This window comes from ANME-2 cluster archaeon (assembly GCA_019429385.1).
Lineage (GTDB): Archaea > Halobacteriota > Methanosarcinia > Methanosarcinales > Methanocomedenaceae > Methanocomedens_B.
Genome location: JAHYIS010000024.1, coordinates 1 through 42,282 on the forward strand (window position 1 = coordinate 1; position 42,282 = coordinate 42,282).

The 42,282-nt window shown below is 45.1% G+C and carries 44 protein-coding genes and 1 pseudogene; 15 read left to right on the forward strand and 30 right to left on the reverse strand.

Translation table 11 applies throughout. From position 1 onward, the window contains the following. The 5 genes from K0A89_08755 to K0A89_08775 all read right to left on the reverse strand — a co-directional run. Positions 1-3,514 (reverse strand): hypothetical protein (locus K0A89_08755; protein ID MBW6518574.1); only part of this gene is annotated, 3,514 nt, incomplete at its 3' end. Between the two features lie 241 nt (positions 3,515-3,755). Further along, positions 3,756-4,370, reverse strand: coding sequence for an ABC transporter permease (locus K0A89_08760; GenBank protein MBW6518575.1), 615 nt, complete (start codon positions 4,368-4,370; stop codon positions 3,756-3,758). After that, the gene (locus K0A89_08765) at positions 4,364-5,008 is read right to left on the reverse strand and encodes an ABC transporter permease (GenBank protein MBW6518576.1); all 645 of its coding nucleotides are present in this window, start codon (positions 5,006-5,008) and stop codon (positions 4,364-4,366) included. The genes K0A89_08760 and K0A89_08765 overlap by 7 nt, the downstream gene beginning before the upstream one ends. A 30-nt stretch (positions 5,009-5,038) precedes the next feature. Beyond that, the gene (locus K0A89_08770) at positions 5,039-6,166 is read right to left on the reverse strand and encodes a betaine/proline/choline family ABC transporter ATP-binding protein (protein ID MBW6518577.1); all 1,128 of its coding nucleotides are present in this window, start codon (positions 6,164-6,166) and stop codon (positions 5,039-5,041) included. Positions 6,167-6,217: 51 nt separating this feature from the next. After that, a complete protein-coding gene (locus tag K0A89_08775) occupies positions 6,218-7,114 on the reverse strand; it encodes a glycine/betaine ABC transporter substrate-binding protein (protein ID MBW6518578.1) in 897 nt (298 codons plus the stop codon). 192 nt (positions 7,115-7,306) lie between these two features. On the opposite strand from K0A89_08775, the gene K0A89_08780 reads away from it, so the two are divergent. Then, positions 7,307-8,155 carry a proline dehydrogenase family protein gene (locus K0A89_08780; protein MBW6518579.1) on the forward strand — a complete coding sequence of 283 codons (849 nt, stop codon included), beginning with the start codon at positions 7,307-7,309 and terminating at the stop codon, positions 8,153-8,155. Positions 8,156-8,173: 18 nt separating this feature from the next. Here K0A89_08780 and K0A89_08785 read toward each other — a convergent pair whose 3' ends face one another. The 4 genes from K0A89_08785 to K0A89_08800 all read right to left on the reverse strand — a co-directional run bounded on the left by K0A89_08785 (position 8,174) and on the right by K0A89_08800 (position 12,184). Continuing rightward, the gene (locus K0A89_08785) at positions 8,174-10,408 is read right to left on the reverse strand and encodes an FAD-dependent oxidoreductase (GenBank protein ID MBW6518580.1); all 2,235 of its coding nucleotides are present in this window, start codon (positions 10,406-10,408) and stop codon (positions 8,174-8,176) included. A 7-nt stretch (positions 10,409-10,415) separates the two neighbouring features. Beyond that, on the reverse strand, positions 10,416-11,300 hold the full coding sequence (gene hdrB, locus K0A89_08790) for a CoB--CoM heterodisulfide reductase subunit B (GenBank protein ID MBW6518581.1): 885 nt from the start codon (positions 11,298-11,300) through the stop codon (positions 10,416-10,418). Further along, entirely contained in the window at positions 11,297-11,806 is a 510-nt protein-coding gene (gene hdrC, locus K0A89_08795; protein ID MBW6518582.1) for a CoB--CoM heterodisulfide reductase subunit C, read from the reverse strand. Before hdrC ends, hdrB begins: the two co-directional genes overlap by 4 nt. A 156-nt stretch (positions 11,807-11,962) precedes the next feature. Continuing rightward, positions 11,963-12,184 (reverse strand): 4Fe-4S binding protein, encoded by a 222-nt coding sequence (locus K0A89_08800; protein ID MBW6518583.1) that lies wholly within the window; start codon positions 12,182-12,184, stop codon positions 11,963-11,965. 206 nt (positions 12,185-12,390) lie between these two features. Between K0A89_08800 and K0A89_08805 the strand changes: the two genes are divergently transcribed. After that, on the forward strand, positions 12,391-13,440 hold the full coding sequence (locus tag K0A89_08805; protein MBW6518584.1) for a hypothetical protein: 1,050 nt from the start codon (positions 12,391-12,393) through the stop codon (positions 13,438-13,440). A gap of 2 nt (positions 13,441-13,442) precedes the next feature. After that, positions 13,443-14,213 (forward strand): nickel pincer cofactor biosynthesis protein LarB, encoded by a 771-nt coding sequence (larB, locus tag K0A89_08810; GenBank protein MBW6518585.1) that lies wholly within the window; start codon positions 13,443-13,445, stop codon positions 14,211-14,213. Positions 14,214-14,287: 74 nt separating this feature from the next. On the opposite strand, the gene ahbC is transcribed toward larB, so the two are convergent. The 7 genes from ahbC to K0A89_08845 form a co-directional block, all read right to left on the reverse strand. Then, positions 14,288-15,490, reverse strand: a complete 1,203-nt coding sequence (ahbC, locus tag K0A89_08815; GenBank protein MBW6518586.1) for a 12,18-didecarboxysiroheme deacetylase — start codon at positions 15,488-15,490, stop codon at positions 14,288-14,290. 21 nt (positions 15,491-15,511) lie between these two features. Next, positions 15,512-15,796 (reverse strand): hypothetical protein, encoded by a 285-nt coding sequence (locus K0A89_08820; GenBank protein ID MBW6518587.1) that lies wholly within the window; start codon positions 15,794-15,796, stop codon positions 15,512-15,514. A gap of 93 nt (positions 15,797-15,889) precedes the next feature. Next, positions 15,890-16,735 (reverse strand): uroporphyrinogen-III synthase, encoded by an 846-nt coding sequence (locus K0A89_08825; protein ID MBW6518588.1) that lies wholly within the window; start codon positions 16,733-16,735, stop codon positions 15,890-15,892. A gap of 14 nt (positions 16,736-16,749) precedes the next feature. Further along, positions 16,750-17,505 carry a uroporphyrinogen-III C-methyltransferase gene (cobA, locus tag K0A89_08830; GenBank protein MBW6518589.1) on the reverse strand — a complete coding sequence of 252 codons (756 nt, stop codon included), beginning with the start codon at positions 17,503-17,505 and terminating at the stop codon, positions 16,750-16,752. Between the two features lie 36 nt (positions 17,506-17,541). Beyond that, positions 17,542-18,468, reverse strand: a complete 927-nt coding sequence (gene hemC / locus K0A89_08835; protein ID MBW6518590.1) for a hydroxymethylbilane synthase — start codon at positions 18,466-18,468, stop codon at positions 17,542-17,544. Between the two features lie 3 nt (positions 18,469-18,471). After that, positions 18,472-19,740 carry a glutamate-1-semialdehyde 2,1-aminomutase gene (hemL, locus tag K0A89_08840; protein MBW6518591.1) on the reverse strand — a complete coding sequence of 423 codons (1,269 nt, stop codon included), beginning with the start codon at positions 19,738-19,740 and terminating at the stop codon, positions 18,472-18,474. Positions 19,741-19,923: 183 nt separating this feature from the next. After that, positions 19,924-20,490 carry an epoxyqueuosine reductase QueH gene (locus K0A89_08845; GenBank protein MBW6518592.1) on the reverse strand — a complete coding sequence of 189 codons (567 nt, stop codon included), beginning with the start codon at positions 20,488-20,490 and terminating at the stop codon, positions 19,924-19,926. An 81-nt stretch (positions 20,491-20,571) separates the two neighbouring features. Between K0A89_08845 and K0A89_08850 the strand changes: the two genes are divergently transcribed. Further along, entirely contained in the window at positions 20,572-22,311 is a 1,740-nt protein-coding gene (locus tag K0A89_08850) for an adenosylcobalamin-dependent ribonucleoside-diphosphate reductase (GenBank protein MBW6518593.1), read from the forward strand. A gap of 64 nt (positions 22,312-22,375) precedes the next feature. On the opposite strand, the gene K0A89_08855 is transcribed toward K0A89_08850, so the two are convergent. Together K0A89_08855 and K0A89_08860 are read right to left on the reverse strand one after the other, a co-directional pair. Next, a complete protein-coding gene (locus K0A89_08855; protein ID MBW6518594.1) occupies positions 22,376-22,549 on the reverse strand; it encodes a hypothetical protein in 174 nt (57 codons plus the stop codon). Beyond that, the gene (locus tag K0A89_08860) at positions 22,546-22,704 is read right to left on the reverse strand and encodes a rhodanese-like domain-containing protein (protein ID MBW6518595.1); all 159 of its coding nucleotides are present in this window, start codon (positions 22,702-22,704) and stop codon (positions 22,546-22,548) included. The genes K0A89_08855 and K0A89_08860 overlap by 4 nt, the downstream gene beginning before the upstream one ends. A gap of 513 nt (positions 22,705-23,217) precedes the next feature. On the opposite strand from K0A89_08860, the gene K0A89_08865 reads away from it, so the two are divergent. The 5 genes from K0A89_08865 to phoU all read left to right on the forward strand — a co-directional run bounded on the left by K0A89_08865 (position 23,218) and on the right by phoU (position 27,368). Further along, positions 23,218-24,129, forward strand: coding sequence for a PstS family phosphate ABC transporter substrate-binding protein (locus K0A89_08865; GenBank protein ID MBW6518596.1), 912 nt, complete (start codon positions 23,218-23,220; stop codon positions 24,127-24,129). 103 nt (positions 24,130-24,232) lie between these two features. Next, a complete protein-coding gene (gene pstC, locus K0A89_08870; GenBank protein MBW6518597.1) occupies positions 24,233-25,099 on the forward strand; it encodes a phosphate ABC transporter permease subunit PstC in 867 nt (288 codons plus the stop codon). After that, positions 25,096-25,947, forward strand: a complete 852-nt coding sequence (gene pstA, locus K0A89_08875; GenBank protein MBW6518598.1) for a phosphate ABC transporter permease PstA — start codon at positions 25,096-25,098, stop codon at positions 25,945-25,947. The genes pstC and pstA overlap by 4 nt, the downstream gene beginning before the upstream one ends. Next, positions 25,948-26,715: a phosphate ABC transporter ATP-binding protein PstB gene (gene pstB / locus K0A89_08880; protein ID MBW6518599.1), complete on the forward strand. Its 768-nt coding sequence runs from the start codon at positions 25,948-25,950 to the stop codon at positions 26,713-26,715. Next, entirely contained in the window at positions 26,715-27,368 is a 654-nt protein-coding gene (phoU, locus tag K0A89_08885) for a phosphate signaling complex protein PhoU (protein MBW6518600.1), read from the forward strand. The genes pstB and phoU overlap by 1 nt, the downstream gene beginning before the upstream one ends. A gap of 151 nt (positions 27,369-27,519) precedes the next feature. Here phoU and K0A89_08890 read toward each other — a convergent pair whose 3' ends face one another. From K0A89_08890 to K0A89_08900, 3 genes are all read right to left on the reverse strand, one after another. After that, complete coding sequence (locus K0A89_08890; GenBank protein MBW6518601.1) at positions 27,520-27,735, reverse strand: hypothetical protein; 216 nt, start codon at positions 27,733-27,735, stop codon at positions 27,520-27,522. 98 nt (positions 27,736-27,833) lie between these two features. Then, positions 27,834-29,141 carry a sodium-dependent transporter gene (locus K0A89_08895; protein ID MBW6518602.1) on the reverse strand — a complete coding sequence of 436 codons (1,308 nt, stop codon included), beginning with the start codon at positions 29,139-29,141 and terminating at the stop codon, positions 27,834-27,836. A gap of 29 nt (positions 29,142-29,170) precedes the next feature. Continuing rightward, a complete protein-coding gene (locus tag K0A89_08900) occupies positions 29,171-29,470 on the reverse strand; it encodes a hypothetical protein (GenBank protein MBW6518603.1) in 300 nt (99 codons plus the stop codon). Positions 29,471-29,986: 516 nt separating this feature from the next. Here K0A89_08900 and K0A89_08905 point away from each other — a divergent pair. After that, positions 29,987-31,000, forward strand: coding sequence for a hypothetical protein (locus tag K0A89_08905; GenBank protein ID MBW6518604.1), 1,014 nt, complete (start codon positions 29,987-29,989; stop codon positions 30,998-31,000). 1 nt (position 31,001) lies between these two features. Continuing rightward, complete coding sequence (locus K0A89_08910; protein ID MBW6518605.1) at positions 31,002-31,814, forward strand: mechanosensitive ion channel family protein; 813 nt, start codon at positions 31,002-31,004, stop codon at positions 31,812-31,814. Here the strand turns inward: K0A89_08910 and K0A89_08915 are convergent. Then, positions 31,800-32,807 carry a mechanosensitive ion channel family protein gene (locus K0A89_08915; GenBank protein ID MBW6518606.1) on the reverse strand — a complete coding sequence of 336 codons (1,008 nt, stop codon included), beginning with the start codon at positions 32,805-32,807 and terminating at the stop codon, positions 31,800-31,802. The two genes, K0A89_08910 and K0A89_08915, sit on opposite strands and share 15 nt — an antisense overlap. An 80-nt stretch (positions 32,808-32,887) precedes the next feature. Continuing rightward, positions 32,888-33,844 (reverse strand): mechanosensitive ion channel family protein, encoded by a 957-nt coding sequence (locus tag K0A89_08920; GenBank protein ID MBW6518607.1) that lies wholly within the window; start codon positions 33,842-33,844, stop codon positions 32,888-32,890. Positions 33,845-33,992: 148 nt separating this feature from the next. Here K0A89_08920 and corA point away from each other — a divergent pair, with 148 nt between their 5' ends. The 4 genes from corA to K0A89_08940 all read left to right on the forward strand — a co-directional run bounded on the left by corA (position 33,993) and on the right by K0A89_08940 (position 37,764). Further along, positions 33,993-35,054 carry a magnesium/cobalt transporter CorA gene (gene corA / locus K0A89_08925; GenBank protein MBW6518608.1) on the forward strand — a complete coding sequence of 354 codons (1,062 nt, stop codon included), beginning with the start codon at positions 33,993-33,995 and terminating at the stop codon, positions 35,052-35,054. Positions 35,055-35,173: 119 nt separating this feature from the next. Further along, positions 35,174-35,881, forward strand: coding sequence for a DUF432 domain-containing protein (locus K0A89_08930; protein MBW6518609.1), 708 nt, complete (start codon positions 35,174-35,176; stop codon positions 35,879-35,881). Further along, positions 35,878-36,735, forward strand: a complete 858-nt coding sequence (locus K0A89_08935; protein MBW6518610.1) for a mechanosensitive ion channel family protein — start codon at positions 35,878-35,880, stop codon at positions 36,733-36,735. The genes K0A89_08930 and K0A89_08935 overlap by 4 nt, the downstream gene beginning before the upstream one ends. A gap of 9 nt (positions 36,736-36,744) precedes the next feature. Continuing rightward, the gene (locus K0A89_08940; GenBank protein MBW6518611.1) at positions 36,745-37,764 is read left to right on the forward strand and encodes a TIGR00341 family protein; all 1,020 of its coding nucleotides are present in this window, start codon (positions 36,745-36,747) and stop codon (positions 37,762-37,764) included. Between the two features lie 5 nt (positions 37,765-37,769). On the opposite strand, the gene K0A89_08945 is transcribed toward K0A89_08940, so the two are convergent. The 7 genes and pseudogenes from K0A89_08945 to K0A89_08975 all read right to left on the reverse strand — a co-directional run bounded on the left by K0A89_08945 (position 37,770) and on the right by K0A89_08975 (position 41,884). Beyond that, positions 37,770-38,795: a methyltransferase domain-containing protein gene (locus K0A89_08945; GenBank protein MBW6518612.1), complete on the reverse strand. Its 1,026-nt coding sequence runs from the start codon at positions 38,793-38,795 to the stop codon at positions 37,770-37,772. A 113-nt stretch (positions 38,796-38,908) separates the two neighbouring features. Continuing rightward, complete coding sequence (locus K0A89_08950; protein MBW6518613.1) at positions 38,909-39,142, reverse strand: hypothetical protein; 234 nt, start codon at positions 39,140-39,142, stop codon at positions 38,909-38,911. A 29-nt stretch (positions 39,143-39,171) separates the two neighbouring features. Further along, complete coding sequence (locus K0A89_08955; protein MBW6518614.1) at positions 39,172-39,750, reverse strand: Bro-N domain-containing protein; 579 nt, start codon at positions 39,748-39,750, stop codon at positions 39,172-39,174. A gap of 158 nt (positions 39,751-39,908) precedes the next feature. Further along, positions 39,909-40,286, reverse strand: a pseudogene (locus K0A89_08960) (DUF86 domain-containing protein). Then, entirely contained in the window at positions 40,283-40,570 is a 288-nt protein-coding gene (locus tag K0A89_08965; protein MBW6518615.1) for a nucleotidyltransferase family protein, read from the reverse strand. Before K0A89_08965 ends, K0A89_08960 begins: the two are co-directional and overlap by 4 nt. 26 nt (positions 40,571-40,596) lie before the next feature. Then, entirely contained in the window at positions 40,597-40,815 is a 219-nt protein-coding gene (locus tag K0A89_08970; protein ID MBW6518616.1) for a hypothetical protein, read from the reverse strand. Continuing rightward, on the reverse strand, positions 40,802-41,884 hold the full coding sequence (locus tag K0A89_08975; GenBank protein ID MBW6518617.1) for a Fic family protein: 1,083 nt from the start codon (positions 41,882-41,884) through the stop codon (positions 40,802-40,804). The genes K0A89_08970 and K0A89_08975 overlap by 14 nt, the downstream gene beginning before the upstream one ends. Positions 41,885-42,282 lie beyond the last annotated feature (398 nt).

Here is a 42,282-nt window from a genome sequence, read left to right on the forward strand (position 1 = left end):
GTGATGTAGTACCCCAGGCACCGGCATTCAGACTATGTTCGGGAACACTTGCATTGAATGTAGGATTCACCATTATGCCGGTACTGTTGAACGCTGACCCTGCCTGGTGGCAGTAACTGCAATTCACACCACCCGACCAGGTACGAAGGTCTGTTCTCTTCCTGCCATAGTGGGCGATAAGGTAACTATCATTGGTCCGGTCGGCCGGGTCTGCAGCCGCAGGACCGATATCAAGGAGTTTCATCTCGGTAAGATTGTGGCATACTACACAGGACGACATGTTATTCGTGCCATTACCTGCTTTGAGTTCGCTGCCGCCGTAAAAGTGTTCAACTACTGCAGGAATTACACCAGCACCTGATAGGTTGGTTGGTTTATTGGTACCAACATGGCATTCCTCACAGGTGTAAGGTTCAACCCCATTAAAGTCACCCAGACGGTCAGCATGTGACGTTGCCGTTGCAGGATAGGTACCGTTATTGATGTGGCATGCCCAGCAGATCTTGTTGGTGTCACTTATGGCATACGGGTTGGTGATAGTTGATAGATTCTGGATATTCTGGTGAATTGATAGTGAATCATTCATTACCGTGAAATTGACCTTGGGTGCAGTACCGCCAATATCATGGCATGATATACAATCAGCCCCGAATCCACCCACTGCCACTCTATGCACGAAATCTTTCGTAGTAGGAGTTGATATCGTGAGCAATAGAGCACCGTGACAGGGCTGGCATGTACTGTCATTGACATTGCTCCCCATGAACGAGTGATTGTACCATACCTGGCCGGAATTATCCCATGCAGTGCCATTGAGCGTATTGTTCAGTACAATGGTCGGTGGAACCGGGGTCCACTGGGTACCGTTATAGTAGGGTGCAGAATTGACATGACACCCTCGGCACCAGGTGTTGGTGCTGGTGATGCTGGTGTTCAATGCCTGGCCGTTGCGGATACTCTCGATAAGACCCGTGGCAGGGTCGCTGTGCCTGGTATCGTTGTGACAGTATTCGCAGGCTTCGTTGGTGGTGTTCCAGTAAACAGTGCTATTCCACCGGCTGCCGTTATTGAGGTTATCGCTGTGAGCGAACATGCCGCCGGTATTTGCAACGAGCGGTCGGGTGGGAGTGAAGTTGGAAAGGGTGGCGTTGTTGCTATGACAGCGGACACAGTCAATTGCAGTAACGTTGGATGTGCTGAAGGTATCGTCCTGCTGGAGATAGTTCATAGGATGAATTTCAGTGGAATTATAGGTGTGACAGGCAGTACAGTTTACAGCCTGGTTATGGCGCGTCTTGTTTGTAGTAACCATGTTACCGCTGTAAGTCTTTGATATCCCATGACATGCCAGGCAAAGAGTATCGTTTATTATTGGCTTCTTGAGAGGTTCATCATGGAACTGGTATCCCGTGCTATTGTGGCATTCGCTCGCATTACAACCCGGGTTCGTGCTATTGTATCTCAGGCTGTGGTTATTTATCGAAGTATTCGAAGGGTCTGTAAATACACCGCTGAATTCAACGGTGGCGTTTTTATGGCAGTAGGAACAATAATCAGCACTTCCCGGTGTTTTGCCGAATGCTGATCTGTTCTTGCCATAATGGTAGAAACTCAGGTTCCCACCTGTGAAGCGCTCTCCATCACCGATAAAACTGCCGGTGTCGGTATCGTTATTGTAAAGTACCATGCTGGAAACATTCTCATGGCAGTCGATACATGAAGCCTGGGCGCTGGTCGTATTCCAGAGTGCAGAGATATTCCCTCCGTTGAAATGGTTTGAAACGGGTTTTGCAGGTTGCGGGTCTCCATTGAAAGTAACCCCATATTTGGCTCCCCCGGCAACATGGCAGTCCACGCACATAAAAGGATTCGCAAATCGGTCACCCATTCCGCCGGTTACATTACCAGCAGAATCATGACATGCCCAGCAGGCCCCATTATCTGAGAAGTAGCCCTGTGACGAAGCATTCAAGGAATTCATGCCCGCATGCACACTGCTGTTGAAAGTGGTTGTATTGATATGATGGGTCACGTTTGTGCTTGACATCTGATGGCATTTGATACAATCAGGGTCACCTCCCCGGGTCACATTGGCTGAATGGAAATCCAGCGGTTGAGCTCCCCCGGCATGGCAGTCCCAGCATTCCTCTTTAGTGACCGTTGCATTTACATGTTGAGGAACACCGGTAACAAGAGCAGTTACATTGGACGGTGCACCCCACCAGGTCGATTCGACCAGGGTGCCAATGCTCGTATTAGCACCAAGATGACAGATCCTGCAATCACTGGTATTGGGCATATGGTCTATGGTCTGCGTGAACCGGTAGGGACTCATATTTGAGTCAGGCAATCCGAAGTTATAAAAAGCATAATACCCGCCTGCAGAACCGTTCTTCTCCCGGCCTACACCATGGCATGAACCATTGCCTGTATTATTATCAAAACTAAAACATGTTGAGGGTGTTATCTGGGTGGTGGTGGAATAGGCAGCACTTTGATTGGGTACCTGTATCAAGGTCAATGGTCTATTGATATGGTTGACCACTCCGGGCATTGTTTCGTTAATATCGCTTCTCAGCTGGATCTTATCACTGAATGGCCCGGAAGGACTCGAATAATGACACTCTTCACAGATATTGGTATTATTATCTGATATAAATGTCATTGGTTCTACGTCTTCTTTATGGCAGGCATAGCACCCTTCATTATCCTGCCGCTGCTGGCCCGCCTGGACCTCATAATCAATACCGTCACCCTCCCAGTCAAAACCAAAGGTATGGATGTCAGCGGCCTTGGATAGGTTTTCCCTATGGAATGTTGTATCATTGCCATGACAGTTGCTGCAAAATCCTGCTGTCTTATTCACTGGATGCCGTATCTGGTCTGAAACGTTCCACTGGACACCAACACTTGTATTCTTATGACAAAGGCTGCAATCAACAACCGTGGAGATAAGAGTAGAAGTGTTGGCGTAATGAGACACATTTGATAAGAGGGTAACATTAGATGCATTATTGTCATTTAATATCCTGGGGGTCAGGCTTTGATTATGGCAATAGCTGCAATTATCAAAAGTATCGATATCTGTAGATAGATTTATATTCTGAATATGTTCCAGTACAATGGGAATAGATGGGCCACTGATGTTACTGCCGGGGAGTGTCCCGTTTATATGACAATCCCCCTCATTGCAATTCAGAGGATTCGTGTAATTGGCAGGATTGGTGGCATTCACTGCAGCATCTGAGTGAGTTCCGATAGGAGCAGTTCCGTTCCCATGACATGCCCAACATACCCGGTTCAATGGGTCTATTGATGCATTATAAGGTGTACCATTGTTCAAATCAGCATGCACACTGGCATTTATTGCTGAAATATTGACATCAAGATAGGGGGCTGTATTATTATGACAGCTAAGACAATCTCCGTTCGATGCATCTAATACAGGCAAAAGGGCCAATAAAAATAAAATTAAAAAAGTAGCTCTAACTGCATTTGTCTCTGCCCATTGCATTCTATACACCTATCGGCAACACACTGTATGGTTTTATACCATTAATGTTAATACCTGTTTAAAGTATTTATTCAAAGAGTCAATTCAGGATAATCGTGTTTCTTGTATTCTCATAAATGTTTTGATTTCATATCCATTCTAATTTTTTTTAAGAATTTATAAACTCAATATTATTTATAAATGCCTGAAATTCTTATATTTTGTATGTTCTTGTATGTATCATCCTTATAAAAATACCTTTTCAACCTTTGAGATATACTGGTGTCAATCTCCTCTCAAGGAATGAAAATGACACATCAATGAATAATGCGAGCACTATAGCAGGAAGGGCTCCAGCCAAGATCTTATCCGTGTTAAAAGCTATCAGACCTTCAAATACCAGTTCTCCCAGTCCACCGCTACCAATAATTGCGGTCAGTATAGCGATACTATTGGCCAGGATAGCTGCAAATTTTATACCTGCGAACATTGCAGGGTATGCATTTGGTATTCTAATGTGACGGTTGATCTGCCAGTCAGTTAATCCAATACCTTTAGCATATTCTATTAATAATGGATCAATATTGGTTAGGCCTATATAGGAATTTTTAATAATGGGGAGCAAAGCCCTTAGCATAATGGCTATTATAGCCGGGGTGAAACCTATTCCAATAAGTGGAACCACAATTGCAACAACAGCAAAACTCGGTACTGCCTGGGCCAGGTTTGCAAATTTTATTACGATAGAAGCCAGCCTGGTACTATACAATGAGGCAAATGCCAGTGGAATAGCTATGACGATACTTATGAAAAGAGCTGAATATGTGAGAACAATATGCTCAACAGTAGCATCTGCAATAGTGGAAAATATTACCATGAACCATACCTCACCTTGAGTCTGTTTTCAATAACACCAGCAATTGCATCCAGAATAACTGCAAGCATTCCGGTCCATAATCCTGCAACCAGAATGGTATCCACATCATACAGGTAAATACCCGTCTGCAATGCCGTTCCAAGGCCACCTGCTGCAATTAGGCCACCCAGGGTGATCAAGCCCATAGTAAATACCAGTGCTATCCTGAAACCACCAGCAATGAGTGGAAGTGCCATTGGCATCCTTACCTTGACCAATATCTCTTTTGATGACAGTCCTATTGCCTGTGCGATGTAAATATACTCTTTGTTGACACTTTTCAGACCCACATAGGTATTCCTGGTGATAGGCAGGATAGAATACAGGATCGATGCAACAATAGTAGGTTTTGCCCCTAAACCAAAGAAGGGAAGCAATAGAACCAGAAGTGCAATATCAGGTAGGGTTTCGATAATATTGAGGATATTCAATATCGGATTGGCAATTCTTGGATGCAGAAATACAATGATCCCCACACTGATACCAATGACTGTGGCTGAAAAAAGGGCAATACTGAACATATACAAATGCTCCATTGTACGCATGGTTAACAATTGTGAATCCCATACATCCATTATCTGTACAATGAATTGTTCCATAAATCCAACCTTGCCTATTGATACTATTTATCAAATGAGTTTCAGGAGCACTTTGTCTAAAAAGAAAATTCCACATGGACGGCCTGCTTCTATCACAATTCCTAATGATTCGGCTTGGTCTTTTAATTTCCCCAATGCTGATGCAATATGATCATTTGGTGAAAAAACAGGGATAGCTCTTGCAATATCCCGAAGTGCTACATTATCGTATGTTTGTTGAAGCAGGTCCACCATTGCAACATATCCTATTGGATCAGAGCTATCAAGTACGATAGCTAGTTCCACATTGGTTTTTGCCATCCTATTAACAGCTTGCTGTGCGGTCATTCCGGCATCAAATAGATATTTCTCAGTTATAGGAGACATCATATCCTTTACCTTGAGGGTATCCATGTGTTTGAATTTCCTTTTTGCATCAACAATATCAGAAACCAGTTCATTTTCAGGGTTCAGGATCAATTCTTCAGGAGTACCTATCTGGATGAGTTTAGCATCAGACATAATACCGATTCTATCCCCCAGTTTGAATGCTTCATCAATGTCATGGGTAATAAACAATATTGTCCTGCCTATTTCCTGTTTTATTACATTGAACTCATCCTGCAACTGCTTTCTCAATATTGGGTCAAGTGCTCCAAACGGTTCATCCATCAACAATAAGGGCGGGTCCATGGCAAGTGCCCTGGCAAGTCCGACCCGCTGCTGCTGCCCACCGCTCAACTGACTGGGATACCTGTCCATAAATGATTCGGGGGGAAGTGATACAAAATCAAGGAGATGTTTTACCCTGTCTGAGATATCCTGGTCGGACCACCCCTCCAGACGGGGGACCAGCCCTATATTCTCCTTGATGGTCATATGGGGAAAAAGACCGATATCCTGGATGACATAACCGATGTTCCTTCGCAACCTGACAGGGTCAAATTCCATTATGTCATGGTCGTTTATCGTTATGACTCCCTCATCCGGTTCAATAAGCCGGTTTATCATCCTGAGGGTGGTGGTCTTTCCAGAACCACTGGGACCTATCAGTATCAACAGTTCACCGCCCTGTATATCAAGGTCCAATTGTTCAACAGCAAAGTGTTCGTCGTATTTTTTCGTGACCTGCTGAAGATGAACTGAGTCGATCCTGTCAAATAGTCTTTGAGTAGGCATGGCTATCTATGAATCTCGTCATGTTTTATAAATAAATCAAAAAGGGTTGAATTACTCTTCAGCAATTAACCCCTGCTGTACGAGAAAATCCCTGGCAATATCCCGTGCTTCTTTTTTGTCCACATCATATTGATAATTAAGTTCCCTCATTGAATCAGTATCAATTCTGCCGTCCAGTTCCTTGATGATATCAACAACATCCGGATTTTCAGATGCGAACTTCTCTGTAACAATAACTATGGCATCATAGGGTGGCAAAGCGTTCTTATCATCTTCCAGTATCCTGAGATTGAACAATTCGTTCCTGGTATCGGTCGTATATGCTGACACTGCCTCTACATCACCCTGTTTGATAGCTTCGTACATGATAGTGGCCAGTCCCTGCCGGTAATTTTTGAATTTAAAACCATATACTTCTTCTATGCGAGGAAGACCATCTTCCCTTTGTGCAAATTCAGGGTCAGTCCCAATTACCATTTCCGGTGCAAATACTTCAAGCTCACTGATTCTGGACACGTTATTTGCCTGCGCCCAATCTTTCTTGACCGCTATAGCGTAAGCATCCTCAAAACCCAGGTTGTTGACAATAAGCACGCCATCCTGTTCAAGCAAACCTTTTTCTGCTTCTTCATATACTAGCTGGGGGTCCCATACCTCAAGTGGTGGTTTATTCAATATCTGGCTGTATGCTGTTCCGGTATATTCCACATACGTGTTGACCTGACCTTGTTTCAGGGCTTCATAATTGACGAAGGTACCACCTAACCCTTCTTTTACATCTGTTTCATATCCATGCTCTTCCAGCAGGAGGGATATCATATGTGCAAGGATATATGATTCCTGAAATTGTTTGGACCCGATGACAATGGTATTGTCATCTGATTGTGTGCATCCACTTGTCAGTACTGCAATTACTATAATAAAAGCGATTAAGATATTCAATTTCATGTAAAATTCCCCGATAATTAATCTATTTCAGAGTTACTTATAGTTTCCTCTAAGGATATATTTCCAGGGTGAATGGTTTCAGTTATGGATAATTGAACTGGATAGTTATTTGAGATGATAAAGGGGATACTTTTTTAAAGTGATATTACCAATTTAATCATAGGGAATTTTCCCTGAGTGGAGTAAATAGATATGGGAATTCTGATACATCTGGCGAAACGCTGGGTTGCCGGTGAATATCTTGAAGATGCTGTTGAGAGGGCAAAATCTGCAAACACCCGGGGAATAACCGGTATTATCAACCACGTGGGAGAACATAACGAGAATATCTCAGAGATAGAAGCCTCAGCAGAAGAATATAGCAGGCTCCTGGATGGCATCAAACAGGAACAGATAGACAGTGCCATTTCCATCAAACTCACCCAGTTGGGGCTTATGAAAGATATGCAGACGTGCATCAGGACGATAGCACCTCTGATAAAGAAGGCAGCCGCCCGTGGCATTTTTGTATGGATAGATATGGAAGGGAGCGCCTATACCCAGGACATCATTGATATCTACAAACAACTCTATTCCGAAAATAAGAATATAGGATTAGCCATTCAGGCATACCTGTTCAGGACGCCGGGTGACCTGAAAGACCTCTCGTCAATCGGCGCAAAGATACGCCTGTGTAAAGGAGCATACAAAGAACCGGCTGATATAGTTATTAAGGAACATTGTGATATCAGGAAAGCCTATGCAGATCAGATGGAGATGCTGTTCAGGGATGGCGGACCTGAACTGATTGCAGTGGCTACCCACGATGATGAACTTATCGAACTGGCCAGGCAATTGAACCGGGACCATCCCCGGAATTTCGAGTTCCAGATGCTCATGGGTGCGCATGACAAACGGAAGGAAGAACTGGCTCGGGATGGGTACAGGGTCTGCGGATATATCCCCTACGGCAAGGGCTGGCTTGGTTATTTCCTGCGCAGGTTGAATGAGCAGAAGCGGGATATAAAGACTGCAGCGGTTTGTATTATTAAAGGGGATTGAGTTCAAAAGGTGACAAATTTACACCTTCACCCCTTCCGCAAACACATTGAACAGGTTCCCCATCTTCTCATACTGCGCCGTTTCCACATGCGAATACCTTATAGGCTTTTTCTGCTCCCGTGTCTCTTTCTTGAGCATATTGTAGAGCGCCTTGGACCGCTCCACCAGCCGCTCATCAGTAGTCCCTTCAACCAGCATCACACCTCCAGCTCCACTCTCAAAAGCAAAGTTCACGATATCCGCATCCAGTATATGGATGGATGGCACCTGCACAAAAAGTATCTTTGAGGAATACTGATTGCGGTTCACCCCTGCCAGGTCAGCAGCTGCATAGGCCGCAGGGTCGATGAACACAATTACACCCGGGCCTGCCTCCAGCATTCCTTTAACCTGCGCCTTGAGCTGCTCGCGCGTGTAGTTCTGGATATCAATAGCCTGCTGCGGGCACACGGCAGCGCACACACCGCAACCCGTACATGCCAGCGGTTCAAGTTTCGGTCTGCCCGGTCCGGACAACGCATCATAGGGACACTCCTCGATACATATACCGCACTCGTCACACCGGTCATTGATGACGGGTTTTTCCGGAGATATGGCAATCCTGCCCTTCCCCAGGAACTGGTGTGTCTTATGAGCGGCACTGATACCATCGGTCACCGAATCATGGATGTCCTTGGGACCTATTGAGCAACCAGCCATGTACACTGCCTGGTTCAGGGAACTGACAGGGTCTATCTTTACATGCTTCTCCTCGATAAAACCATCATCACCTATCGGGACATTCAACTGCCGGGCCAGTTCCTGCGACCCTTCGGCAGCCTCCAGCGAAGGGCACAGCACGACCATATCGAACACATCTTCCTCCTTGGAGTTGAGCAGGGTATCTTCATATCTCACCTTCAGGTCACCGTTCTTCGTTGGTGTTATTTCCGCTATCCTGCCCCTGATGAACTGTACACCCTCCTTCTGGGTATTATAATAGAACTCTTCAAAACGGCGCCCTGCAGCCCGCATATCAATGTAGAATATCGTCACCTCAGCATCCTTGTTCATCTTCTTAACCAGGTGCGCCTGCTTCATCGAATACAGGCAGCATACCCTGCTGCAATGCTTGTTATATTTCTCGAAATCCCGGCTGCCCACGCACAATACGAACGCTACCCGTTTTGGCATCGTTCCGTCTGCTTTCTGGAGTCGCATGCCGGTATGGCTCTTTGCTGAAAGCATATCCTCGAACTCCACTGCAGTAATAATATCCGGATGGTCGGTAGTATATTCCTCGATACGCGATACGTCAAAAATCTTAAAACCAGTAGCAATCACCACCGAACCCACTTTTATGTCTTCAGTCCGGACCTCATCCTCAAGCCTGATGGCATCCACAGGACAGATCTTTGCGCATGCTCCACAGTCAATACACTTTTCCTTGTCAATAATATACACCTGGGGTATGGCCTGGGCAAATGGCAGGTAAATGGCGTCAACCGGACATTTTGCAGCACACCTGCCACATGAAGTACATGTTTCCACATCCACGTACCTGGGAGAATGTTTTAATGCAACCGTGTAGTCACCCACATTTCCCTGTACACCATCCACTTCCGTGTTTGTGAACATAGTAATATTGGGATGGTTGTACACTGCCACCATCTTTGGTGTCAGGGTACACTGGGAACAATCATAGGTGGGAAAGGTCTTGGACAATCCTATCATATGACCACCGATATAAGGTTCCTTCTCCACCAGCACGACCTCATGGTCATCTGCCAGCTCCAGCGCTGTTGTTATCCCTGCAATACCGCCGCCTACCACCAATACCCTGTCTACAAGGTCTTTTTCTATGGGTGCAAGTTCTGACAATGCCGCCATTCTGGCCACTGCTCCTGTGATCAGGGACTTTGCCTTGCTCGTAGCTTGTTCGGGTTCATCAGGATGTACCCATGAATCCTGCTCCCGAAGATTCGTTATTTCCAGCATCATGGGATTGATACCTGCTTTCCCTGCCATTTTCCGGAATGTTTCCAGGTGAAGTTTTGGAGAACAGGAACCTATGACCACTTTATCCACGTTACCACCCCTGATATCCTGTTCAATGGATCCCTGTCCGGCTGAGCTGCACAGATAATCCTGAATGGTTACCGATGCCACATTGTCCTTTCCTTTCATTGCCCCGGCCACGTCATCAATATCGACAACATCCGAGATATTGCCACCACACCTGCACAGGTACACGCCTATCTTGCTGCTGCTCATTTTCACCTTACCCCCTTAACCGGTCAATGAACTGTGCATCTGTTATGAAATTCAGGTCCACACCCACCTCTTCAGGTGAATGCCCCATAGCAATAGCCAGCAACTGGGAATAATGCAGCACCGGGATATTGTATTCATGCCCGAACTTATCTTTTATCTCTACCTGCCCAAAGTCCAGCTGCAGGTGACAGAATGGACATGCATTGACGATACAGTCTACTCCTGCCTCGGCAATATGCTGCAATTTTGCTTCTGCCATCTCCAGTGACGTATCCAGTAATGCAGAACGTACGCCGCCTCCTGCACCGCAGCACGCCATCTTATCCTCATAATCAATACTCTGTGCGCCAAGCGCTTCCACAAGTTCATCAAAGAACACCGGGTTCTCCACGGTCCCCAGGTCCCGCTCTTTGGAAGGTTTGATGAGATGGCAGCCATAATGCAATGCTACCTTCAGGTCAAGCTGATGCTTAATGGTTTCTTTTATCGTCCCGGGTCCGATTTCCTTGGACAGGAACTCGATGATATGACGGACCTCAACTGAGCCGTTGTACTTCATATCCACTTCTGCGAGATGCTTATTGACCTGCCTGGCCAGACCCTGGTCATGCTTGAGTTCATGGTTGGCATCAGTCAGGGAACCGAAACAACCGTTACATATAGTCAGTACATCCCGGTTCATTTGTTCAGATAACACGATATTCCGGGCTGCAAGGGTCAACCATGTGACCTTATCAAATGACCTGAACACACCCGGGGCAGGGCAGCATGACGCACCGGCCAGGTCAGTCCAGTCGATACCCAGTCCGTCCAATACCAGCTTTGTAGCTTTTTCAATGCCAGGATAACGGTTGGGAATAATACATCCCAGGAACAGCGATACAGGTTTCATTGCCCTCCCTCCTTTTCTTTTCCTTCCGTATCCTTGACCAGTTGGACAAAACCAGTAGCTATTAGCAGTTTTTTCACCTGGTCAAGAGCATCCGGGTACTTGTGGACCGTTTCAGGGAGCTCGTCCATCCCCAGTTTCTTTCGTTTGTCCCGGTTAGTATCATTTATAGGTACTGCATGGCCCTTTTCTATAACCAGCCCTGCCACTTTGCGATGATCAGGAAGCATGAGTCCCATATGAACCGATTCCGTCCTCAGGGCCAGAATCCCATCAACGATATTTATTCCTCTTGGACACCGTTCCTGACACTGGTAACAGGTCGTACACATCCACAGGTCTTTATCGTGATACACATCCTTATTCCGCCTTGCAGACAGTACTATACGTCTGGTATTCAGGCTGGTGTACCGTCCGGAAGGGCAACTTCCGGTACATGTCCCGCACTGCATGCAGGTTAAAAATGTCAATCCTTCATCATCAAGCAGTTTTACCGGTTCCTTTGTCATTGTTCCACTCCAATTGATAAGTATAAAATGTTCAATATTTCCTGATCTCACTATAACATATCGTTAAACAACATTGATTTCAGTGATTATTATAAGTATTGATTTTATCGATCACATTTTGCACTGTTTTGTACAAACCTTCCAAAATATATACTACTATTTTGAGCGTCCTGATATGTTCAATACGGTTATTGCGCCCACAGGACACGCCCCTGCACACCTCTTGCAAAAAAGACAAAAAGCAGGTTCTTTTGCATAATATACAACTCTGCCATTGTCCATCTTTCGAATATCCCAGATAATAGGACCTTTTGGGCAAAGGTTCCTGCAGCGTCCACATCCCGTACATGAGTCATTGACCGATATTTCTACAGGCATTTACTCACAGAATTATTTTTTAATCCATTTAACTTATTGGATTGAAAATGAGACCACAATAATCTGATGACCCTAAATTAGTCAGATTGCGTCAAAGTAGCCAGATGACACAAAACTATTAATACTAATAAAAATCACTTTACTATATTAATTTGTTTCAAAAAATAATTAGACTTGATTTAGGGTACTTCTCGTGAGATATGTATATGGATAATTCAAATGAAAGACTGATAGATGTAGTCAGTGCATCTCTCTCAAATATTACTGCAGGAATCGTATTAATCATATTTACGGTCCTGGTATACTTAGACATGTTCAGTCTTTTAAGAAATCCGCTGTTCACTGGTTTTCTGGGACTGGTATTTTTTATCACGTCTTATGTCAGCATGGAATCTGAGAAAAACCAGCATAGTGGAAGTGCTCTACTTAACCTTGACCTCAATGGCATTATAGCAGGGGTGTCACTCCTGGCTGTTTCAATAGCAGGTGCTGCAGGACATTTTGAAGTTGTACGGAACTTTCTCTTTCCACTTATACCTGGTGTTATCCTGATGACAGCTGCTTTTGCCAGGTCATTTATAAAAGCCAGTTATCCAAATCTGCCTATAACACGCACAGACCCCTGCACCATACTGGGCGGCCAGATACTTATTCTCTATTCTATCCTGCTCTATATGGGTTTAGCATCATTTACCTGGAGTCCATTGTTCCCACTGCTAGTGGCAGGGGCACTTTATACTACATTGTTCATGGAAGTGCTCCCTCACCTGGCAAACAGTTCGCAGGATATCCATAACGTGGCTGTCTGGATGGCTGAAATTGAAGAAAAAGCATACAACCTTAGGCGTGAATTCGAATATATCAAACTGAATAGTGGTGACCTGGATATTGATGCAAGTCTTGAACGTCTCAATATTATACAAAAAGCTGTAGCCCAGCTTAAAGAATTGAGCGGTTCTATAATGCTGGGTGAAGTTGCCCAGCCGGCCCTTGAAATTCAGAGGGCTATCCCCATTCAACATGTTGTAACCAAGCCTACTAAAACAGGATGGAATATGAATCCAGAAAGCATGCAGGCAGTAGAAATCGAATCCCACGAACTCGAAAGTCTGGTCCAACCAAGAACCACTGAAGAGTTGTTCTATGAAAGTATCCAGAAAGAAATTGATGTACATGGACTTCGCAGTATAATCAAGGAAGCGAAAGAGATGCGGGAATCAATGTATGCACAGCGAAAGACTCTGGAAGATATTTGATCATGGACCTTACCCGACTACTTGAAGATGTAAAAACGGGCAACATTGATATTGACGAAGCTGTAAAACAGATACGTATCAATAACCTCCATACCCTTGAAAATGTCGCCTGTATCGACCCTCACCGCGCAAGACGTACCGGAATTCCTGAAGCTGTTTACGCTCCCGGTAAAACTATTGATGACCTGGTTGGTATTGCCTTATCCCATCTTGAGCATGAATCAACGGTTATTATTACCAGGGTCTCGGATGAACAGCTTGAAGCGTTAAAACAAAAACATCCAGTGGAATGGAACCGGCATGCGAGGATTGCAATACTGCGCAAAGGCGGTTCACATGTTGAATCAACCGGGGGGGTAATCGGTATCATCACTGCAGGAACGGTTGATATTCCTGTTGCAGAAGAGGCTAAGGTCATAGCACAGGAGATGGGTGTGACAGTGCATACCATTTATGATGTGGGTGCTGCCGGCATTCACAGGCTGTTCCCTGGTCTGGCAGAAATGGTGGAGAAGGGGGTTGACGCCATAGTGGTGGCCGCTGGCCGGGAAGGTACTCTCCCCACCATTGTATCAGGACTGGTGGATGTGCCGGTGATAGGAGTGCCGGTCTCATCCGGATACGGGGCCGGAGGTGGCGGGAAGGCAGCGTTGCATACCATGCTTCAGTCATGCTCTGTGCTGAGCGTGGTAAATATTGATGCCGGGTTCGTGGCTGGAGCGTTTGCTGCTCGGATTGCCAATATGCTCGCTATGGCAAGACGGAAAGAGTGATTATTACATTTCTTAAAAAAAGAATGCCAAAAAGGTAGTTGATAGCTCAATCTGCCTATTTGACCGTATTCTCCCTATTTGACCTCATCGTAACCGATCTCATCTTTGGTAAGATAACATGCCGGGTCATCAGCCCATACATTATCATAGATGGCCTCTGCCCGGACCCTGAAGTTGCCATTGCATATCTCCAGCCATTTACATTTGGCACATCTATCTGCATTTGCCTTTATCAGATTTTTACGGTCCTTGAGACCGGCCATGAGCTTATCACTGGTATCCATCCATATCTCACTGAAAGGCCTTTCCTTTACATTACCAAAAGAATAATGCCTCCAGAACTGGTCAGCGTGTACAGAACCGTCCCATGATACGCAGCCGATACCGATACCGGATGAATTACCCTGGTTCATCATAAGCAGTTCATAGACTTCGGCAGCGCGCTCCGGGTCTTCTTCCAGCAACCGGAAATAAACATAAGGCCCGTCACAGTGGTTGTCCACGGTAAGTACTTCCATAGGGAAACCTTTGTCATGCATCTCCTTTGTCTTATCCATGATAAGGTCCACTACACGGCGGCTCTCTTCATGGCTCAGGTCTTCTTCCACCATTTTTGAACCGCGTCCTGCATAGACCAGATGGTAGAAACAGACCCTTGGAATACCTTCCTCATACAACAGGTCGAAGATGGCAGGTATGTCCTGAGCGTTTTTCTTGTTAATGGTAAATCTAAGACCGACCTTGATACCTTCCGCCTTACAGTTGCGCATACCCTGCAATGCTGCATCAAAAGCACCAGGCATACCCCTGAACTTATCATTGGTCTCCCTCATACCGTCCAGTGATACACCTACATACGATAGTCCGATGTCCTTCAAGACCCTGGCCATCTTCTCATCGATCAATGTACCATTCGTGGAGATAACGGCACGCATTCCCTTATCCCTTGCATACATGGCGAGTTCAGGAAGGTCTTTTCGCATGGTGGGTTCACCACCTGAGAACAGTATCACCGGCGCACCGAACTGGGCAAGGTCGTCTATCAGTTCCTTGCCCTGCTGGGTGGTCAGTTCATCTTTATATTCAATATCCCTTGACTGGGCATAGCAGTGCACGCAATGCAGATTGCAGCGACGTCCCATATTCCAGACCACTACAGGTTTTTTATCCTTTGAGAACTGCAACAAGTGAGATGGAAGTTTGCCTGATTCCCGCCCGTACCTCAGGGCATCGGATGGTTCAACGGTCCCGCAGTAAAGTTTTGAAATGCCTATCATCTTTATTACACCATTCGTTATTTAATCAATATTGTAATTCATGTTCACCAAAAGCATCTGCCTCTCTTCATCAAGCGTGATCTCGATGGAAGATGCATTGGAATCCAGGTATTTTTCCACATGGAAGGTGACACCTTTCTCGATATACTTAACATCCCTGGCAATTTCCTTTTCCACGGTTGCAATGCCAAGTTGCTGGCAGCAGCCGCCGCCAGTTATGGATAAGCGTACAGCAGGTGATTGTTCCTTCTCCAGTTCAGCCCTTATGAACTCAATGGCCTTATCATCTACAATGAGTTTAGTCATATTGAATACCGAATTCTTTTTTCATAGTACATAAAGTATAACTTTTTTAGTTCAACTTTGTTGGACACCCTGGACAAACTCCAAAGTCTCACGTTAACCCGGCACAAAGAAGAATTTTCTTGTTTCCTCTATCAATGCTTTGAATGTATATTCATTTGAAATAATAGTAACTGGAATTTTATATATATTTAATGTATTGGAAGTTGGATGTCCGATGGCAGCCACAACGATACCCTCATCATTCAATTTCCTGATAACCTCATCCTTAAACCCTATCTGTGATGCCATCCCAAGGAAATTCCGGACCATCATTGAACTGGTAAATACCACAGCATCAACCGTTTTATCCAGAATTGCCTGTATCAGTGCTTCCTGTGCACTCCCCCTTACAGGGCTGGTAATCTCATAGACCTGTGTTTCAAAAACATCGGCACCGGCAGCCTTTAAACCTTCCACCAGTACAGGTGCACCATGGGAACTCCTGGCAATGTCAACCACTTTCCCGTACACATTATTTCTGATGGCTTCAACCAACCCTTCCGAACTGTACGACTCTGGCATGAACGATATCAAAATCCCCTGCTCCAGAGCTGCTTCCCTGGTCTTGGGACCGATAGCAATAGTGGTAAGTCGGTTCAATGCAGCGATAAAAGCATCCCGGTCAGGCACCTTATCCAGCGTATGGTCTATGCCGTTTGCACTGGTAAAAATTACAATATCCGACTGTCCGGCCAGTATCCGGGACACAAACCCGTTAAAATACTCATCCCTCTTATCCAGTATCGCTATCATGGGAGCAGATATAACATCAAATCCGGCCTGCTGGCATACCTGGATGGAATCCTGTTCGTAGCGGACGGGCCGCATTATGGCAACCGTAGGTCTGGTGTCGATGTTGATGTGAGTGCTGGCATCGGAACTGAAAGAGGTACTGGCCATAATTCCCAACAAAACTACCTGAGTTCACCCAGTTCATCATGCAGGGTGACCACGCCACCTATTATGGTAATGGCCGGAGCCTTGACGCCTCTTTCCTCTGCCAGTTTGACAATGTTTTCCAGCGTACCTACTGTGGTCCTCTGGTCGGGCCGGGTTCCCCGCTCGATAAGTGCCACCGGGGTTGCAGGGTCTTTGCCATACTTCATCAGTTCATTCACGTTTCTGGGCAGCATGCTGACTCCCATCAGGATGACTATGGTTCCGCTGAACTTTGCCAGTGCGTCCCAGTCAAGGGCCGAATCTTCCTTTGTGGGGTCTTCATGCCCTGTGATAAATGTCACCATACTGGCATGGTCCCTGTGGGTAACAGGTATGCCTGCATAGGCCGGTGCCGCAATTGCAGATGTGATGCCGGGCACGATTTCAACTTCTATGCCATCTCGTACCAGCACCTGCGCTTCCTCGCCGCCACGTCCGAATACATAGGGGTCGCCGCCTTTCAACCTGACCACCATCTTTCCCTCTTTAGCTTTATCCACCAGTACCTGGTTGATCTGCTCCTGTTTGAGAGTGTGGCTGCCTGCATATTTGCCGGCATCTATCTTTTCCGCGTTTTTTGGCATGCTGGCCAGGATCTGCTCTCCGGGAAGCTGGTCATATACTATGACCTCGGCCTCGTCTATGAGCCTGCGTGCTTTTAGCGTGAGCAGTTCCGGGTCACCCGGACCGCTGCCTACAAGGTATACCTTACCCAGTTTTTTGCTGTTCATATGTTAGTCTCCGATGTATGCACTCATGAATTGAACTCAATTGAATTTCCGACCATTTGATAACATTTCTACCGCCTCACTGACCAGTTCGGCGCCTCCCTGCTCAACAATTTGATGACCCAACCGTTTTGCTTCTTCCTCACACCTATCAAGAGGCACAACCTCGTCCACTTTGACAAACCTGTCGCCTTCCAGTGACAGCACCTCAGCCCGTATCCTCATACCACTGCCCACCCTGGTAGCAAAAGCGGCAATAGGCACCAGACAGCCCCCCCCAAGGATTCCAATTACAATACGCTCAAGCCGGGTCTCAAGATTCGTGGGAGGATGGTCCAGCAGCGATACGGCTTTGTGGCCTTCAGTATCCTTTGGCGTCACCACCACAATGGTCCCCTGGTTGGCGGACGGGCAGAAATTATCAGGGTCAAGCTGCACCACGTCCAGTTCCCAGCCCATACGCTGCAGTCCGGCCTCTGCCAGCAGGATACCATCATACTGACCTTCCTCAAGTTTTCGGCGGCGGGTATTGATATTACCCCGCAGGTCCTGAATATTCAGGTCGGGCCTGTATCTAAGAAGCTGGGCGCGCCTGCGCATACTTGTGGTGCCGATGATAGCCCCTTCAGGCAGTTCATCCAGCGTGGAACCGTCGTTCGTCAGCAACACATCCAGGGGCGAATCACGTTCCAGTACGGCAGCGATGGCCAGTTTATCAGGTCGCTCCGTGGGGATGTCCTTCATGCTGTGGACCGCGATATCGATCTCGCCTTCCAGCATCCTGTCATCCAGTTCGCGCACGAATGCACCCACTCCCGGCACCTCGTGCAGGGGGCGGTCAGTGAAGGCATCACCGCTTGTCTTTATGATCTTGCGCCTGGTATCAAATCCGCGCTCCTTTAGCATAGCAGCTACCTTGTCTGCCTGCGCCAGGGCCAGGGCACTTCCCCGTGTACCGATTATCATTGCTCAGGGCCTCAGGTTCTCTTCATATGCCTTGAGGGTGGCATCAATATCTTCATCAGTATGTGCAGCGGACAGGAAATTGGTCTCGAACTGCGACGGTGGCAGGAACACGCCGCTATCGAGCATCCTGTGGAAGAAATTAAAGTAACCTTCCTTATCACAGTTCAAAGCTTCCTGGTAATTGGCAGGCATCTCGCCAAAGAACACCTTGAACATAGAACCTACACCGCTGACATTGTAGTCCAGTCCCAGGTCGTTCACGGTATCCCGCAACATGGCGCGCAGGCCGTCTGATTTCTGGTTCACCTTTTCGTGTACCTTCTCTTTTTCAAGCACGTCAAGAGTGGCAAGTGAAGCTGCCAGTGACAATGGGTGTCCGTTAAAGGTCCCTGCCTGATACACTTTACCGGCAGGTGATATGTGTTGCATAATATCACGGCGACCGCCTATCACACCAATCGGAAGACCACCTCCCACTATCTTGCCCAGTGTGGTCAGGTCGGGTGAAACATTGTAATATTCCTGTGCACCTCCCATGGCAAGCCTGAACCCCGTTATCACTTCATCAAAGATGAGCAGGACATCATTCTCTTTCGTTACTTTCCTTACCTGTTCCAGATAACCTTCTTCAGGAAGGATCGGGCCGATATTACCCATGACAGGTTCCATGATGAGGGCTGCCACCTCGCCATTATATCCATCTATGGCTTCAACAATGGCATCAATATCATTGTATGGGACCTGCAGGGTATGCTTCGTGAAGTCCCTGGGAACACCCAGAGAATCCGGTGCACCCTGCGTGGTCGCACCGCTCCCTGCCTTTACCAGGACCGCATCATGGGCTCCATGGAACCCGCCCTCTATCTTGATGATCTTGTTCTTGCCCGTATAACCCCTGGCTGCCCGGATAGCTCCCATAGTGGCCTCAGTACCGGTCGACACGAACCTGACCATATCGATACTGAAATAATTGTCACAGATACGTTCTGCAAGTTTCACTTCCATTTCGGTAGGCGTCCCGTAGAGCCAGCCCTGGTCCAACTGGGCACGGATGGCTTCCTTGATAGCCGGATGGTTGTGTCCCAGCATAAGTGGCCCGTATCCCAGACAATAATCGATGTACGTATTACCGTCAACATCAGTGAGTTTTGAGCCGTCGGCACTTTTTGTGTAGAACGGGTACGGGTTTATTGCCCTTACCGGGCTGCTTACTCCGCCGGGGAGCAGGTCCTTTGCTTTGCTGAACAATTGTTTCGATTTTTCGCGCTTCATATGAAATACCACAGGAATGTAGATAACCAAATATTTTTTCTATTGATTCTTTTACAGAACTATGCTCCTAAAATGATAGTTTATACATATATTATATTCGCAGAATACATTCCAAATCTTTTTCATCGATTTGTTGTACAGATTAATCTCGTACTACTGGCAGGATTATGAATATTGTCACGCTCATTTCTCTACTAATTTTCGGTAATACCTGTCCTTTTCACTAAAGATACATCCGCAATAAGGTTGGCGGTACAGTTCCAGGTCCCTGCACAGCTGGTAGGTTTCCTTATACCCGGGACGGTAATCCCGGTAAAAAAAATCCACCCCGTATTCTGATGCAAGACCCTCGCCGATATCTTTTATCATCTCATGTTTCTGGTAAGGGGAAATGAGCAAGGTAGACGTGTACACAGGAATGCCCATGTCAGATGCCTGTCTGGCTGCTGCCTCCAGCCTGAGGGTGTAGCAGAGGTGGCACCTGTCTTCCACTTCAAACGCCTGTTTTATAAATTCTTCAAGCATGTACTCATCACGGTACACCACATCCAGTTTCACGACCTCAGCATACTGCTGCAGTGTCTCCAGCCGGCGACGGTACTCGGTGAATGGATGGATGTTGGGATTATAGAAATAGCCTACCGGCTCGAAACCTTCGTCCCGCAGTGCCCGTACCGTATAGGTGGCGCAGGGGGCACAGCATATGTGGAGCAGCATTTCCATGTTCAGTTCACCAACGTTAATATTCATTGGAACCGAATTATATACTATTGTATTGTGGGCAATATAGGAATTATTGCATTATGGCTATTATTGCGGGGTTGGTAACTATTGGAACTCTCTGATAATGCACAAAAGGTGCTAAGGCGCAGGTACCTGCTAAAAGATGAACATGGCAATGTCACTGAAACGCCTGAGGAAATGTTTTGCAGGGTTGCCGGTTATGTGGCTTCTGCAGATGACCTGTACGGGGACGTGACAGGTTCTGAAGAGGAATTTTACTCAATTATGTCCAATCTTGAATTCCTACCCAACTCTCCTACTCTTATGAACGCCGGTACCCGCATCAAACAGCTTGCAGCCTGTTTTGTCCTGCCGGTCGGTGATTCCCTTGATGAGATATTCGAGACCCTGAAGAATGCAGCTATCATCCACCAGAGCGGCGGTGGTACGGGTTTTAGTTTTAGCAGGTTGCGGCCCAAAGGAGATATCGTTGGCAGTACCGGTGGGATTGCCAGCGGTCCGGTGTCATTTATGAAGGTATTCGATGCAGCAACCCAGGCCATCAAACAGGGAGGACGGAGGCGCGGTGCGAATATGGGTATCCTGAAGGTGGACCATCCCGATATTGTGGATTTTATTTCGGTGAAGCACGAGCCCGGTGTGCTCACTAATTTCAATCTCTCTGTGGGAGTGTCCGATGCTTTCATGGATGCGGTTGAGGCAGGGCAGTCCTTCGGACTGGTGAACCCCCGCAACGGTGAGGTCACAGCGTACAGGGATGCCATCGAGATATTCAAATTCATAGCAGCTTCGGCATGGGAGAGCGGTGAGCCGGGTCTGCTGTTCCTGGACCGTATCAACCGGGATAATCCTACCCCGGGGCTGGGAACAATTGAAGCCACCAATCCTTGTGGAGAACAGCCCCTTTTGCCTTATGAGGCCTGCAACCTGGGTTCAATAAACCTTGAAAGAATGGTTGATGGAGGCAACATTGATTATGATAAACTGGGCCGTACCGTGGATATTTCAGTGCGGTTCCTGGACAATGTAATAGACCTGGAGCAGTTCCCGCTTGAGAATATCGACCGGATGGTTAAGGGAAACAGGAAGATAGGGTTGGGTGTGATGGGGTTTGCAGACATGCTCATCTGTTTGGGTATTCCTTATAATTCTCCTGAGGCTGTGGAACGGGCTGAGGAGGTCATGACATTTTTGTGTAACCGGGCCGTACAGGCATCCGAAGAGATTGCACAGCGCAGGGGTGTATTCGGAAATTTCAGTGGCAGTATTTATGATAGACCTGGCTGGCCAGCGGTGCGCAATTCCACGCGCATTACCATTGCACCTACAGGTACCATTAGCATAATCGCAGGATGCAGCAGCGGTATCGAACCTATTTACGCCGTTTCGTATGTGAAGACCGTAATGGAAGGAGAGAAATTGATGTTCACCAATCCTCACTTCGAACAAATTGCAAGAAGTGAAGGATTCTATTCACCCAAACTGATGGAACGCATAGCCAGCGCCGGCTCCGTCAAGGGTATGCCTGAGGTTCCGGATGCTGTGCAACAGCTCTTCGTCACCTCCCACGATATGAGTTACGAATGGCATATCCGGCTGCAAGCCGCCTTCCAGAAATATGCTGACAATGCAATTTCCAAGACAATCAATTTCAGGCATGATGCTACAAAGGAAGATGTAATCAGGGCTTTCAGGCTGGCATATACGCTGGGATGCAAGGGTATCACGGTGTACCGGGACCGCAGCCGCAGCGAACAGGTGCTGACCACGGTGGACGATGTGCTGCAGGATTGTGATTACTGCGGGGTTGTACTGAACCCCACCTGAAAAAAGACAAAAACGAGGCCTACTTTTTGGCCTCGGCGTATGCCACTACGGTCTCTTTTACTCCCTACCCGAATGCAACCACTACTGCGAATCTCCAGGCCAGTGGTCCCAGGAATACAGAGAAGATACTGGTCCTGATCAGCATGGTATCAAGGGAAAGCAGGAATACCAACAGGAAAAGAAAACCTCTAAGAAGCGGCAGCATCATATCAGCTTCCTTTACATTCATCCCTTTCATGGCAGACTGTACATAATCCATGAGGAAATCGATGACCAGTGACCTTTGGCATAATCACTTGCAGTCCTGACATCTATTATTATGGTCCCAGTATCATCAATGCGGTCTTTCAGCATTTCCACACTGATCAGGTCCGGATTCGATTTTTTACCCATTTTCAAACCCCTTTTTCGCTATTTCACACAGACCATATTTTAGTCCCTTGTATACCCCTATTCACTCGATCTCAAGTGGTTCTTTTCGTGGCAACTGCCTTTTGAACTCATCTTGTTCATCCAGTCTGGATCTTCGAACAGGGCATATACGACCCCCATCAACTAACATTATTACATGTATCATTCTTCTTCATATTTTTTTCTCTTTGGTGGCTTTTTCTGCTGGCATTCAAATGAATACGTGAACATTCATACATTAAATAGTATGAATTAGACAAAATAATTACATCTTAGCAGAAGATGTACAAACTCATCTCACTCTGAAAAAAGAAATTTTTAACAAGGGAGTCCTGCCTCAACTTTGAACTATATACCAGATTAATCCACCCAATGTTGAGGTATTCTGTTATCAGTTAATACAATTCAGACCAATTATTTAGTTTAACGAAGTGTGTATTATATGGACAAAATATTTAACTACGGTATAAACATTACATCAAAAGGGTGAGTACCATGAATAAATACTTCCGAATCCTGGCACTTGTAGTGATAACTTCCTTTACCTTTGGATGCACCGGCCAGCCGCCCGGTGAATCTCTGGATATCAAAGGTTCGGACACTCTTGTCCAGCTGGTTGCAGATATGGCCCAAACCTATATGGAAAATAATCAGGGGACTGATGTATTGGTCACCGGCGGTGGTTCCGGCACAGGCATCGCAGCTTTGATAAACGGTGAGATCGATATTGCCATCTCGTCCCGCTCAATAACGACAACAGAAATTGATACAGCCAGGAAGAAGGGTATTGAGCCCTGGGAATTCATCATTGCCAGGGACGGACTGGCCGTGATTGTGAATTCGGACAATCAGCTCAAAAACCTCACACTGGAACAGATAGGAGCTATCTACAGGGGCGATATCACCAACTGGAACCAGCTCGGTGGTGCTGACCTGGAGATAACACTGTACGGCAGGCAGAGCACATCAGGTACATACGAGTTCTTCCTGGAGCACGTGGTTAACTGGCAGCAGACCCGGAAAAATGATTATTCTCCCAAAATGCGCAATATGGAAGGTAACAAGGCAATAGCAGATGCAATTACCGCTGACCCCTCAGGCATAGGATATATAGGGATAGGTTATGTTACTGATAAAATACAGGTAATTTCTGTAGCCAGGGACACCTCGTCAGAATATATTTCCCCGCTGGAGGAGAACAATATCGAGAACGACCTGTACCCCATAACCAGACCCCTGTTCCAGTACACCAGCGGAAAACCTGATAAGGACAGTCTGCTGTATGCTTTTATCAGGTTCGAACTGAGTGAATCAGGACAGGATATCGTACGACGTTCCGGATTCTATCCAATAAATAAGGATGACAGGGCACAGAACCAGGACAAAATTTCAGACATAGAAGGGTAACACCCCAATATTTTTCTAAAATGCAGCACATAGCTGGAAATAACATCTCCATGGGTTAGGGGGGATAACAGTTACTAAAGGTTCTATACAATTCAGACAAAAAATAAAAGAAAGGCTCATTGCATGGTTCTTCGCAATAAACGGCATATCCACCATAGTCTTAGTCCTTGGCATCTTTATATTTCTTGCACTCACCGGGCTGCAGGCATTTACCCAGATCTCCCCTTTAGAGTTCTTTTTCAGTACAGACTGGAATCCAACATCCTATGTACAGCCCAGCTGGGGCATTCTGTCGCTGGTGGTGGGGACCCTCTATATCGCCGGTTTCTCCCTCATCATTGCCGTACCCCTTGGTGTGGCGTGTGCCATATATCTTGCACAGATCGCATCACCTTCGGTCAGGGAACTGCTAAAGCCTGCCATAGAGATGATCGCAGCCCTTCCCAGCGTGGTATTGGGGCTGCTGGGGCTGTTAGTACTTGCCCCGGCAGTTGCAGATTTTTTCGGACTGAGCAATGGACTGAATGCATTCACAGCATCCATACTGGTAGCCATAATGGCCCTTCCCACCATAATTAGCCTCTCAGAGGATGCCATAACCTCGGTACCAAAAGGATATACTGAGGCCAGCCTGGCCCTGGGTGCCAACAATTGGCAGACCATCAGAAATGTGGTGGTACCATCTGCCATGTCAGGTATCATAGCTGCTGTCATGTTGGGACTGGGGCGTGTGGTGGGTGAGACCATGGTGGTGCTTATGGTGGCTGGGAATGCCAGGGCTTTTCCTGCCGGTTTTTTTGACCCGGTCCGTCCCATGACTGCAACCATCGCTATAGAGATCAAGGAAGTGGTCGTGGGAGACCTGCATTACCAGGCACTGTATGCTGTGGGTCTGGTGCTCTTTGTCATGACTTTTATTGTGAACTTTGCAGCAGACCTCTATCTACACAGGCAGGAGGGGAAGATGTGAAGAACCACGTTAAACAGAAACTGTATTTCAACCTTTTCCGGCTCACTGGCCTTGTCAGCCTGGGGATCCTTGTAATAGTGCTACTCTATATTACATACCTGGGATCAGGGGTCATAAGTTTTCGTTTTCTCACCCAACAGTGGGTGAACCGCGATATTACAGCCGGCGGGATCTACCCTGCCATCGTGGGAACTTTTTATCTGGGACTGGGGGTGGCAGTGTTCAGTATACCTGTAGGAGTAGCCTGTGCTGTCTATCTAAATGAATACGCAGGCCATTCATTCCTGGTCCGGATGATCAAGCTGGCCATTCGAAATCTGGCAGGAGTGCCATCCATTATCTACGGGTTGTTCGGGTTCGCAGTATTTGTCCAGATGCTGAATTTTGGGACCTCTATCATTGCAGCCTCACTTACCCTCTCAGGTATGACTATCCCCTGGGTGATCACTGCCAGTGAAGAATCCCTGAAAACTGTACCCCAGTCTTTTCGGGACGGCGCATATGCTCTGGGTGCCAGCAGATGGCAGGCCGTTCGCACGAATGTGCTGCCCTATGCAGCATCGGGCATGATCACAGGTTCTATTATCGGACTGGCCCGGGCTATGGGTGAAACCGCACCCATTATCGTGGTTGGGGCAACCTTTTATATGCGGGGACTGCCCAATTCTCCCTTTGATAAGTTCATGGCCCTGCCGTATCACCTGTTCATCCTTACCACCCAGCATGTTCACCCCCAGGCCCAGGCATATGCGGCAGGCACGGCACTGGTGCTGGTGGTGTTGATATTTTCCATGTCATTCATTGCAATGTTTGTTCGATACAGGTACAGGAATAGGAAGGACTGGTAGATGCTGGAAAATGACGAAATAATACTACAAAGCACTGGTTTGAACATCTGGTTCGGCTCCAAGCAAGCTATAAAAAATGTTGACCTGAAAATAGCCAAACATAAGATCACTGCTATTATCGGACCTTCAGGCTGTGGTAAATCCACGTTCCTGCGGGCATTGAACCGGATGAACGAAGTAATTCCCATATCCAGGACACAGGGAAGCGTATTCTATAACGGCCAGGATATTTATTCATCTGATGTGGACGTGGTGGAGCTGAGGAAGAACGTGGGTATGGTATTCCAAAAACCCAATCCTTTCCCTAAATCCATTTATGAGAACATTGCCTATGGACCAAAGATACATGGGATAAAGAATAAGACCCAACTGGATGCCATCGTGGAAGAAACGCTGAAATCCGCCGCTTTATGGGATGAAATAGAAGATCGGCTCCATTCCTCGGCCATGGGTTTGAGCGGGGGACAGCAGCAACGGTTGTGCATTGCGAGGGCCATGGCAGTAAAGCCGGAAATAATTCTCATGGATGAACCGTGCTCAGCCCTTGACCCCATATCTACTGCCAAGATAGAAGACCTGATGGCCGAATTGAAGCAGGATTATACCGTTATCATTGTAACGCACAATATGATGCAGGCAGCAAGGGTCAGCGATTATACCGCATATTTCCTGCTGGGAGAACTTATCGAATATAGTGAAACAAAAGATCTATTTGAATATCCTAAGGATAAACGTACGGAAGATTATATTACAGGGAGATTTGGATAATGGTCAGAAAAGTATTCCAAATGGAAATGAACCGTCTGGAAACAGATGTTATTAGAATGGCGCAGCTCACCAGGGATGCAGTCAGTTTATCAGTGGATTCCCTCAGGAACCAGGATGTTGAGATGGCAGCCAGGGTTATCGAACTGGAAGAAAAGAGCGATGTTCTCAATATTGAGATCAGCGATCGCGGTATGATGTTGACTGCCACCCAGCAACCGGTCGCCAGGGATTTGAGGTTCTTATCCTCGATGATGAAGATATCTGATTCTTTTGAGCGGATTTGTGATTATACTGAGAAGATAGCAAGGATCACCATAAAATCTGCACATAAACCGTTACTGAGGCCATTGGTTGATATACCAAGAATGTCAGAAAATATCCAGAAGATGATCGACCTGGATATCGATGCCATACAAAATCGAAATGCAGGACCAACTGAGCGGCTATCACCGCTGGATGATGTAATTGATGCCCTGTACCAAACGCTATACACTGAATTGCTTAATTTTATGATTAATGACACAACTACCATAGATGATGCCACTGACCTGCTGTTTGTAGCCCGTTATCTTGAAAGGATAGGGGACATCACATGCAAGATAGGGTCCATGATCGTGTTTATGCTGGAAGGGAAGCGGGTCTGGATAAAATAAGGATTGGATCTGCTTTTGCTTGTTACCGCTACCTTTGCATATGTATCAATATAGTATAACCAGCCATGCTGCTATATAGATGTGAAAAAAATAAAAAAAGTTGAACAGTTTAAAAAATAAACAAACCGGTGATAAAACTTTTATTCAACTATTAGTCTTTAAATGCTCCTCCCAGAACACCGCTTGCCGACAATATTGCTGCTGCCAGCACTGCAAAATTTGCATCCAATCCCGGACCGAAGAAAAGATCGCTGCCAATCTTTACAACCATTAACGTTATTCCGAAATATATTATCGTTACTATTATTAGTAATACCGATGCGAATATTACTAACAAAGTTGATTCTAGACTATCTCTAATTCCCATAAAATCACCACATAAAATATGTTGTAATGAGATAAATAACTATGTTTCAATTATGGGGTCTCGGTTGTGATGTGACCCTTTTTTGAAAGTACAGAATTTCACAGGTTCAGGTAGAATTTGATTCTCACGGCCAATACATATATGAGAATAACAGGAATTACATATTTTACCATCACAAACACGATTTTGCTGGCATTCCATTGTGTGTTCTTTTTCATCTGGTCCTTCATGACGCCGTTGTCCATGAAACAGGTGACTGAAACTGAAATGAGCAATGCTGTAACCATGAGTCCTATAGATCCGAATAACGTGTCCAACAGGTCGAAAACAGGAGTATTGAACAGTGTAAGCTTCATCCCTGAATAACTTAAAGCGGAAGGGAAGCCCAACACCAGGATGACAAATGTCAAAATGGATGTGGCTTTATTTCGGGTCATTTTCAATTCGTCTACAAGGGTGGACACGCCCACTTCAAGCATGGAAATGGCAGAGGTCAGTGCAGCAAAGAACAGCAGGAGGAAAAACACTGCAGCCAGCAGGAACCCATATGGCACCTTATCAAAGATAATCGGGATAGTAGAGAAAGCAAGTTTTGGTCCTGCTGCTGGTTCGAATCCAAATGAAAATACTATGGAGAATACAACCAGTCCGCTGATAAAGGATATAAGCAGGTCCGAGATAGTGATTATTATTGAATTATTGGGAATACTTATCTTTTCATCAAGATAGCTTCCATAGGTCAGCAATATCCCTGAACCCACTGAAAGTGAAAAGAACGCCTGCCCAAAAGCCGCAGCCCAGACAGAATAATCAGAAAGTCTTGAAAAATCAGGTGTCAGGTAAAATGAAATGCCTTGAAATGCATTAGGAAGGGTGAGAGCGTAAATTACCATCCCCATTAATAGAATTACAAGAGCCGGAACCATTATCTTACTTGTTTTTTCGATACCCCCTTTTATTCCCTTCATGACAATGTAGGATGTTACAAGTGTTACTGCAACGAAAAAAATGGGTGAATAATATGTCAGAGTGAACTCATCAAAGATGATCTTTTTACCCAGTAATGTCAGTATAAGATAAGCAATGGTCCAGCCTGTGACCACCAGGTAATAACTTAGCACTACGATGGAAACTATTACGACAATGATTCCCACCCACCTGAGCTCGCCTTTGATCTTCTTCATGGATGAGACCACTGAACCTTTGAATTCCCGACCAACTGAGAATTCCAGCATCATAAGAGGCAAACCAAGGACAAATATCGCAATAAGATATGGGATTAAGAAAGCTCCCCCACCATTTTGGCCAACAATGTAGGGGAATCTCCACACGTTGCCAAGACCCATTGCAGAACCAATACCTGCAAGTAAAAATCCTGTTCTTGAACTCCATTTTTCTCTGGCCATTTTTCTATCCCCGTATTAATAAGAATTTATCAGATTTTTTTTAATATGTTGTTAATATCTGCTTTGATCTCGTTTGCCAGTTTTTTAGCAGCGTCCCCGGTCTGGTCCACCAGTGTGTCTATCTTCGCAATAATATTGTAAATCTCATCTTTAACATCAATGGATGTAATGACTTTAACTATTGATGTTAAATCAAATTTCAATTTGGTTCCCAGTTTGGTGGCTTCAATGCCTGTCTTTTCGGCCAGCTCGTCCAGTTCACTGACCAATTTTGCCATGCGGTCCTGGAGAGCCACCCTTGCTTTGATAGAATCCAGATCGGTTTTTATCTCTGTTGTTAATTGTTTTGCTGAACTGCCGGTTTTATCCACCAGATCGTCTGCCTTTTTTGTCAGATTCTTGATATCGTTCTTAAGATTTATAGATTTTACAGATGAAGCGACCGAATCCAGTTCTGTTTTAATTTTACTATTAATCTTCTTTGCTTCCTCACCAGTACTTGCTGCCAGTTTATCAATATCCTGACGGATATCTTCCAGAATTCTTAACATGTTCCTTTACTCCCTGGATTTCAGAATGTTGGTTCAAACGATTTAATAGTTGCGATTCAACCTAACTAACCACTCTTTGAATTACTGTGCAAATAGATGCAACCTTAAGGGTTCAAAATCAAATATTATTTTACTAATATATGAATTTATCCAGAAGTGGAAGCTGTAAAAAAGTTTGGTGTTGTTAATTTTTCGCTACAAATCAGGATAATTTGTAGTTGACAAAATATTTATATAAGAAAAATCAACCTTTTACAAGTTAGGGGATATTCGTCCTAATCTGGAGTGGTTATTATGGAAACACGTCTTGAAACATCTTCTGGAACTGGGAGATTCGAGAAAGAAATAACAGCTATTAATGATACAATTTCTGAGTCCGGATCGGGGAGAATATCGAACATCGCAATAATAGCCGAGCCATTTGCAGGCAAGACCACCCTGATAAATGAAATAGAGATGAAGAACCCTGACAGGACAGCAAGGTTATCTTTTTCGTCATTGGTAAAACACAGGGATGAAATCGCTATACCTGAAGGTTCAATTGTAATAGTAGATGATTGCCAGTACCTTTATATGCGAAAGATTGGGGGATTCGATGTTCTTGAAGATTTCCTGGTAATGGCTGCTGAATCACAAAACCTGTTCATCACTACCTGGAACCTCTATTCATGGACATATCTTGACGAGGTCATGGATTTGGCAGTGCATTTCCCGGTGCAGATAAAGCTCCCGAAATTACCTGCCGATGCTATTAAAAATATAATCCATTCCAAATATGGAGACGGGGAGATACAGTTTGCAGGAGAAGTGGTATCAAAAAAGAAAATAATTGAACATGTCAAACATCCCGTCACACTGAAACCCTTGAAAAAGGAGATCAACCTTCCTGGCATTAGAATACATTTTGATCTTTTAGATATCTGGTTCTTCAGAAAGCGTGAAATGATGACAATTGAGGATATCATTTACAGGAGAATTAACAATATCTCGAATGGAAATCCCGGTGTTGCTAAAGTGATTTGGGAAAACAGTCTCCAGTATCCCGTGATCAAACCTGAATTTATCAATGATATTTCATATGAATTCAGGCTCAAACATAAAGAAGCATTCGTGTTGAGCATTATCGTATCAATGAAATCCATAGGTAAGGAAGAATTGGATGATATAGCAGGGTTCCAGACAGTTCATATATTATCCACTTTATCACGGCAGGGATTGATCAAGATGGAGGACGGCCAATTCGGGATAAGGCCCGAAGCATTGAAGAGCACTGTGGAATTCTTAAAAAAATTACGCCTGGTGTGGTAATATGGCAGATAACAATCTTATTTATCCTTCACTTGATGCTACTATAGTCCTGAACATTGCCTTTACCATCCTCCTTGCATATCTGCTGGTCAGGATCATCACATTCCTGCTCACCCATTTATCTGAACGGGCATTCCAGTATCGGATTACAATAAAAATGCTGATACCGCTCTTGAAATTCTCGATATATGGGTTTACACTTTACGTTATTCTTGCCAGGATCCTGGTGGTAACATCCGAACAGCTGTGGGGTTTTGGGGTGCTGCTGGGTGCAGCCATCGGGTTTGGCCTTAAGGACCTGTTTGCGGGAGTTATAGGGGGAATCCTCATCAGTCTGGGAAAACCCTATCAGGTTGGCGACAAGATCAGGATAGGGGAATACTATGGTGAAGTAAAGGATATTGGGCTCATATCCACCACCCTGGTAACACCGGACGATAATCTTGTGTCCGCACCCAATTATATGGTCTTCACCCAGCCGGTGGCCAGTGCCAATGCCGGGAACCGTGAAATGATGGTGGTCATCGACCTGTATGTAGACCACGATGCTGATGCCGGTCTGGCATTTAAAATTCTGAAAGAAGCAGTGATAACTTCAATGTACGTTTATATATCCAGTAAGCATCCAGTAACCATACTTATCAAGGAATACCCCTATTATAGAAGGCTTCGGGCTAAAGCATACGTGACAGACCTCAGGTATGAGTTCCAGTTCGAATCCGATGTTACCAGGAGATCCCTGGACGAGTTTACATTGAAAGGGATAAGAGCACCACGGATCATGGTGATACCTGGCGGATCAGGACCTGGGTGATTTTAAAAAGTTTTTCATGTTATCCCCCATCCCCTCATCATGCAGAACCAGTTCCATATGGGGATATGCTATCTCCACTTTATCCTTATTTTCAGGATTGTTGAATTCCTCCAGCACCTTCCTGTACACCTCGGTCCTGATGGCAGGTACCAGTTTGGGAAGGCACATCACCCTTACGGTCACCGTTACGCTGGAGTCTGCAAATCCCACTCTGAGCACAGGCTCTTCCAGGGCGAACTCCACCTGTACGCTCTCAGGTGTCTTGACCCGCATCAACCTCGCTGCCTGCTTCATCTCCTCACCTGCTACCTCTTTGGCAGCGTTAAAGATTATCCGCTCAGCCAGGCCAAGGTCACTCTCATACGTCACACTGACGGGTATTGAGAGCCAGACCTGGGGGATATCGTAGGAATAGTTTATGATGGGTTCCAAAAAAACGACACTGTTCGGGATGATCACGTTCTTGCCAGTAACGGTCTCGTCCCCGGTCACGTCCTTGAGCACGGTGAACAGCATAGTGATGTTCTCTACATCACCAAGAATGTCATTGCTCTTGATATAGATCCTGTCACCTATCTTGTAGGGACGCTTAACCATGATCAAGAACCATGCTGCAAAGCTCAGTATCACCTGCTGGAGCGCAAAGGCCAGTCCCGCACCCAGTAAGCTCAAAGAGATCCCGAGTGATGAAAAATTTCCCAGTACACCGCTGATAATTATTATCAATGCAAGGAACCATACAAAATAGATATAGAGCATCCGGACAACTTTCCATTCCCCTGATTTGAAATGTGGTTTGACAGCCCGGTTCAATATGGGTAATGAGATTTTCAGGAATATTTTGACAATGAACAGGGTTATGATCACGAACGAAAATTTTGGCAATAACAGTTCGAACACGCTGGTGAATGTCGACACATCAATATATATCCTCCAGTAGATAATAAGGAGTACAATGGCCAGGACAAGCCCCAGAAACCACAGGACATCCATTTTTATACTGCGGTGCTCATTTTCAGTTATAATGCATTCCCCTCATCGTCTCATTTTCGTGCACAAGAAAAAGAGAATGGTCATTTCTCCATCCTCACAGCCGGGAACCCTACGATCTCATAGGTTGCCGATGCGATCTTAATATCTTTTTCCTTGAGAAAAGCATCAAGTATCTTTTCATTCAGCAGATGCTTATTTGTCCTGCGGCGGCGCGGATCGACCACATATCTGAGTTGCATATCGATCCAGTTATCAGTGATCTGGGTATATATCTTGCTTTCAACATCAGCAGGAGTTATCAGGTATTTATCTCCCATATCCTTGAGTTCTTTTTTTGCAGATATCTCAAACTCCTTCGTGACATCATTCGCGATATCAACTGCAATTGTCTGGGCTTTTCTCCAATTACTATCATACGTCAGCATAAGATGTATCTCATCCCAGATAAAAGAGAAATCCCTGGTATAATTCTTCACTGTCTTGTTCAGGATGAAACTATTGGGCAACTGGATGATCCTTCCTGAATACTGGTCCCCGTCAACCCATTGCCTGATCTCCATTATTTTCGTGTTAAATACATTGATATCCAGTACATCTCCCATGTCGGTTTCTATCTGTATCCTATCTCCTGCCCTGAAGGGTCCTGAGAGAAAAATAATGAGCCCACCGGCCAGGTTTTTTAGTACATCCTGGAGTGCAATCGCAATACCCGCACTTATTATCCCATATGCAACTATTAATGAAGTAGTTTCCTTGAACCATACAGCTATCAATGCTCCCATTGCGATGATTGCAATAATGGTTGAGACGGCTTTTTTAAAGGCATATCGTTCTTTAATTTCCTGTATCTGTCTTTTAATAATGATGCTGGTGAAATAGTTTGCCAGATAGCCAACCAGTAGTATGATTGTAGACTGCAGGAACTTGCTCAATTCCTGGCTGTATTCACTAAGATAGTCCGTAAAATAATTGATATATATTGTAATTATCGCCAATAAGCTTAATAAAAAGATGTATAATTCTCGATTCGAATTCATCAGTAGTTAATTCACATGCCCGAATATGAAGTTTATGAGGATTGTGATTTTTTTGATTGCTTTTAGGAATACAACGCTATCAAACCCGTATAATAAAACATTTATAATGTGGTGTCAATGAATATACCATGTACAGAGATGGTGAATAATGTCCCGATTTTTCAAAACATCAAAGAAAGTTGGTCTTCCTCCTGGTACTCTTCAACATATCGGGGAAAAAAAAGCAGAGACGGTAAAGATTTCCATCTTGGATTATGATGAGACGAATCTGGAAGAGAAGGTAGCAAAGACTGTTGAAGAATGTTTTCCCTTTAAGGAGAAGCCCACTGTCACCTGGATAAATGTGGATGGGCTCCACCAGGTGGATATCATTGAAACCATAGGGAAGCATTTTGATGTCCACCCCCTCATCATGGAAGATATTGTCCACACTGACCAGCGTCCAAAAATGGAGGACTTCGGACATTACATTTTTATCGTAATGAAAATGCTCCAGTTCAACGAATCGAACAATGAAATTATGGGGGAACAGATAAGTCTTATCCTCGGTAACAACTTTGTGATATCCTTCCAGGAAATGGAAGGCGATACCTTTGATCCTGTACGGGAAAGGATCAGGAATTCCAAAGGCCGCATCCGGAAAATGGGTCCTGATTACCTGGCCTATGCCCTGGTCGATTCCATTGTTGACAATTATTTCCTGATACTTGAGAAACTGGGTGAAAGAATTGAGGATAGAGAAGAGGAACTGGTCACCAATCCCATACCTGAGACCCTGCAAACCATTCACGAAATGAAACGGGAGATGATATATCTTCGTAAATCGGTCTGGCCGTTGCGTGAATTGATCAGCGGACTGGAAAGAGGCGAGTCAACGCTTATCCTGGATTCCACAACCGTCTACCTGAGGGATGTGTACGACCATACCATCCAGGTCATAGATACCATCGAGACCTTCAGGGATATGCTTTCAGGCATGCTGGATATCTATCTCTCAAGTGTGAGCAACAGGATGAACGAGGTCATGAAGGTGCTGACCATCATAGCCACCATATTCATCCCCCTTACCTTTTTCGCAGGGGTATATGGGATGAACTTTGAATACATGCCTGAACTGGGGTGGCAGTGGAGCTATCCATTGCTCTGGGTAGTGTTCATCGGCACAGGTTTTTCAATGTTCTTGTTCTTCAAACGGAAACGGTGGTTATAAATAAGACCGACATACCCATTAAAACTGTGTGATATGTGGTCGTTGTGGGACTACAATACATGATACTTCATTCAAATAAAGCATAATTGTTATATTACCTGCATACAATAATGTCAGCAATGTATGGGTCGTATGATATTCCGTTAAAGATTGAGCATGAAAGTTTCTCTCTTTCAATTGAAAAGGCTGGAAACTTGCATATATACAAACGAGAAGTTTTTTATGGAACTGAAGAGAAGGTCCTGTTGTTCGATGATGCAAAGATCATATTGAATCCCATCGAGCCGGTGAATAAACCCAAGAATATTACCGCATTTTTGCTTATAGAATTTGAAAAGCCCTTTGTAGTAGGACCGGGCACATCCAATCCTGTCTATATAAAATTCCCTATCGAAATAGGTGTTTTTATATCAAATAACAAACAATTTGAAATTCTTGATGTCCTCACGCTGGTTAAACAAAAGTTCACCCTGTACGGTGACCCGGCCAGAGGTATGATATGCAAATACTGGAAGAGTGAGGTCTATCCAGGCATTCCTGAAGCTGACCCGATGATGGAAGGAGTCATGGAGGTCAAGATCGAGAATACAACATCCCGCTGGATCGAAATATCAAAAGCCGTGTTCAATGCGTATGATATGAGGCTTTATTATAATAATGACATGGTTTCCATGAAGTCCAAAATGAAGATAATGGGCGAACAGATAGCAAAAACGGTTTTTTTCAATTCCCCGATTAGAAACGAGATGGAAAAATCCATCGAGCGCTATACTGCGGGTAAAGTCTCAGTAATGGGTCCGAAATTCATGATGGAGGGGGGTCTATGAACGTTACTGACGTTTTTAGCTCCATACCTGGCGGGGATGGCCCGGTCTTGAAATTCCTCATAGTCCTTCTGACCATTATTGGAGCAGTCTTTGTCAGTAAGGTAGCCACGATCTATCTCAGAAGAACTCTCAAAGAGAAGATGAGCAAAGACCACCTGGAGATCATTCTCAAATTAACCTCATACTCAATCATTATTGTCGCTATTTTATTCTTCATGCTTCCGGCCCTGAATGTTGAACCCTCAAGCATACTTGTGGCTGGCAGTGTTGTTGGTTTCATTATAGGTTTTGCCAGCCAGAATATCGTAGGCAACATGGTATCGGGTTTGTTCCTGATGACCGAGAGACCCATAAAGGTGGGCAATATCGTGAACATAGATGGAAATTCAGGCACAGTAGAGGATATTACCCTGATCTCCACCATTATCAGGACCTATGATGGATTATATGTGAGAATACCAAACCAGACAGTGTTCACAACGACCATTACCAATTATGTGGCCAATGTGGCCAGAAGGTTCGATTATGTGGTGGGGATACGCTACAACGACGATGCTGACAAGGCCATAGAGATCATCAAAAATATCATCGAAGATCATCCTTTTACCCTCAAGAACCCATCGCCCGTTGTGTTCGTGGATAATCTGGGGGATAATGCGGTCAATATTGTTGTCAGGATATGGGCGCCCAGTACCGATTGGTATGGAGCTAAGACCGAGCTTCTCTGGATAATGAAGAAAACTCTGGAGGAGAACGGCATGGAGATCGCTTTCCCGCAGCGCACATTATGGTTCGCCAATGAGCTGCAGAGCAAGCAGATAGATAAAAAAGAAGTACCATCTGGTAATGGATAGGAATCAACAATGGCTCTTCGTCAGATTGAGATATTTATTCCCTCAAAGGAAGAATATCGCGTTCAGGACGCGTTGAAAGACTTACCGGTCCTGGGAATATGGCAGGAAAGGTTTTCAAAGGATTTCATCCAGATAATAATACTTCTTGATGCAGAGACTAGTGAATTCGTTCTTGATAGATTGGAACAAAATATATCCCTGGTGGAAGGATACAGGATAATAATTCTTCCTGTTGAGGCCACTCTGCCAAAACAAAAACCATTACATGAAAAAGTACCTGAGAGGGAAGAACCGGTCCTGGAAGATAAAACCAATGAAAAACCCGCCAGGATAAGTCGTGAAGAACTCTATTCTGATATTGAAGAGACCATCAATCAGACCAGGATATTTATTGTCCTGGCCTTTTTATCTTCTGTGGTTGCTGCTATTGGCATCCTGCAAAATAATGTTGCTGTTATTATAGGCGCAATGGTTATCGCCCCCTTACTGGGCCCGAACGTTGCACTCTCGCTTGCAACCACTCTTGGTGATATTGACCTGGCCAAACGGGCCCTGAAAGCCAATATTAAGGGTATACTTACTGTCCTTTCATTTGCTGTAATTCTGGGATTTGTGTTTAAGGTAGACCCGAATATCCCCGAACTGATTTCCAGAACAAAAGTCACTTTCGGTGACATTATTCTCGCCCTTGCCGCAGGCAGTGCAGCTGCGCTGTCATTGACCACAGGCGTTCCAAGTGCCCTTATCGGTGTCATGGTTGCTGTGGCCCTGCTCCCGCCGCTTGTTGTTTTCGGGTTGTTGCTGGGGCAGGGAGAATGGGTATTGGCAACGGGGGCACTGCTTCTGGTGCTCACGAACGCGATATGCATAAATCTTTCAGGTGTTGTGACCTTCCTGATACAGGGAATACGTCCCCGCAAGTACAGGGATGCAGACAGGGCCAAAAAGGCGACAATAATTGCTCTTATTCTGTGGACATTTCTGTTGATATTGCTCGGAGTATCGATTGTTCTTTCGCAGAAATGGTAAAACATTCACGTAACTTGTTCCAGCAGGTACATCATGTCCGTAATCCGGAACAGGTGCACTGTACTCTTTCCTGTCAGACCTGCCTCTATCCTGTTCCTTACATCCCAATAGTCATCTGGTTCCACATGAAAACGTATTACAGCCTTCCCCACTCCATTCTTCCTGAGAGAATGGTTTATTGAGTTACAGTCGAATGCGACCCTGTCAATCACACGATATCTATTCTTAAAAAATGGTGAATCAATGTTCGATTCCGAGGTTAAGAGGCTCCGCCTGGCATCGATCTTTACGAGGCTCATATCAATGTTCAATTCGGCTGCAAGCTCCCCCAGCAGTCCCGCCTTCACCACAGCAGGGTCTGGCTCAAAAGCATAGGTCAGAAGTTCGTTAACCTCTGGTATTCCGGTCGGTGCTGCTTCACCCGACTTCAGCCTGTAATACATATCCCCTTGCAATACCACAGCCGACCTTTCACACTCCTTCAGAGGCCCGAAGTACAGCGTCAGCCTGTTCAGTTGCCCATCCAGGCTCAGGTACTCCCTTTCACAATCAAAATCGATCCGCTCGGGCGGCATCTGTGGCGGTGCCTCGAAAGCGAAGCTGCCGGTAACATCCCTGTACGCCTCCAGCACCTTTGGTATCCCGGGTCGCAGGTTATCGGTCTGCCGCATATCTTCAGTGGCAGGCCGGGCCGGGTCGCTGAAAATAATGTCGGCATCGGCAAGTTGTTCCATCACCTGCGGCGACAGGGCATCACCCTCAATAAAGGTGATATTGTCAACGCCATACACTCCCGCATTACGGCGGGCGCACTCAAGCCTTTCACCGTCTATATCCACTCCATAGACCCTGCCGCATTCCTCTGCGAAGCAAATGGTCTGCCCCCCGATACCGCAACTGATGTCAGCCAGCACACCGCACGTAAGCCTCCCGGCCCGGTAGCTGGCCACTATTTCAGGCGTGGCGAATCGCACTCCATCACCGCAGGTATATACAGGCTTGCTGAACTTGGGGCTTCTTATTCGTTTCATTGGTCAACCTTAATTGTTTGCTAACTCTACAACTTGCTTATTTGTGTGATTCTCTAAATCTTCTTTATTCAAATAAGACTGATAATCTACCTTTTTAGTCAGAGTATTTTTGATTAATCCTTGATTTGTTTATTTAATTTCTTATCAGTTAAGTGAAGATAATTCTCATTTGAAACAATGGATTTACCTGTTTTTTGCTCTATTTCTTTGCGGGTATTCTTTGCAATAGTACCACCTTCAAGAGCAGAATCTTTGCATTCACTAAATCCCTGCGAATCTTTTGAGATTGTGATGTCTGTTGTTGCTTTTTCGCCAACCATTGTAAGGATCAACTCCCAGTCATTCATATGGTCTCTAAGGTTCTGGTTGTTTTTTTTTACCTTTTGAATTTTTTATATTCACCGACTGTTTTACCAAATGTAGCTTTCGATATCTCATTGGTAAGTATCGCAAAGTCTTTTTGCTGCTGAATGTCCCTGTTTTTCCATTCATCTGTCAAATCCTGCCTGATTGCTATGCCCCGGAGTCTCTTTTCAATCCATTCCGCAGGGTATCCTTTAAGCTCGTAATAGTCCTTGACTCTGTCCTGTGCAATTTCGGGGTTTTCTATTTCCTGCACCCGTTCATAACCGACTTTAGCGAGCCACCTTTTGAATGGTTCGACTTTTGGGGATGAGATGGACTGGATTACCCTGAACATGGACTCTGTATTTGCGCAATCTGTGCTGTAGTATTTACCATCAGATGATGGCAGTTTCAGTTGTACGATTATTTCGTACAACTGGAATCCTTCCTCATCAAGCTTGATTTTTAGATCAGACCAGTATCTTCTAGGTATGGAACTGTCTGTTAAGGCTCCCACTATATCAACAACTGAAAAATACCATTGTCTGTCGTGCCAGATTCTTCTTATTTTAGCACTCTCAAAAACTACAAGTGCATCATTTGAGTCCATTTTATTCCACCTGAAGGGATTATCCTGTATTGCTAAGTTGGTGTCAGGGATTAAAAAGACTGGGGGAGCAGAGTGAAAGTAATTTAATAAATTATGTTTGCTGAGTCCAGCTCATGTCCCCTCATTGAACCCCGCGACAATCTGTATCTCTTCGGGGGTCAGGTCGTAGAGTTTATAGACGAGCTGGTCGATTTGGTTTTCAAATCCTGTTTTATTTTCAAGTTTTCTCTTTTTAGATCTGGGATGTCCTTTTGCACTACTTGCCATGTCAACTCCAGATCAGTTCCGAAGTATTTATGGATAAGGACATCTCTCATACCGGCTATTTTTTTCCATGGAACATCAGGATAATTGTTCTTAACTTCGGTAGGTAAATTCTTGAAAGCTTCTCCTATGATTTCTATTCTACGAATAATCGAATCCTGAAGTTGAACTGATTCAATGAAATCACTGAATGTTTTATTTGCGGTATAATTTTCAATAAGTTCAATACTCTCTAAAATATGGTCTATAAATACTTAGGAATCTTTTTTCATAGTATCACTTCCTGTTCGCGAAGTATCCTGTCCTTTAAAAGAGGATGCAGAGAATTGTATGTAAGAACATCAACCTTCCTTTTCAGCATCTCTTCGAGTTCTAATTTTAAGCCTACAAGGTCAAGCAGGCTTTTTCTCTCTTTGAATTCAATGAGAATATCTATGTCGCTTTCATCAGTCAATTCTCCTCTTACAACAGAACCAAAAAGGGATGCACGTTTAACGTCATTCTGTTTGAGTGCATTGAGAATTTTCCCTCTTATTTCGATTATTTGTTCATTCATTTATGTAACCTTCTTTTTGATTCATTTTAATTCCCCTCATTGAACCCCTCGACAATCTCTATCTCTTCGGGGGTCAGGTCAAAGAGTTTGTAGACGAGCTGGTCTATCTGGGATTCCAAGAGTTGTACCTGGGATTGTTTTTGTGGGTTGTCGGGATAGTCGGGGACGCTTCGGTTTTTAAGATTCTTCCCGCAATCTTGCGTCAACCTTTGCGTCAACTCTTGCGTCAACCTATTTAATGACATAATATATTGCCCTGCCAGCACCTTTTTGCTCAATAAGATCTATTTCGGTTAGCTTTATAATTTCCTTATGCGCTGCCTGGCGTGAGATTTTAAACATCGTTTGGATTTCGCCGCTTGTTATTTGCCCATTTGAAATTATATTTTCCATAATTTTCATTTGCTTTTCTGTGAGTGCAATCTGTCCCCTGGATTCTTTTTTATGTTTTTCCAGAGAAAGTTGTAGTGCCTTCTCTTTTACCTTTGTGATGGAGAGAAGAACGCCATCTGTGAAATATTCAAGCCAGTCGGTAAGATCGAGTGTTTTCTGGTCAACTGATTTTAAAGCGTGGTAGTATGCATTCCTCTCGCTATCGTAATAGTCATCAAGTGCAAAAAATTTCTTAATATCAAATTCCCTTCCATAAAGGATAAGTGTAGCTAATGCCCTTGCTGTCCTGCCATTACCATCAATAAAAGGGTGGATTCTTACAAATTCATAATGTGATATGCCTGCAACAAGGACAGGGCTGAACTGGGATGAGGTATTTGAGTTGAGCCATTCTATGAACTTGGCCATTAACTCCGGCACTTCTTCGGGGGGCGGAGGCATAAAAATAACCTCTCCTGTTATCCTGCTTCCAACATATACCTGAAGTTCTCGATATTTTCCTTCATGCTCAGGATTTTCTAAAGTTTCTGTTGTTATATCCCTCTGCAATTTCAAAACCGTTTTTTCAGTGATCTTACCTTGCTCCTGATAATTATCTATATTATCTAAAACTTTAAGATAATTAATCACTTCCTGTTGCGCTTTTCTTGTTGCTGTGACTTTTCTGCCCTGAGCAAGCTGGCTGACTTCTTCTAATGTTAGAGGATTTCCTTCTATTGCTGTGGATGCATGTGCTGCTCTTATCAGTGCATCTCTTCTGAGCGAGATTTCCCATTTTGGCACGAGATAGGCGTTGAGAATGGTCTCTCTGGCTGAGGCTATGTCAACGAGATTTTTGACCATCCGGTGGGTGTACCTGAAGTTCGGGTTAAAAATTCTATTCACCTTCTTTAATAGAATTGAACCATGTGTATCTGGCATCAGATGGATTTTCTGAGTTCATTGTCATTTCCCCTTATTGAACCGCCGAGTTGCGCTTCGGCAGGACGCACCCACGCAGAGTTGCCTCTCTGCAGACGGCGCCCACCGGCGGCGCTTTGCGCCTTGGTAGGGCAATTGTGTTTCGCGGCGATAGCCGCCCCAGTCTGGCAGGACTCTGGCTCCATCTCATTTCCCCTTATTGAACCCCTCTACAATAGCTATCTCTTCGGGGGTCAGGTCGTAGAGTTTGTAGACGAGCTGGTCGATTTGCTTTTCAAGAGTTTTTACGCGGGCATGTTTTTCTGTTAGGTCGAATTTCATGAATTAATCTCCTTTTCGATCCTCATTAGATTGTTCTTCAACCAGTTTTCTTTGTTTCTTTCCTGTTAAGTGAAGAT

What these genes read in the sequence shown, in the direction of transcription:
- K0A89_08760 (MBW6518575.1), bottom strand. Translation starts at nt 4,370, where the DNA reads ATGGTAATATTTTCCACTATTGCAGATGCTACTGTTGAGCATATTGTT.
- K0A89_08765 (MBW6518576.1), bottom strand. Translation starts at nt 5,008, where the DNA reads ATGGAACAATTCATTGTACAGATAATGGATGTATGGGATTCACAATTG.
- K0A89_08770 (MBW6518577.1), bottom strand. Translation starts at nt 6,166, where the DNA reads ATGCCTACTCAAAGACTATTTGACAGGATCGACTCAGTTCATCTTCAG.
- K0A89_08775 (MBW6518578.1), bottom strand. Translation starts at nt 7,114, where the DNA reads ATGAAATTGAATATCTTAATCGCTTTTATTATAGTAATTGCAGTACTG.
- K0A89_08780 (MBW6518579.1), top strand. Translation starts at nt 7,307, where the DNA reads ATGGGAATTCTGATACATCTGGCGAAACGCTGGGTTGCCGGTGAATAT.
- K0A89_08785 (MBW6518580.1), bottom strand. Translation starts at nt 10,408, where the DNA reads ATGAGCAGCAGCAAGATAGGCGTGTACCTGTGCAGGTGTGGTGGCAAT.
- hdrB (MBW6518581.1), bottom strand. Translation starts at nt 11,300, where the DNA reads ATGAAACCTGTATCGCTGTTCCTGGGATGTATTATTCCCAACCGTTAT.
- hdrC (MBW6518582.1), bottom strand. Translation starts at nt 11,806, where the DNA reads ATGACAAAGGAACCGGTAAAACTGCTTGATGATGAAGGATTGACATTT.
- K0A89_08800 (MBW6518583.1), bottom strand. Translation starts at nt 12,184, where the DNA reads ATGCCTGTAGAAATATCGGTCAATGACTCATGTACGGGATGTGGACGC.
- K0A89_08805 (MBW6518584.1), top strand. Translation starts at nt 12,391, where the DNA reads ATGGATAATTCAAATGAAAGACTGATAGATGTAGTCAGTGCATCTCTC.
- larB (MBW6518585.1), top strand. Translation starts at nt 13,443, where the DNA reads ATGGACCTTACCCGACTACTTGAAGATGTAAAAACGGGCAACATTGAT.
- ahbC (MBW6518586.1), bottom strand. Translation starts at nt 15,490, where the DNA reads ATGATAGGCATTTCAAAACTTTACTGCGGGACCGTTGAACCATCCGAT.
- K0A89_08820 (MBW6518587.1), bottom strand. Translation starts at nt 15,796, where the DNA reads ATGACTAAACTCATTGTAGATGATAAGGCCATTGAGTTCATAAGGGCT.
- K0A89_08825 (MBW6518588.1), bottom strand. Translation starts at nt 16,735, where the DNA reads ATGGCCAGTACCTCTTTCAGTTCCGATGCCAGCACTCACATCAACATC.
- cobA (MBW6518589.1), bottom strand. Translation starts at nt 17,505, where the DNA reads ATGAACAGCAAAAAACTGGGTAAGGTATACCTTGTAGGCAGCGGTCCG.
- hemC (MBW6518590.1), bottom strand. Translation starts at nt 18,468, where the DNA reads ATGATAATCGGTACACGGGGAAGTGCCCTGGCCCTGGCGCAGGCAGAC.
- hemL (MBW6518591.1), bottom strand. Translation starts at nt 19,740, where the DNA reads ATGAAGCGCGAAAAATCGAAACAATTGTTCAGCAAAGCAAAGGACCTG.
- K0A89_08845 (MBW6518592.1), bottom strand. Translation starts at nt 20,490, where the DNA reads ATGAATATTAACGTTGGTGAACTGAACATGGAAATGCTGCTCCACATA.
- K0A89_08855 (MBW6518594.1), bottom strand. Translation starts at nt 22,549, where the DNA reads ATGAAAGGGATGAATGTAAAGGAAGCTGATATGATGCTGCCGCTTCTT.
- K0A89_08860 (MBW6518595.1), bottom strand. Translation starts at nt 22,704, where the DNA reads ATGGGTAAAAAATCGAATCCGGACCTGATCAGTGTGGAAATGCTGAAA.
- K0A89_08865 (MBW6518596.1), top strand. Translation starts at nt 23,218, where the DNA reads ATGAATAAATACTTCCGAATCCTGGCACTTGTAGTGATAACTTCCTTT.
- pstB (MBW6518599.1), top strand. Translation starts at nt 25,948, where the DNA reads ATGCTGGAAAATGACGAAATAATACTACAAAGCACTGGTTTGAACATC.
- phoU (MBW6518600.1), top strand. Translation starts at nt 26,715, where the DNA reads ATGGTCAGAAAAGTATTCCAAATGGAAATGAACCGTCTGGAAACAGAT.
- K0A89_08890 (MBW6518601.1), bottom strand. Translation starts at nt 27,735, where the DNA reads ATGGGAATTAGAGATAGTCTAGAATCAACTTTGTTAGTAATATTCGCA.
- K0A89_08895 (MBW6518602.1), bottom strand. Translation starts at nt 29,141, where the DNA reads ATGGCCAGAGAAAAATGGAGTTCAAGAACAGGATTTTTACTTGCAGGT.
- K0A89_08905 (MBW6518604.1), top strand. Translation starts at nt 29,987, where the DNA reads ATGGAAACACGTCTTGAAACATCTTCTGGAACTGGGAGATTCGAGAAA.
- K0A89_08910 (MBW6518605.1), top strand. Translation starts at nt 31,002, where the DNA reads ATGGCAGATAACAATCTTATTTATCCTTCACTTGATGCTACTATAGTC.
- K0A89_08915 (MBW6518606.1), bottom strand. Translation starts at nt 32,807, where the DNA reads ATGGATGTCCTGTGGTTTCTGGGGCTTGTCCTGGCCATTGTACTCCTT.
- K0A89_08920 (MBW6518607.1), bottom strand. Translation starts at nt 33,844, where the DNA reads ATGAATTCGAATCGAGAATTATACATCTTTTTATTAAGCTTATTGGCG.
- corA (MBW6518608.1), top strand. Translation starts at nt 33,993, where the DNA reads ATGTCCCGATTTTTCAAAACATCAAAGAAAGTTGGTCTTCCTCCTGGT.
- K0A89_08930 (MBW6518609.1), top strand. Translation starts at nt 35,174, where the DNA reads ATGTATGGGTCGTATGATATTCCGTTAAAGATTGAGCATGAAAGTTTC.
- K0A89_08935 (MBW6518610.1), top strand. Translation starts at nt 35,878, where the DNA reads ATGAACGTTACTGACGTTTTTAGCTCCATACCTGGCGGGGATGGCCCG.
- K0A89_08940 (MBW6518611.1), top strand. Translation starts at nt 36,745, where the DNA reads ATGGCTCTTCGTCAGATTGAGATATTTATTCCCTCAAAGGAAGAATAT.
- K0A89_08945 (MBW6518612.1), bottom strand. Translation starts at nt 38,795, where the DNA reads ATGAAACGAATAAGAAGCCCCAAGTTCAGCAAGCCTGTATATACCTGC.
- K0A89_08950 (MBW6518613.1), bottom strand. Translation starts at nt 39,142, where the DNA reads ATGAATGACTGGGAGTTGATCCTTACAATGGTTGGCGAAAAAGCAACA.
- K0A89_08955 (MBW6518614.1), bottom strand. Translation starts at nt 39,750, where the DNA reads ATGGACTCAAATGATGCACTTGTAGTTTTTGAGAGTGCTAAAATAAGA.
- K0A89_08965 (MBW6518615.1), bottom strand. Translation starts at nt 40,570, where the DNA reads ATGAATGAACAAATAATCGAAATAAGAGGGAAAATTCTCAATGCACTC.
- K0A89_08970 (MBW6518616.1), bottom strand. Translation starts at nt 40,815, where the DNA reads ATGTCATTAAATAGGTTGACGCAAGAGTTGACGCAAAGGTTGACGCAA.
- K0A89_08975 (MBW6518617.1), bottom strand. Translation starts at nt 41,884, where the DNA reads ATGCCAGATACACATGGTTCAATTCTATTAAAGAAGGTGAATAGAATT.